Here is a 57,671-nt window from a genome sequence, read left to right as displayed (position 1 = left end):
TTGCCGCGTATTTAATTCCTGATTTTAGCCAAATACTCGACCCTAATTTAATTATTGCCGCAATGGGGCAAGCGTTCTTTTCGCTCTCACTAGGTGTGGGTTGTATGATGATTTACGGATCGTATTTACAACCAGATGCTAATTTACCAAAGCTCACCGCAGGTGTTGCTTTACTTGATACCAGTGTCGCTTTTTTAGCAGGATTACTCATTATTCCTGCTATTTATGTAGCGCAGCATAACGGCGTTGAAGTATTTAGTGGCGGAAAGCTTATTGGCGAAGGGCAACTTATTTTTGCTATTTTACCTGCGCTATTTAGCACCATGGGCGAAATTGGCTTATTAGTTGGTTTATTGTTTTTTGTATTAATGTCTATCGCATCGGTTACGTCAACTATATCGACCACCGAAATTCCGGTCGCGTTTTTAGTCGAAAACCATAACGTTAGCCGCACCAAAGCAACATGGGCAGTTAGCGCCGTTGTACTTGTGTGTGCAAGCGCCATTATATTAAATTTTGATTGGTTATTTGGCTTAGTCATTATGCTATTTACCCAATACCAATTACCGCTTATGGGCTTGTTTTACTTTATTACGGTAGGTTGGATGTGGCAGCGTGGTAATAAATTACATCAAGCAACAACAGGCGTACATTACTGGTTTGCTCAGTATATTCGTTTTGTTTGCCCAATATTAATGACCTTGGTATTTGCAAACGTCGCGTTTGGCTAAGCTCTATTTAAAGTGAATTTTTAAACAAAAAAGCGAATAGGGCTCACCTTATTCGCTTTTTTTGTACCTGTTATTTAGGTATAGCCAAGAACTTTATAAAACCTCATTAGTTAGAGGCTTACCTTCATTTACTTCCAGCGCGTTAAGTAGGGTTGTATTTGCTATTTCGGTGAGTGCTTCTTGGGTAAAAAAGCCCTGATGCCCCGTTACTAAAACATTTTTAAAGCTCACTAAACGCGAAAATATATCGTCTTGGTTTATTTCGTCGCTATGATTTTTAAAAAATAGCTCCGACTCTTGCTCGTATACGTCGAGCCCCAAGTAGCCTAGTTTTTTAGTTTTAAGCGCGCTAATACACGCGTTACTATCAAGCAGTGCGCCTCGTGAGGTATTAATAAGCATAACGCCGGTTTTCATTTTGCTAAACGCCTCGTCATTTATTAAATGATGAGTTTGCTCGGTAAGTGGGCAATGCAAAGAAATCACATCGCTTTGGCTAAGCAAGGTGTTTATATCGGTAATAGTATAATTGCCAGGTTGTGCGTAGGGGTCGCACACTAATACTTTAGCGCCAAAGCCATTTAAAATGTTACACAGCGCAAGGCCAATTTTACCGCAGCCCACAATACCCACGGTTTTATTGTGCAAGTTAAAACCGAGTAATCCGTTTAAATCAAAATTATCTTCGCGAACGCGGTTATACGCTTTATGGGTTTTACGGCTAAGCGTTAGCATAAGTGCTATGCAGTGCTCAGCTACTGCTTCTGGGCTGTATGCTGGTACGCGTAATACCTTTAATTTATGTGCTTTTGCTGCAGGTAAATCAACGTTATTAAACCCTGCACAACGCAGCAAAATAGTGTTTATGCCTTGGCTTGCCAGTTGCTCAATAACAGCGGCGTTTACGGTGTCGTTAACAAACACGCATATGGCATCAAACCCGCTTGCTAAAATAGCGGTTTGTTCGCTCAGAGCTTGCTCAAAATACGTTATTTTTATATCGCACTGATCGCGTGTACTTTGTTCAAAAAAAGGCAGTTCGTACTTTTGAGTACTAAAAAAAGCAATGTTCATGGTAATAGCCTCGACGCTTAAGGAGTATTATTTATTACTAATACAATAAACTACTTTATAAACCTGTGCTTTAGTAGTACGCATTTTATTGATTTAAATTAAGCCTTAAGCGGAGCCTTACTTGAGGTAAACAAAGGTATTTTTGAAGATGCCTTTTTACCATCTTTAGCTGCGCTTAACTTTGCGGCTTGCAGTAAGTTGCTTTCTATTACTTGTATAAGTGTTTCGGGCTTAGTGCGCGGAGCATAACGTGCAACAAGTTGCCCTTGTGAGTTAATTAAAAACTTAGTGAAATTCCACTTAATAGCACGGTTTTGCGAAATACCCCGCGTATGCGACTTTAAATAATTAAACAACGGGTGTGTTTCTGGCCCGTTTACCATTACCTTACCAAATACCTCAAACGACACATTAAATTGCTCTTGGTAAAAGTCTTTAATGGCTAAGTTATCAAGCGGCTCATTTTGACCAAACTGGTTACATGGAAACGCAAGCACAGTAAAACCATGGCCTTTGTATTGCTGATAGAGCTTTTCGAGCGCGTTTAATTGCACCGAAAAATTACACTTACACGCTGTATTAACAATAAGTACGGTTTTTCCCTGTAACTGACTAAGAGAAAAATTTTCGCTGTTATAAAGTGGTGCATTAAATTGATAAATACTGTCCATAGGTTACCTACTTACCTTTCCCGCTTAAGGAAATTTTATAAAGATTTTCATTCGCTTTTTTATCGACCGGTTGACATAATCGAGGTCTAGTTTCTAAGTTATCAGTTTAATAGGTCATTTTTATGTCAATGAAAGTCGCATTTATAGGTTTAGGCGTAATGGGTTACCCAATGGCGGGGCATTTAGCAAAAGCAGGGCACAGCGTATGCGTTTATAACCGTACTCAAGCTAAAGCACAGGCGTGGACTGCAGAACATTCAGGAAGCTTTGCACCAACCCCGCGCGAAGCTGCTAGCAATGCCGACATCGTATTTATGTGTGTTGGTAACGATGACGATTTACGCTCAGTGGTCTACGGCGATGACGGCGTATTAGCTGGCATGTTACCGCACACTATTTTGGTTGATCACACCACAACCTCTGCCGAAGTAGCCCGCGAAGTTGCAGCAAAAGCGGCATTACAAAATATCGACTTTATAGATGCTCCCGTATCGGGCGGACAAGCTGGCGCCGAAAATGGCGTATTAACGGTTATGGCGGGTGGCAGTGAAGCTGTATTTGCTAAAGTGCAGCCAGTTATGGCGGCGTTTAGTCGTTTTAGCCAACTGTTAGGCGGCGTTGGCTCGGGACAACTTTGTAAAATGGTTAATCAAATTTGTATTGCTGGTGTAGTGCAAGGTTTAGCCGAAGGCTTACATTTTGCCAAGCAAGCTGGGCTTGATGGTGAAAAAGTTATAGAAACCATTTCTAAAGGTGCAGCCGGTTCGTGGCAAATGGAAAACCGCTACAAAACAATGTGGGCAGGTGAATATGAGTTTGGTTTTGCCGTAGATTGGATGCGTAAAGATTTAGGCATTGCACTCGATGAAGCTAAAAACAACGGCGCAACACTGCCAATGACCGCAACGGTCGATCAATATTACGCCGACGTACAAGCACTCGGCGGCGGCAGATACGACACCTCAAGCTTACTAGCACGTATAGAAGCACTGCATAAAAAGTAACGCTGTAGACGCGAAGCTTGCTTGCGTGACGGGCAAAGCCCGTAAAGTAATTTATTCACAAAGAGGTTTAGAGGCGCTGCGCTTTTAGAGGCAGTAATAAGTCTAAAGCGGTTGTTGTTTTTATGTCTTCTCATTTACTCCTCATTCGCTTCTCTTTGTGAATAGAGTTTTATTTAAGTAATTAAAAGCGGTGCTTTTCACGTGAGCAAGCTCTACGTTTACCCCAAAGTGTAGATTTATGATTGTTTTTGGAGACGCGAAGCTTGCTTGCGTGATGGGCAAAGTCCGTAAAGTGACTTATTCACAAAGAGGTTATGAGGCGCTGCGCTTTTAGAGGAAGTAATAGATCTAAAGCGGTTGTCGTTTTTATGTCTTCTCATTTACTTCTCATTCGTTTCTTTTTGTGAAATAGATTTTGCTTTGTTTGTAGGGGTACAGATATTTATAAACAAAAACGCGACACTTTATTGCTAAAGTGTCGCGTTTTTAATGCGTTATATAAACAAAATTAGAGCAAATTACATGCTTTGTGCGTAGTTATATAGCGCCTTTAAAATTGTAAGATTTTTTTCGCTGTCGTCATGTTCATGCGCTAAATTTTCAAGGGTGATCATAAAATCTTGCGCGTTAATCGACGGTTGATCTTCCCCGTGCATTAGCTTGTTTTGGCAATACTGGCGCCATTGGTCAAGCTCTTGCTGGTTTAGCGTTTCAGGCCAGTTACGGGCGCGGTATCTAAACAACAATGTATTAAACTTTTTATCTTCAAAGTCTAACTTCAACCCAGCCAATTCATCTGGTTTTGCATCACGAATAATCGCAAACTTAGCTTTATCGGCATGGCTTGTAAACCCATCGTAAAGTAAGTAGTCAACGTTAGTGGTTGCGCTGTAATCGCCTTGCTCGTTAAACACTTCCGTTACTTTATCGCGAAGGTCGGTATTGGCTTTTAAAATAGCTAAGTTAGCTAAGCACTGCTCGCGGTCAATTCCCAAACGGGCGGCATTTTCAGGCAATAACGTTTTAGCTGGGGCTAAAATAGGGCACTTGTTTAAATGCACTAGTTTTAAGCCAACAGGTAAATCGCCCTCGGCCAAATCTAAGCGTTTGGTGTATAAACGTTTGCGTAACTCTTCAACATTTAAATCAATAAGTACTTGCGGGCTTTGGGTTAAATCAAAACAAATAACCGCATTTTTATTTACCGGATGAAAGCTCATTGGTGCAACCCAGCTTGTACAGCCTTGTGTTGCAGGTATGCGCGACGTGGTATGCACCAGCGGCGTCATATTAAATACATCAACCAATTCAGCGAGTGCTTTTTTGCCACGGAGTCCAAAAAAGAAGTTATACAGCTTTGGTTGTTTTTCTTTTATTAATTTAGCCAGTGCAATAGTGGCGGTTACATCGCTTAGCGCATCGTGCGCTGCGGCGTGTTCAATACCATTGGCTACCGTTAAATGCTCTAGCTTAAAGCTTGGGCTGCCATCTTCTTTTAACGGCCATTCAATGCCTTCAGGGCGCAGTGCGTAACAAGCACGTACTAAATCAATAATATCCCAGCGGCTATTGTTATTTTTGTATTCACGCTCGTATGGGTCGTAAAAGTTACGGTAAAAGCTATAACGGCTTACTTCGTCATCAAACCGAATACTGTTATAACCGGCAACACAGGTGTTTGGCACACTAAATTCGGCATGAATTTTTGCTATAAACTCAGCCTCAACCAAGCCTTTTTTCATCGCCACTTGTGGCGTAATACCTGTAATTAAACATGCCTCAGGGTGAGGCAAGTAATCCGCTTGCGGCTTACAATATTCAATAAGCGGCTCGCCAATAATATTTAAATCAAGATCGGTACGAATACCCGCAAACTGGCTCGGCTTATCCTTTTGAGGGCTTGCTCCCCAAGTCTCGTAGTCGTGCCAATAGATTGTTGCTTGATTTTGCTCTTGATATGCCATTTGAAAACCCTGAGTAGTTAACTTAAAAACGCCTAAATACGCGCCAAGTTACTAAAATAATGAATTATTTAGATTATGGCATATGGGCGAGGGAGTTTATAGGTTTGGGAGATAAATGATGTTTTAGTTGAGTTTACTGATAATAGTATCGTAGTGCTTTGTACCATCTTTTTTTTCAACACAACACTTACTAAATACAAGAGTTGTATCGAAAACTAAATATTCTAAATAGTGGTCTAGTTATCAGTTAAATAATTCAACTCATCTTTATAAGGCAGTAAAGGTTCATACAACTGATGGTATGCTTTGCCGACAGCCCCTCTGAATTGAATTAGTTTAGGCGAATTTAATCCTATGGATATAATGTGTTGAATAGCCAGACTTGGGTATGGATCAATAAATATAATTTCGAGGGCGTTCAAAATTCACGGTTAGGCCCTTGATCATTAACAAGGTACTATTCAAGCTTAGCCTAAAGCGCTGACTCGGTTAGCTGTTTGATAAGTGATGTTAGTACACCACCTTTAACATTAAGTTTTTACCTGATTGAAGTGCCTTAATAGCATCTTTGAAGTTGAATTGATTTGTCATGTGTCATTCCTTTTTTATCAGTTTGCTGAAATGACACAGATTTTTGAACACTATCCTAGAAAAAATTTAATATGACTTACTAAAACTCTTTGAACTAGGGTAATTAAAAACGCTATTCAATCATTGCATTTAATTCATCTTTATATGCTGCAATTGGTGTATAAAGCTTATGAAAAGCTCTTCCAATGGCACCATTAAATAGAACCATTTGAGGCTGCATTTCTTGTTTACCAGAAGTTAAAATATGACTGAGTGAGATACCTGGATATGGGTCTATATAGTAAATTCTTTTCATTCCAAGCTGATATGCTTTTTTTGCACAGAGTTCACATGGGCTTGCAGTTGTAAATAAAAAGCCACCATTAATTCCACTACCTCCATCTTTAGACATCTGAAGAAATGCATTTTCTTCTGCATGTAATGAGCGTGTGTGTACTTGGTTTTTATCTCCCTTAATTTGGTTGTATTCCGACTTAAAGCAATAAGAAAGGTTATAACCTTTCTTATTTACTTTTATTAATTTTTGATGCTTGCCTTTCATGTGATTTCTAAACTCAGTATCTTGCAATTCGAAGGGGCTGTATGCCTCTAAATCTTCTCTATTTTCAAGGTTATCGACTGATCTTAGATTACAAGGAACTTGGCCGTATGGGGCATCATTCCAACCAACGGCTTTAATTGAGAAGTTATTCATTGTCACAACGGCACCAACTTGGCGAGAAAGACAACCCGAATTTAACTTTGATGCATATGCGATTTGCATGCATCTTTCTTCCGGTGTTGGTGTAATTAAACCTGGTTTCTGTGCAAGTGATACGAGCTTTATCAATTGGTTTGTTAATATCTGAAAAGTATCCGAATCACCATTTTGAGCATTACTGTCAATGTATACATCTGCTTTCTGTAAACAGCCTGGAATATCCTGATCGGTAAAGCTTTTCCTATCTCTTAAGTCGAGGCTTGCATATTCTACTTTATCAATCTCACTGATACTTTCATCAGAAAAGCCTTTCTCTTTTAAGCGTGATTTTCTTACTTCTTCATCACAAGATACTGCTAGTAGATAAAAGGCAGAAAAGCGTTCTTGAAAATAACTAGCTTCGAGAGGGTTCCTAATTGCATCAATTGTAATGTAGGTGCTTTGCTGATTCTCTTTATTTTCTTCATGTAGCTTATTAATAATATACTTTATGTTTTGAGCGATTGTGAAAAATTTACCTTTCACCATGTTACTTTTAGATACACAGCCAGACCTACGAGCGTTGCGCCCTAATGCTTGATAGAGTTTAACAAATGTTTCGTTATCCAATTGCTCCCTAATAGACTTTGTAAGTTCCTCAAGGTGATTTACAAAGAAATCTGATTTAGATAATTTACTTTTATTTTCTTTTAATTTTATTTGAAGAGATAAAAAGAACGTAATATCACTATTTCTTATAGAGTCTTGAGTTGATAGAAAAGTTTTGATTTCTTCTTCAGTTAAATTGTCTAGCAACAAATATGTCAGTATTGAACTAACTCTTAAGTGGATAAAAGGGTGCCAATTTTTTTGATAGAACTTATTAAGTATTTTTTCTTTTCTTTGGAGGTTATTCTCCGCAGTTGGTTCTGAAAATAAGCTATGCTTCAGTTCAGCCTTATCTGTTGATAATATTTTTGCGGTTGATGTACATCCGCTGCCAGTTCTGCCTGTTAAGCCTATTATTATGAAATCTTCATTTTTGCTGTGCAGTTTTTCTAGTGCGGATGTTAGGTATTCATTAGAGTTACTCATGCTTTTTCTCACCATTCTTGTGATTATTAATTGTAATTTTATTTACTTTAATCTAACAGCTTCGTTGCTGGTATTGTATCGCGTAGAGATAGATAATCCCTTAACTATTACATCCGCATTATCTCCTTTTAAAGTGATTTACCAGTAAAAATAACTTTTCCAACCAACGTACAATTACCATTAATTGGTATCAATTGCTCTGGCCAATGGCTTTTAGGAATTTGTGGCCGTTTTCGATAATTAGCTGTTTAAATGTCGCTTGGTTGTCGTCTAGGTGGGCTACTACGTATGAGCTGTAGATGTATTCGGCTTCAGGGTCTACAAAAATCAAATCACCCTCATCAAACTTTGGCCTCAGATTCACACCTTTAGCAAAATGCCACCCGCGAAGCAGCACATGATTAAATTCAATTGTACCTAATATTACTAGAAACCATACATGAAAATGCTTAATATTGTAAAATTATTTCAATAAAACTTCCTATTTATAACAATGAAATCATTAATAAAAGTTATTATTTATTGCTCACTTTTCATCTCACATAGTGCTTTAGCTGGACTGGCTAAAGTTCAAGTAAATGGCTTTGACGTTGAATACGAGCTAGCTGGTAAAGGTAAACATACTATTTTACTTGAAGCGGGCGGCTCTGCTGGTTTAAGTGATTGGGACCCGGTTTTTGAATCACTTACCAAGCACGGTAAAGTTATACGGTATTCTCGTATTGGTAATGGTGGTTCTACGTAAATAAAGAAAAACTATAGCTCAGAAGAATATGCAGCTGAGGCTGTATTATTACTCAAAACACTGAAAATAGAAGAGCCTGTTGTATATGTTGCGCATTCTTATGGTGCTTATATTGCGCGTGTATTTGCTGCGACATACCCTAATCAGATTAAGGCGTTGATGTTAATTGAGCCTGCATCAGAGCACGATGTAGATATTATGCGCGCGATTGATTTGCCACGCGCTGAAAAAGAAATTGCAGCAATAAAGCTCGACGATATGAAAAATGGAATGTCGAATCAGTATTTAGATTTTTGGGCAAAACGCCCGCTACCTAATTATCCACAAATTACTGATATACCCGTGACAGTAATTGCCTCAGTTAAAAAGTATAAAAAGCCATCTGTATTATTTTTTACCGACAAAGCGCGTGAAATGTGGGGCGACTTACATTCAAAGTGGGCTAATGCCTTTCCTCGAGGTGAAATAGTAATAACAAATAAGAGCTATCACTACCCGCAAAAAGATGAGCCAGAAATGGTTGTAGCCCAAGTAGTTAAGTTACTAGAACGCACTCAATAAGTTTAAGTTTCGTTGGTTGTTTTTATAAATACCAATTGCCGTAAATTAGTAATTTGGCATTAGACTAAAGTCTATAGGTTAGATTTATTCACTTATTAGGTTTGTTTTAATCGTTTGTCGGTTTTGTGTTAATTCTCTAAAGTTCAGTTGTCGGCAACAAGTACGACTTAACTAATCAGGAATATAATCATGAAACTTACTCTTATCAAAACTATCGCTCTTAGCTCACTACTTACATGTTCAGCTGCTGCAATGGCTGAGCAAAGTGATTACAAGTTAATGGTTATTGAAGCTGCAACAGCACCACAGCCACTTGAGCAATCATTTAATAGCTGTGCACTGAATGTTAAGTCAAAAAATTATGCTCAAGCCGAAGCAATTTGTACTAAAGCAATCGCGCTTTTAAAAGACGCAGATGGTCCTAAATTTAAAGTACGCCAACTTACATCATTTGCATTAAGCAACCGTGGTGTTGCACGTTTAAAAGCGAACAACGACACTGCTGGCCTTGCTGATTTATACGAAGCAAACCAAATGTCTACAAGTACAATGGTATCGCACAACTTAACTCGCGCTAAAGAAGAGCTTTCTTTATAAGTACTTTATAAAGTGCTTACCAAAAGCATGTTATAAAATAGCGAGAGTAAAAAAGCCCATGTTAGGTTAATTCCTAACATGGGCTTTTTTGTTTTATTTAATGCGTAAGTTAATACCTTAAATACGTTAATAGAGTAGGGTGTATATTTATAATTAATATTTTGGGTATGCTTGTTTAGGCTACGCGAATATAATGCGAGATAACCGTATAAAAAATAATAACCCTTCTGCTTTGCTTATTTTGAGCAAGGTATCATTAAATAAATATTGAGATTTAAACCATGGCACCAGGAACCAGCCTAAGCGTACTTGAAATAAGTGCGATATTTTTATCAATTACCGCCTTACTCACCTATGTAAACCATCGCTTTATTGGCTTGCCAACAACCATTGGCGTTATGGTTATTTCGATGCTTTTATCTATCGGCGCTATATTTTTGGGCTTTTTAGGGTTTGATGATCTTATAGATTACGAAGTGAGCTTACTCGATCAGTTAGATTTTACTGAAGTTTTGCTCGATGGCATGCTCTCTATGCTACTTTTTGCTGGGGCGCTGCATGTAAATGTTAGCGATTTAAGGCGCTATAAATTGCCAATAGGTATTTTGGCCTGTGTGGGTACGTTGCTATCTACGGTTATTATTGCTGGTGCGCTTTATTTAGTACTTCCTTTGCTTGGTTTTGATTTAGCGTTTATTTGGTGTTTACTATTTGGTGCATTAATTTCGCCAACCGATCCGATTGCGGTAATGGGAATTTTACAATCTGCGGGTGCGCCTAAAAGTATTGAAACTGTGATTGCGGGTGAATCGTTGTTTAACGATGGTATTGGCGTGGTTATTTTTGTGCTTTTATTGGGTGTTTTATCAAGTGGTGATATTCCTACAACTTATTATGTAGCGCACACGCTGGCGGTAGAAGCCGGTGGGGGTATTGTTTTTGGTTTGGTATTAGGTGGTATTTTATATTACTTACTTAAAAGTATTGATAGTTACCAAGAAGAAGTACTCCTTACTTTAGCGGGCGTTATTGGTGGTTATGCACTTGCAAGCCATTGGCATTTGTCGGGCCCACTTGCAATGGTAATGATGGGATTAATGGTGGGCAATCATGGTCGTAGTATGGCTATGAGCGATAAAACACGCCACTATGTTGATTTATTTTGGGAACTGATTGACGAAATTTTAAATGCCATTTTATTTGTACTCATAGGGCTTGAAGTCGTCATGATTGCATTTTCGAGTAATTTGTTTATTGCTGGTGGCTTAACTATTTTAATCGCGTTAATGGCACGTTTAATTGTTGTGGGTATAACAACCACTACATTTAATAAGCAATTAGAGTTACCATCTGGCGCGTGGAAAGTTTTAACCTGGGGTGGTTTGCGCGGTGGTATTTCGGTTGCATTGGTATTGCAATTACCTGATGGGAACGAGCGCGATATTTTGTTGGCTCTTACTTATGCGGTTGTGGTGTTTTCTATTTTAATTCAGGGTTTGAGTATTGGTAAAGTAGCCAAAACTATCCGTTAAATATAAATCGGTTAGATCAAACCTGTTAAATATATTTTTTAAAAGGCGTGTGAAATAGCTGTATTTCACACGCTTTTTATTTTTCTTATAAAAAAAAGGGCAATTAAAACGTAAAGCTGAGCTGCACACCGCTGTAAATATGTTCTTGTGCTTCCCAGTAGTCGCCATCTATTTGGCGTGCTCGAGTAAATACTTCTATTTTAAATGGCTTAAAGTGATAACCCGCTCCTATACCTGCGTAACCGTCTATGTCGTTGTTCGATTTTTCTATTTGGTAGGTGTTATCGCCTCTATCGTTTTTAAAGGCGAGTTCGAACAGATCTAAGCCAAGCTCGGCGTATATAAAAAAGTCATTAAAATAACCAAGCTTCATGCCATTGTCCCACGTTATAAATTCTTCTTGCTCGCCTTGTTTATTATTGATTACTGCCGCGCCAATTGCGCTGGTAAAAACAACACCAAAGTTACTGTAATTTTGTTTGACCATCATTTCTACACCCGCAGATGTAATGCTGCTATTACCATTAAATTCTGATTTTATAAACATACCGGTGTTAGGCATGTCATTACCGAGCAAAAGCCTTGCGTTAACATTTTGGCAAAATGATAAAAGCGTGCTTAATAAAACAAAAAGAGAAAGTATGTGTTTCAAAAAAGTTAACCCATTAATGATGAAAAGTTACCAGAGCTGTAATTATAAATACATGACTTAGTATTGCATGTAATTAAATGTATAAATTTGTTTGATAGTTACTCAGCTATGCCAAAGTAAGGTGTTTAAAATAAAACCAACTAAAAAAAAGCATAAATAATTATATACATTTTAAAACGTAAAGTAGCGATTTTAGGCACGATTGTTGGTGCGTAAGTTGTTTAAATATATAGAAAAAGTTTAAACGTATTAGACTAAGGTCTATAGGTTAATTTTCTTCACTTATTAGGTTTGTTTTAATCGTTTGTCGGGGTTGTGGTAATTCTCTAAAGTTCAGTTGTCGGCAACAAGCACGGCTTAACTAATCAGGAATATGACCATGAAACTTACACTTATCAAAACTATCGCTCTTAGCTCACTATTAACATGTTCAGCTGCTGCAATGGCTGATCAAAGTGATTACAAATTAATGGTTATTGAAACTGCAACAGCGCCACAGCCACTTGAGCAATCATTTAATAGCTGCGCACTAAATGTTAAGTCAAAAAATTACGCTGAGGCGGAAGCAATTTGTACTAAAGCAATCGCACTTTTAAAAGACGCAGATGGCCCTAAATTTAAAGTACGCCAACTTACGTCATTCGCATTAAGCAACCGTGGTGTTGCACGTTTAAAAGCGCATAACGACACTGCTGCACTTGCTGATTTATACGAAGCATCAAAATTGTCTAACAGCTCAATGGTATCGCACAACTTAACTCGCGCTAAAGAAGAATTATCGTTATAAAAAACCTTTATAACGCGTTTTATAAAGTGCTTACTAAAGCATGATATAAAATAGCGAGAGTAAAAAAGCCGATGTTGGGTTAAACCCCAACATCGGCTTTTTCGTGTTTATTAACTTTGTATTGTGTTAAACCAATCCGCAATAATACTTAATCATTTTGCGGGGCTAAACGTGTCGCTACCTGCGTTAAAAAATTCTCATTTAGAACAACCAAATAGCGAATTTTTTGCCTAGCTATCAACACGTTTTTCCATCCTCAAAATAGATCACTTAATTAAGCGAATTGGTATTATTAAAAAATAAAAAAAATGTATTCTGCTATTTACTGTTTAGTTGTTTTTATGGATTTTAACCAATTGTAATTACTAAGTATTTTTATGGGTGTTAGACTAAAGTCTATAGGTTAGATTTATTCACGTATTAGGTTTGTTTTTATCGTTTGTGGTAATTGCGCTAACACTCTAAAGTTTACTTGTCGGCAACAAGTACGACTAACAAATACCAATTTTATTAAAACATGATTATTTTAGCGAATTAAATAACTCACTAACGGCGTTAAAAAATTACTTATATAGAACGACTATATTTCATAATTTTTGCCTTGTTATTAAGCTATTTACTTGACGCTAAAAAAGATCACTAGTTTAAACAATTGCCATAACAGGAATATAATCATGAAATTTACACTTTTAAAAACCATCGCTCTTGGCTCATTATTAACTTGCTCAGCTGCTGCAATGGCTAATCAAGGTGATTATAAATTAATGGTTATTGAAGACTCTGTAACTGCAGCACCTGCATTTGAAAAATCGTTTAATAGCTGTGCTTTAACTGTTGAATCAAAAAACTACGAAGAAGCAGAAGCTATTTGTACACAAGCAATTGCATTGCTTAAGCAAAGCCATGGTCCGCGTTTAAAAGTACGCGAACTTACATCGTTTGCATTAAGTAACCGTGGTGTAGCGCGTATTAAGGCTCAAAAAGACACTGCGGGTATTTCTGATTTATATGAAGCGGTTCAAATTTCTAAAAACTCACTTGTAACGCATAACTTAACTCGCGCTAAAAAAGAGTTATCTTTATAAGAATGCTTGCATAAAGCGCTTATAATTTAGCGAGAGTATAAAAGCCCATATTAGGTAGCACCTAATATGGGCTTTTTTGTATGTTTGCATAACAGTAGTTACTTATAAATACACTCATTTTAATAAAACAGCTTTACTGAATAATAGTGCTCTTAAGAGTGATTTTTAGAGCCTTACGCTACTAATTTATATTGGTAAGTACTTGTTACCTAAAACATAGATCTATAAATAGAGAAACATAGGTAAAAATATTATTTTTTGACGTGACTCAACTGTGCAGTAAAACGGGATTATTTTATTTAAGTTGTTGTTTTTAATTAATAATAAAGTCTAATGTCTTTGACTTTAATCTATTTTTATTTAAAATCGAAGTAATATATATTTTATAGCATTGACGACACGTGGATGCTAATTACTGTTTTGTGATAAATAGCTAGATATTATCTTTGTTTTAATTTTTAGTCCCACCTCCATATTACTAAAAATTAAACAGGGAATAGAGTAGTTATTAACTTGCGCAATAAAAATAAAAAGCGCAAATAAAGGGATTTAAAAATGCAATTCAAACTAAAAAAAATAGCTGCCTTGTTATTCGGGGTGGGTATTAGCCTTTCTGTATTTGCCGAAGATATAGAGCTATACGTAAACCATAATGTTGAAACCGATGAAAACCCTCGCGTGCTTATTGTGTTTGATACTTCAGGAAGTATGAAGACTAAGTTGCCTAATGGGGGCCCTAGAAAAATCGATGCTGGTATAAGCGCTATGACCCAATTAGTAAATGATAACAGCTCGATTGATTTTGGTTTGATGCGTTTCAATGGCAATGATGGTGGCTATGTTATGGCTGGCCTAGGCTCCTCACATGATAAAATATTGGGTCAAATAGAAAAGTTGCCTGCTGGCGGGAATACGCCTATCACTGAGACCTTATGGGAAGCTTACCTATATATGACGGGGCAAACAATTTGGTATGGGCGAAATACTAATAAACGAGATTTTACTATTGAGAGAGAGCAAAGTGGTAGTGATATACCTCGATATGTTTCTCCTTTTGAGCAGCCAGCAGGGGCCGATGAGCGTTGTGATAACTCAATTAGCTTAATATTAATGACTGATGGTGATCCTACACAAGATACCACCCGAAATGATGATATTGAAGCATTATACAAATCTACTTTTGGCTCAAACCCCACTAAAACAAGTAATAGTTATTTAGCCGCTTTAGCTCAGATAATACATGGTACAAGAGATGTTGAGGTGGATTTGTACGACACTACGTCAAAGGTTGCTGATACCGGGCGAGTTTTTACTATCGGTTTTGGTAGTGGCATGAGTACAAATGGTAAAAAGTTATTAGAAAAAACCGCTTTATTGGGGGGCGGCGAATACTTACATGCAGATACCTCAACTGAACTCTCTGAAGCGCTTAACAACACAATATCGAAAATACGTGAAGTTAACGATAGTTTTTCATCTCCTACGGTAGCTAGTAATAATGTTGACCAAACACGTAGCCGAGAGTCAATTTACTTTGCAATGTTTTATCCAGAAACAGGTGCACGTTGGAGCGGAAATTTAAAAAAGCTTAAAGTGTCGGGCGCTAATATAGTAGATTCAACGGATAAAATTGCTTTAGATGACAATGGGTTAATAGATGAAAAAGCGCGAACATTTTGGCTACCAACTAATAAGCCTGCAGATGGGAATTTAGTAGCTCAGGGTGGCGTGAATTTACTTTTATCAACTTTAGACCCTGATAACCGTAAAATCTATATAGATAAAACGGGGAGTATTATTGATTTTACTTTTGATAAAGTAAAAGGCATTTTAAATTTAGCGACAAGTACGGTTACCGATTTAGCCCCTGATTTAATCCCTAATATAGGTTTAACTTTAGTGGAAGATGATATTAGCTGGGCACGAGGGGTTGATGTTGATAATGAAGATGGTGATGACTCATCAGTAGATCAACGAAGCAATATTTTTGGCGACCCTTTGCATTCTAAACCGGTATCTATAGATTATGGCGATGGAAGTATTTATATACTTGTTGGCACTAACGCCGGCTTTTTACATATGTTTGAAGACAAAGGCAATACCGTTGAAGAAAAGTGGGCTTTTACACCTGCGGCCTTATTAAAAAACATTCCGGCTTTACGTAGTAATCTTGCAAATACTAAAGTGTATGGCATGGATGGGCCTATAAGTGTGTTCTTTAATAATAAAGGCTCAAACAGCGAAGGTTTAAATGATGGTGTTATTAGAGCAAGTGATAACGATGAAGTGTGGGCATTTGCAGGAATGCGTCGAGGCGGTAAAAATTACTACGCCCTGGATATAAGCGACCCAGATAAACCGAAAAAATTATGGAATAAGCCAATAGTTGGTGGCTCTGAAGAGTTTAAATATTTAGCGCAAACATGGTCTAAACCTCAAATTGCTTATATTAAAGCGTTTGGTGAGGATCCACTGCTGATATTTGGCGCAGGCTACGATACAAACAAAGATAAGGCGATTAGAACGACTGATGAAACTGGGCTAGGTATTTACATTGTTAATGCTAAAACTGGCGAAAAGGTATGGGCACTAACGCCGGAAGAACATGGTTTTACCGGGGAGCACAGTATTGCAGCAGATGTAACTACGCTTGACTCAGATTACGACGGGTATATCGACCGAATTTATGCAACCGATACTGGCGGTAATATTTGGCGTGTAGATATTCCTAGTGACGATGAAAGTGATATTACTCATTTTAAGCTTGCGGAGCTTGGCAGTACATTAGCGTCGCAAGACAGACGTTTCTTTTATAAACCGTTAGTTGCTAGAACGCTGTTTAGTAAAGTTACTAAGACCAATTATGATGGTGAGGTGATTACGACCCGTTTAGATACCCCGTATGACGCAATAGTTATAGGTAGCGGAAATCGTTCAAACCCACTTGCTACTAATGAGCAAGATCAGCTGTATATGATCCGTGATGAAAACACCCTAACAAAAATATTTACTGAATTTCCAGCCCCAATAGTGCCAGATGATTTAATGAAAATGAATGAAGACCCATTTGGTAACGCACTTGATGACGTAGATAAATTTGTTAATCTTGAAGTTAAGTTAGCCGAATTTAAAGGGTGGCGATACGAATTAGGGACGGGCGAAAAGTCCCTTGCTGCAGCAACGGTCGTTGGTGGGGTTGCTTACTTTACTTCCTTTACGCCTGCATCTTCATCATCAACACAAAACCAATGTTCGTTAACGGGTGGCGGTGGTTCGCTTTATGCCTTTCATTTGCATTATGGAACGAAGGTTTATGACGATGTGAAATTTGCAACAAGTAATGATGTACCAGATACACCGAAACTATTTTTTGGGGAAGGCCCGTCGTGTGCAGATAATGATGCGGATGGTAAGTGCGATTGGGATGATGCAACGGATGTAACGCAAGTTAGTCAGTTTTATTTAATAGGCCCTGGGGTTAAAGGTTCTGATAAGCCGATAAAAGCTATTGAAATACTTGGGCCAAATTTAAATGTTGAAGGTGGAAAAGTTAAGCTAGTAAATGGCGCTGAACCAACTGGTTTTGGCTTTAAAACCCAACAAACATATATTTATAAACGCGAAGAAAACGATAGTCAGGCACATTAAAAACACAATGCAATAAACATAAGCCACCTTAATTAGGTGGCTTTTTAATTTTAAGAGCGAATCAAAAATGCTGATGGTTTGCTTATATAATTGTTTTATAGTTATCGAAGCGCTCTAAACCAACCTATGTATAATACACATTCATTTACAAAATACTGCCTATCACTCAAACCCTTTATTTTAGGTACCTGTAGTCCATATTAGTCAACAATAGCTGGTCTTAGTTATATTTAATTAACAAATGTAAGAGCAAAATTTAACATGGCGTGTCACTATATAGGTACAGGGCATGTTAACTTGTTGCCATCCCCCCATAAATATTCAATAAATTTCTGTTGTTTAAATTTACTTGTTATTTATTAAAGTAACCAATTCAATTTATAACAATATGATTTTTAATAATAATTAAAGTGCAAAAAAGGAAGTATTTGTATGTTTTTTAAAAAAAGTCAGTTAGCTATTTCATTAGCGTTTACGCTAGGCCTTGTTGGATGTGGCGGCGGTGGCGATGATAAAGTGGTCGTTGTAGAGCCAGTTGTAGCTAAGCCTGACCCTATAAAAGTAGACCCAGTAGAAGTAACAACTATTTCTCTTACTGGTAAGGTTATTGATGGCTATGTATCTGGTGCAATAGTATGGCTAGATATTGATGGCGATGGTACTTTTGATGAGCAAACAGAACCTTCTGTAGTCTCTGAAGAATCGGGTAATTATAGTTTTAATTTTACAGAAGAGCAGGCGCTGTGTGTGCCGTATTCAACTATGTATGTAGATGTACCCGTTGGCGCAATTGACGAGGATTTAGGAGAGGTAACACAAGCGTATCAAATGTCATTTCCGCCCTCAATTGAAGCGTTGACTGATGAAGACATTCGAAATATATCACCTTTAACAACTGTTATCTGGGAGCAGTTGAGTCTTCAATTACAAAAAACTGGTAGCAATAATTTAAGTTGTGATGCACTTAAAGAAAATACTGAGTTGCTTGCAAATGTTCAAAGCGAAATAACGAATGTTATGCAAAATTTGGTTGCTCATTATAATTTGACGACAGAGCAAATTTACTCAGATTTTATTGCCAATAATGACAGTGATGCGTACGACAGAGCACAGGCGATTGTTAAGGGATTAAAAGCTGCCTATAAATTCAAGCAAGAGCTAGATGCTCAGTTTCCTGACGCAGAAGAAGTAAGGGCAGTGGTTTATCAAGACACAGCGAAAGATGATGAGTATGAGTTTGAAAATGCATGGTACCGCGACAAAGTTATTTTTGCAGGCGCTGAGCTTATTTATGAGCAAGTAAAGCTTCAAAATACAGACGAACTCGACAAAATTGACGTTATTTTGTCTCGATTGGATTCAACAGATACGCCTTGGGGCGAAGAATCGTTAAATGGAAAATTAACAGTTAGAGACGATGTTTACATTAATGCCGATCGTACTTACCGATGCTCTAGCATTGAGAACGTTAGTTTTGAGCAAAGTAATGTGCTTTATGGCGTTGATAATACAAGCCCATCGGTTAACTTCCCAACAGCAGATGAATGCATTAGTGCTAATTTAGATACACCGTTCGAGCGAGGTTTTAGCATTAGCTATACTGAGTCAGGATCGTTTTACCAAACTGACTTTGCCTTTAGAGAGGAAAATGCCGACTTTCAAACATTATCTGATTGGGTAAATGTTAAAGACAAAGCTGCTGATCTAGAAACTCAAGATTTAGTTACTGTACTCGCTGCTATGCCTTATAAGTTTGATGACGAAACATCTATTGATGCTAGCTTTTGGCGTAAATACAAAACCACAGACAACGTACGTATTACAAAGACAATTGAAGGGCAATGGTTTAGAGATACCCGCCGAGAAGATGGAACAATGCTGCATGAGTGCGGTGAAAATGGTGTTGATTGGGCTCCATGCGAATAATGTAAAAAGCACTTTAATAAATATTTAGCTTAGTGCCAGTCAGTTAATAACTGACTGGCATTTTTTTGTTTAAAAAAGCTTACTTTTACGTACGGTTATAACTATATACTTGATGAACTCTATTTTTAATCTGTTTTTTACTCGGGTTTACTGTAAAATTACTGGGTTAACATTTGTTAAGCAATGCTTACAATTGTTATTGCTCATTAAGTATTTAAACTAATTTAAGTAGAGCTTATGATTTTTTATATTAGTGGGTTAAGTTTACTTGTTATTATTTTATGCGTTGCACTTTATGTAATTTACAGCAACGTACATAAAAGTCGGGTAAGAAAATCCAAAGAATACAACGTACTATTTGATAAAGACACAATAGTGGATGATTTAATCACTCAACTAACAGAAAAAAATCAAACACAAGAAAACCAAGATAAAACAGCTAAAGGTAAAGAAGAAATCCTTGCAACATTTGTTGAGTTACATCGCTCTGGTAGCTTTTGTGCACATTTGAGTGAACAGGAAATTATTTACTTTGTTAAAAAGAAATTAAACATGGAGAGTAATAAAAATGGATAGCGAAAAAGCAGTCCCAGCAGTAAAAAGTGACTCATTTATGAGTCGATTTGGTCGTCGTAATGTAATTGTTGTTTCATCAATTGTTGTTGTATTAGCCGTAATTGCAACCCTTACATCGCAAGTTGTTTCGTGGAATGAAGCAGATGAGCGTTTAGTACATCAATCGGCTTTTACAGGTAACTTGACAGTAATAAATCAAGCCGGCCCTTATTTAAAAGCGTTTGGTACTACATCGGCTTATAAAAAAGTAATTTCGATTAACTTTACGGGCGATGCCGGTGCAACAGCAAGCGCAATTGTACCGCTAATACCAATTCGATTTTTAGATACGACAACAGGTGGCGCACGAGGTGTTTCTCGTTTTAGATTGCCAGGCAATGTACCAGCAGCTGAATCGGGTGCTTTACGTGGTTTACTTAAAATACACGAAGAGTTTGGTTCACAAGAAACATTAATATCTAATTTATTAATGCGTGCAACCACTGAAAATGTAAAAGCGTCGGCGCGTATGATGTCGGTAGAGCAACATTACTCTGGTGGTAATGGTCAATTAAGCCAAGATTTTGCTGATCAATTAACAAACGGTATTTTTGTTACTGAACAAATTATTAGTACGGGTGAGCGCGATAAATCTGACGATTTAGGTAATTTAAGTAAACAGCAGCGTGTCACTATTAATATTAAAATGGACGATGAAGGTAATACACTGCGTAATGCACCTATTTTAGGCGCTTACGGTATTACAGTAGTTGATGCCAGCATTATTGATATTGACTATGAAAGCAAAGTAAATGCTCGCCTTGAAGCGCAAAAGCAAGCTGCTGCTGATGAAGCACTAGCGCGTCAAAACCTTAAAAAAGCTGAGCAACAAGCACGTACTGAAGTGGCTTTAGGTGAACAAGCAATTGCTAAGCAACGTGCTGAATCTGAAAAGCTAAAAATAAAAGAGCAAATTGATGCTGAGCGAATTAAGGCAAATGCTATTATTTCTGCGCAGCAACGAGTGGCTGTAAAAGCGGAGCTTGCAAAAGAACAAGAAGAGATTTTAAAGCAACAACGCTTAGAAGCATTAGGTATGGACGTTTTAGCTGAGGCTCGTTTAAGAGCTAAGTCTGCTGCACTTGATCCTAAGTATGTATTTGATGAAACGCTAAAAGCAGAAGTTAAAATTCAAACTGCTTTATTTACAAGCTTAGGTAATAGCCGTTTAGTGCCTGAAATTGTAATAGGCGCAGGCCAAGGCGAGCAAAGTAATGGCTCTGAATTTATGCGTTTATTAGCCGCTGACGCTGCATTGAGTCTTAAAAAGCGTTTAGAAAAAGATAAAAAATAAACGTTAGTTAAGTATTGTACAAATAATAAAAACGTTGGCTGACTTACATCGGCCAGCGTTTTTTATTGCGTAAATTTTGTTATTGTACTGTTTAGGTAAGCCTTGAGGCTTATTAAACATGTATTTAGGTAATAAAAGGTAAATAGTGAGCAGTTATGGATTCGAACAGTAATCAGTTTATTTTAGATTTAGGACAAGAGCATATTACCATTCAGCGACGATATGAAGCACTGGGAGCGTTTAACGATTTTTTGATTGCAGTGTGGTTTTTAATTGGCAGTTTTTTCTTTTTAAATGATGCATTAGTGCAAAGTGGCACATGGTTGTTTATAGCGGGCAGTGCTCAATTGCTTATAAAACCTGTTTTGAAGTTGATCAGCTTAGTACATGTTAGTCGGGTATTTCATTCAAATAAAACACCATAAATAAAACCATAAATAAAACCATAAATACGACTCATGATGAGTTCAGTTATTATGGCTAATAATTTACCAGTATAAGTTATTTAAATATCAAGGATAGAAAAGTGAAAGTACTAAAGTGGATTGCAATTGGAGTAGCCGTTTTATTAGTTATAGGCTTACTAATTCCCGAAAAATAAGGATCCCGGTACAAGGTGCCACAAATAAAGATTGGAACCATAATACGTTTTGGTACGAGCCTTGGGGTAGGTCGGGTGTGCACAAAGGAATTGATATTTTTGGCATAAAGAACACTCCTGTAGTTGCCTCAACAAACGGTGTGGTTATATTTGCAGGTGAGCTAACTCGAGGCGGTAAGGTGGTTGCAGTACTTGGACCTAAATGGCGCGTGCATTATTTTGCACATTTAAATGACTACTCAGTAAGCACAGGTGATGTAGTAAGCATAAACAGTCAAATTGGCTTGCTGGGCGATACCGGAAACGCCGCAGGGAAGCAGCCTCATGTGCATTATTCTATTTTATCGTTAGTGCCCATGCCATGGCTTTATACAACGCAAAGCCAAGGCTGGAAAAAGATGTTTTTTTTAAGTCCACACGATAAATTAAAAACTAATTAGCCTGCAACAGGCGTTTTACCTGCGCGAATATTTTTAATGCTTTTAATAAACATATAAATACAGGTAGTGATCAAACAGCCTGCTAAATAAAACACAATACCGTTGGGTGCATCAGATAAATTTGCAGCAAGCATAGGGCCAAATACCGAACCAATACTGTAACTTAAAAGCATAACCTCAGTTGCCGAGACTATTTTTGCCATTGGCAATGAGTCGCACGCAAGTGTTATGGCAATTGGGTAAAGTGCAAAGCTGCACGCGCCTAGTATTAAGTAGCTCACTATTAATCCTGCTAAAGTGTTTGCTTGTAATATACCCACAGCACCGGCTGCGCCTACTAAACAAAACATACCCATCAATAAGCTTTTTTCAAGCCGAGTAGATAAGTAACTCACAAGCGGCTGCACGACCATGCCGCCTAAAATAATAACCGCCATAAGTGTGCCTGTGTACTGAGCTTGATCAGCTTTTGCTGAAATATAAACCGGCATTAAGCCGTAAATAGGGCCCAGTAATAAGCCTGAAGCTAAGCATCCGAGCATTGCAGGGTGGCTTAGTGTTTTTATTTCTTTTAGTGGTAGTTTTTCAAGGTGCTGTTTTTCGGGCTGACCTTTGGTTATTAATAAAGGGGCTAAAATAGCTAAAAATAATAGCGAGGCTACAAATAAATAAGGCGTTGAACCTTCGGTGCCAAGCGGCCCTATAGCAAGCTGACCAACGGCGCTGCCCCCATAAAGTGAGGTCATGTATAAGCCCAAACGTTTAGCACGCGACTTTGCTGTATTGGTCATTAATAACCAAGACTCAACAATTACAAACACACCGGCAACAGCAACACCTGCTACAAATCGTGCAATTAACCAGTTAACGGTATTTGGCAGTGCAAGTTGTGCAAGCACACTTACTATTAATAAACTTAAAAATAATATAAAAGCGAATCGATGACCTATTTTTACCACCACGCGTTCAATGGTTGTAGCGCCAACAAGTAAGCCAAAGTAAAAAATGCTCGCAAGCCAAGGCGCTAGGTTTTCATCAAGTTTAAATGCGGGTAACGACAGCGGAATAATGCTCATTAAAAAGCCGGATGCGATAGCAAAAAATGACAGCCCGATAACGGGTGCTAAAGGGTTATTAGAGGTGCTTGTGGCGGCTGATTCGGCCATTTGTGTTTATCGACTCATCAAGGTAAATAACCACTGTTTTAAAGTTTGAGAGGTTACTTTAATAATAAAATTTGCGCGAATTTAGAGCCAAATTAAAAATAAGTAAAGTGATATTTTATTAAACAGTATAAATAAATTTTAAAACGATCTTTTTGGTAAATTATCGGATCTATTATGCTTTTTATTGTAGTGTTTTTATGTAGATATTGTTTTATATTTGTGAGCATTTATGTCTGAATAGAGTTTTTTGTAATGCGAACAGACAGGCACATATCGCATGCTGCACGTAACTTTTTAAAGTTTGCGCAGCAACACGTAGGGCAATATTTAGATACGCAGTGGGTGCGTAATGAATTACATAATTTAGACTTAAACTAGATTTAAATTAGGTTTAAAGTTAATTAATGTCGGGTGTTGAGTCTCTTAAAATAAGCTTTGGCTGAAACACGTGCTTTACTGTTATGCCGCTTTTTTTGTAAATGTCTTTAAGCACTAAGTTAGCCGCAGCTCTGCCCATTTCGGGAACTGGGTTATCTATTGTAGTAAGCGTTGGGTAGAGGTAATTGGTAAAAATTACGTTATCGAACCCAATAATAGCTAAATCTTTTGGTAGGTTAAAACCGTGTTCTCGGGCGTATTTCATGGCACCCGATGCCATTTCGTCATTGGCGCATACAAGCGCGGTTATTTGCGCTTTATTTTGAATAAAATGCCTTAAGCCATCGCTGCCACCGGTTTCTTTAAAGTCGCCTATGTAAAATAGCTTTTCGTCAAAGGTTAGGTTGTATTCTGCTAATGCCTGTTTGTGACCTTTTAAACGATTTGACGCATCTTCTTTAAACTGCGGGCCTGCTATGTACGCAATGTTTTTATGACCTTTGTTGATCATGGCTTTAGTGGCTAAGTAGCCGCCCATTACGTTGTCGAGGCTAATGCAGTTTTCTTCAATTTCTTTAACGTAGCGGCTCATTAAGTAAATAGGGGTTTTGCCTTTACTTAGCTCAATTAAGTACTCGTTTGATACCGCTTCTACGTGGGCAATAATAGCGTCGCAATTACGGCTTATTAAAAACTCAAAACCGTTTTTTTCTTTTTTCTCGTCACTGTGCCCAGGGGTAATAATAACGTGTTTACCCGCAATACGAAGATGCTCTTCAATGGCTGACATCATCTGACCAAAAAACGGACCATCCAACTCAGAAACTAAAATACCGACGCTGTTTGTAGTGCTAGACGCCAAAGAGCGTGCAATAGAACTTGGCTGATAGCCTAGCTCTTTCATTGCTTCTAATACCTTTTTTTTAGTTTTTTTGCTTACGTAGTCGTTGTCGTTAAGTACCCTTGAAACAGTTGATAAAGACACACCTGCCATTTCTGATACTTGATAAATTGTCGCCATTGATGTCCTAGCTTATATGTGTTTTTACTCGCGCTTTATAAAAATATAAAGCGCGAAGAATCATTAAAAGTTAATTTACACATTACTGCGTCTAATTGCTAAGTCTTCTGTTATTTTTTGCGTCATCGCTGAGGTTAGCGGATAAATAAGCATCAATGCGGCACCTAAAAAAGCAAATGCGGCAGGTATCCAGCTCATAAGTAACTGCATACCAGGTAGGGCTTGTGTAATTGTTAGCTCATCCATGCCGTTATAGCCGTAGCCTGCAAGTACCACTAATACTAATGCACCTGCAAAACCACCACCGGTTTTTTGCACAAATGTACCCGCAGAATAAATAAGGCCTGTAGCGCGGCGTTTGTTTTTCCACTCTGAATAATCGGCTGAATCACCAAGCATACTAAAAAATAATGTTGGCATCATCGCGGCAAAAAATTCAGCAGCGCAACCAAAGGTAAATACAGCAACCAGATTATCGCTAGGCACCCAGTAAAATGCAGTAGTGAGTATGCCGCTTAGCATTAATGATGCAATAAATAGGTTTCGTTTACCCATAATTTCGGCCAGTTTACCTGTGGCAAGTGCGCCTAATATAGATACAACCAACAAGGCGATAAAATATTGCCCAGCCATGAGTTCATTGGCTACGTGGTACTTAAAGTAGTACGCAATTACACCGTATTTTATGCCATTAAACATCATGGTTAAAAAACCAATGCCAAGTAACACCAACCAAGGTTTGTTGGTCAGAAGGTCAACCATGTCACGCTGTGATCCCGTTAAGCTTTGCTTATCTTTATTGAGTAATTTTTTAATAACGAATGTCATTGCAGCCATAACAAGGGCAAAAAATACGCCGCTGTATAAATCGCGGTAATAAAAAAACAGGGTGGTAGCAAGCAAAGGTAGGATTATAAATGGCAGGCTTTTGGTTAAATCAAACAACTCTGATTTTAAATTGCCTTCATTTGAGGCGTGCGGTGTTACACGCTCTTTGGTAGTCGCAAACGTTATAATCATTAAAATAATAAGTAAGCTGGCAAATAAGTACATAGTAAGCTGATAGCCTTTGGCATCGTCGCCGCCACCAAAAAAAGCTACTAGCTCAGGTAAAAAACCCATAACCAATAAGCCACCAGTAAATGCACCTGCAAACCTAAAACCAGAGAGCTTTGTGCGCTCTGTATCGTCTGGTGTCATTACGCCCATAAGTGCCGAGTAGGGCACGTTACTTACGGTGTAGGCAAGCGTTAAACCTATGTAGGTTACGTAGGCATAAATAAGTTTATTGGTGGTGCTAAAGTCGGGTGTAGTAAAACACAACACCATAAACAAGCCCAAAAATGGTGCCGAGTAGAGTATCCACGGGCGAAATTTACCAAAGCGCGACTGCGTTCTGTCGGCAATCATACCCATAATAATGTCGGTTACGCCATCAGATAGCCTTACCACCAAAAACAACATGGCAGCGGCGGCTGCCGATATGCCAAATGTATCGGTGTAAAACACCGCTAAATAAGCAAGCGCACCGCGCCATACTAAATTAGCGCCGGCATCGCCCATGGCGTAACCGACTTTTTCGTATAAAGGGAGTTTGTTCACAGTGTGTGTTCTTATTGTTATAAGCTGATAATTTATCGGCTAGTTATTAGGTTACTGTACGCTTTACCGCTGGCTTTAACAGTTCGTTTTTGTGTGTTGTAGTCTACGTGTACTATTCCAAAACGTTTTAAATATCCTTCTGCCCATTCAAAGTTATCCATTAGGCTCCACGCAAAGTAACCATCTACTTTTACGCCTTGCTCAGCTGCGTTATGTAGGGCATTTAAATGCTCGTGGTAATATTCAATACGGTCGTTATCTCTCACTTCGCCGTCTTTAAATTCGTCAGCCATGGCTGCACCGTTTTCGGTAATATAAATAGGCGGTAGGGTGTATTTTTCGTTTAACGATACAAGTAATTCTGTAAGCGCTTTAGGGTAAATTTCCCAGCCTATATCGGTCATTGGCGCTTTATGTGGCAGCTCATGGTAAAAGTCGGTTTCGCTTGCTTGATAATGCATGCGGGTATAAAAGTTAACCCCTAAATAATCCAGCGGTTGAGCAATTATTTCCATGTCGCCATCTAAAATATCTGGGCGGTGAGCTTTTGGTAATTGCTTAATAATATCAGGGTATTTACCTTGCATTACAGGCTGCATGTACCATTGGTTAATATAGTCATCAGCAAATGCAGTGGCTTTTAAATCATCTTCACTTTGGGTAACGGAGTAACAAGGCGTAAAGTTAAGTACAATACCGTTTAGCGTATTTGGGCTATTTTTAGCAAGTACTTGCATAGCTAAACCGTGACCTAGTAATAAGTGGTGCGCGGCTTTACGACCAAATTCGCGGCCTACTATGCCAGGCGCATGTACGCCAATTTCGTAACCTAAGTAAGAGCTACAAAACGGTTCGTTTAAGGTGGCGTAAGAGTGCACACGTTCCCCAAATGCTTTGGTAATTAAATCTGCGTAATGGGCAAATTCGTAAGCGGTGTTACGGTTTAGCCAGCCACCTTCGTCTTCAATGTGTTGTGGTAAATCCCAGTGGTACAGCGTTACAAAAGCTTTAATGTTACGGCGTTTTAATTCATCTAAAATGTCGGTATAAAACTTAACGCCTGTCGGATTTAAGTGACCGCTTTTAGTCATTACGCGCGGCCACGAAATTGAGAGTCTGTAAGCGTCTACACCTAATGACTCAATTAAGTTTATATCGTCTTTCCAGCGAGTGTAGTGCTCGCAGGCTACATTGCCATTTGAATTATCGACTATTTTGCCTTCTTTACTGCAAAAGGTATCCCAAATACATGGCAAGCGATCAGCTGCGCCGCCTTCAATTTGAAATGAGGCCGTAGCTACACCATAAGTAAAATTTTTGGCTAAAAGTGGTGAGCCACTAGGTAAAGATAATTGTTTCATTAAGAGAAAACCTCTGCTTCTTTGTAGTAAATTTTGCTTTTATTTATAGTTTATAAATTGCATTGATGGAAGCGCTTCCATATTTAATTTGATTAATCACTAAGGATGGTATTTAATAACTTTAAGGAAGCGCTTCCATATTTAGATTAGTGGCTATTGTTAAGCAGGTCAATAGTTAAATTTAAATAACAAATAGGCGTTTCACAAAAACACACTGACACAACACAGGGCTATAAAAATGAAAAAAAGCTTAAACACTAACAGGTTACGTATGCTCCCCATTTTAATAGGGGGGTTATGCGTTTTAAGTGCGTGTAATAAACAAGAGGTTAACGCTAATAATAGCCAAGGCGCCGTAGCCAAAAAGGCTGAGCATGAGCAAGGTGATTTATCACTTTGGCCAACGCTTAAAAGTAAGGTAGTGAAAACGCCTGAAATTGAAAATACAATTGCACAGTATTTAAAAACAATGACGCTTGAGCAAAAAGTAGCGCAGATGATCCAACCTGAAATTCGCGATATAACCGCTGCAGACATGCGCAAATATGGTTTTGGTTCGTATTTAAATGGCGGTGGCTCGTTCCCGAATGCTAATAAGCATGCAACGCCTGCAGATTGGATAACGCTTGCTGAAAGCATGTATCAGGCATCAGTTGATGACTCAATTGATGGCAGTAAAATTCCGACCATGTGGGGCACCGATGCAGTACATGGCCATAATAATGTGATTGGGGCGACGTTATTCCCTCACAATATTGGTTTAGGTGCTGCTAATAACCCCGCATTAATTGAGCGAATTGCAGCAGCTACTGCAATAGAAGTAATGGCAACAGGGATCGATTGGGTATTTGCACCGACTGTTGCGGTTGTGCGCGATGACCGATGGGGCCGAACGTACGAAGGCTACTCAGAAGACCCTGCAATTGTACGTGAATATTCAGCCGCAATTGTAAACGGACTACAAGGCAGAGCCGATGAAGACTTTTTAAGTGACAAACGCGTAATTAGTACTGTTAAGCACTTTTTAGGCGATGGCGGCACGGTAGATGGTGACGATCAGGGTGACAACATTGATAGCGAAGAGACGTTATATAACATTCATGCGCAAGGTTATATTGGCGGCCTAACAGCGGGTAGCCAGTCGGTTATGGCATCGTTTAATAGCTGGAATGGTAAAAAAAATCACGGCAATAAATACCTACTTACTGATGTGTTAAAAACAAAAATGGGTTTTGATGGCTTTGTTGTAGGAGATTGGAACGGACACGGACAAGTTGCAGGCTGTACAAATGAAAGTTGCCCGCAGGCTGTTAATGCGGGGCTTGATATTTTTATGGTACCAACGGATGCTTGGAAGCCACTTTATGAAAATACAATTAAACAAGTAAAAGCGGGCACAATAACAATGGCGCGAATAGATGACGCCGTGGCACGTATTTTACGCGTTAAATTACGTGCGGGTTTATTTGATAAACCAAGCCCCGCAAATCGAAAATATTCAGGTAAATTAGAACTAATAGGTGCGCCAGCACATCGCGATATTGCCCGCCAAGCGGTACAAGAGTCGCTAGTACTGCTTAAAAACAACAACCATTTATTACCGCTTAACCCATCAAGCAACATCCTGATTGCAGGCGATGCGGCTGATAACATTGGCAAGCAATCGGGTGGTTGGAGTATTACGTGGCAGGGAACTAATAATCAAAATGCAGATTTTCCTGGAGCAACGTCTATTTATGCGGGGTTAAAAACGCAAATAGAGGCTGCTGGCGGTAACGCTATTTTAAGCCCAAGTGGCACGTTTGATACCAAACCCGATGTAGCCATTGTTGTATTTGGCGAAGAACCATACGCAGAGGGGCATGGCGATAAAGACAACCTTGAGTTTGAACGTAACAATAAACGCTCTCTTAAAATATTAAAAACATTAAAGCAGCAAAATATACCGGTGGTATCAGTGTTTATATCGGGCAGACCAATGTGGGTTAACAGCGAGCTAAACGCGTCAGATGCATTTGTAGCAGCATGGCTTCCTGGCACTGAAGGACAAGGCATTGCAGATGTTTTATTAGAGGATGTAAGTGGACAAGTACAGCACGACTTTAAAGGTAAATTGTCGTTCTCGTGGCCTAAATCGCCTTTGCAAACCGCTGTAAATAAGGGCGATGCTGATTACTCTCCATTATTACCCTATGGCTTTGGCTTAACGTATAAAGATGAAAGTACGCTTGCCAATAATCTAAATGAAGACTCAGGTGTTGATATTAGTAACCTTGCGCCGCTATCTATATTTAATGGCAGCTTTAAAACACCGTGGCGTTTGTTTTTAAATTCAACCAGCGAGCAGCACCAAGTAGCAAGTAACAGTGTAAAACTTGGCGGCATTACTTATCGCACTGAAGACAAAGCGATTCAAGAAGATTCGATGCAATTTAATTTTGATGGCACTGCAGCCAGCTACATCGAAATTAATAGTAATTTTACCGAAGACAAAGTGGCCTACATTGAAGCAAATTCGGCCCTTAGCTTTAGCTATAAAGTAAACCAAATACCTAGCTCACAGACATACCTTGCAATGAAATGCGAACAAGGTTGTGGTGGCGAGCTTGATATTACCAATGAGCTTAAAAATGCTGATTTAAATACATGGCAAACCATGAGTATAGATTTAACGTGTTTTGCTAAAAAGGGCGTTGATTTTGCCAGAGTAACTAGCCCTTTTATTATTAAAACGGCAGGAGAGCTTAACGTTTCAGTTGCAGATATTAGCTTTGAACCACAAAGCGCTGAAACAGCAAAAATAAAGTGTGAGTAGTAGAGTGCTTATAAGTTGAGTTTATTGTGTGTTGTCTCAAAGCCCTAAGGGCGTGTTGATCTTTGTGGATTGAAATTTGTTCAATCTAGGGGCCATTTAATCGCGGCGCGAGGTTTGTAACCTAGTGGGCTAAGTAAAAACCGAGCAACAAAGAGTAAATTGCCCCTAGGCAGAACCCTACGGGCAGCGCATGTTTGGCATTTATGCTACGTTATCGCCTATTTATGGGGAATAACCACACTACATAGGCTCTGCCTTGCCTAAAAACCAAATATGCTGCTGCAAATTTAACCACCAAAGAACAATACGCCCTAGTAAGGGCTTTTTTTATGCTGGGCAATACTGCTTTAAAAACTCATGATGAGATGGTAATTGGCTTACGCGTTGCTCTATTTGTTGCTTAATACCGTGTAAAAAACGGGTGAGTTCTTCATCGCTCATCATGCTGGCTATTAAGTGATGTTGATTAGGCTCAATACCTTGACCAAGCATAACTTGCACCCACGAATCGACTCTAAAAATGTCGCCATCGTCTAAAAATACACGGCCAGTTTGCTTAAACAAATCAATTTTATGCTGAAGTGTTTTTGGCACTTCCATGGCACTACAATGCTGCCAAAACTCACTGTCATTGCGATTAGTTACTTTGTAGTGCAGCACAATAAAGTCGCGAATATTTTCAATTTCGCTTTTAAGTTGTTTGTTGTATTCGTCAATGGCGTGATTGGTAATGCCATTAAACGGAAATAAACGCATAAAGCGGATAATACCCGACATAATTAAGTGAATGCTGGTGGACTCAAGTGGCTCTACAAAACCGCTAGCAAGGCCAAGCGCTAGGCAGTTTTTGTTCCAGCCTTTTAAGCGCCGCCCTATTTTAAATTTAATAATACGGGGCTCTGTAAGCGCCTCGCCCTCAATGTTATTTAATAGTAGCGCTTTGGCTTGTTCGTCATCCATATATTGGCTGCAATAAACTAATCCGTTGCCTACACGGTTTTGCAGCGGTATACGCCATTGCCAGCCGCTTTTGTGGGCAATAGAGCGGGTAAGTGGCAATACGGTCTCGCTGGTTGATTTTGTTTGCACGGCAATGGCGCTGTTACACGGTAGTAAATGCGACCAGTCTTCGTAGCCAGTATGCAATGCTTGCTCTATTAATAAGCCTCTAAAGCCGGTGCAATCAATAAAAAAGTCGCCGTTAATGTGCTCGCCATTATTTAAAGTAAGCGATTCTATATGGCCCGTTTTAGTGTTTTTTACTACTTTTTGTATTTTACCTTCAATGCGTTTTACACCTAATGGCTCTGAAAATTCACGTAAAAACTGCGCGTAACGTGTGGCATCCATATGGTAGGCATAGTTAATGGGATTTTGCTGATTAAACGCAAATTTACCGCCTTTAGCTGCTTGCAGCTCGTAGCAGTAATCGCCAAATGGGTTGTTTATTCCTAAAGTTTTACCTTGCAACCAAAAGTGATGAAATTCACCCGCCCAACATTCTTTGCCCGTTGCGCCAAATGAGTGAATATAATGCGTGTTTTCATCGCCCCAGTTTTCAAAGCTAATACCTAATTTAAAGCTTGCTTGAGTGGCTTTCATAAATGCTTGCTCGTTTATACCCAGCAATTTATGAAATGTACGAATAGGCGGAATTGTTGCTTCGCCAACACCTACAGTGCCAATATCGTCAGATTCAACAAGGGTTATGTTTATATTGTTACCAACTAGTTTAGCAAGTGCCGCTGCGGCCATCCAACCTGCAGTGCCGCCTCCAGCAATTACTACGTTTTTAACAGCGTTTGTTTTAGTCATTATGTGGCTGCCCATTATTTGATAAAAGGTGATTTAAAAGCGCGCGATTACTTGGTATTCCATTTAAACACTGCGCTATTTTTTCGCGATTTTGCTGATAATAGTAATCCCCAGCACGTGGGTCGTTAAATGTATTTTGTGCAGATACTGTTTGTGTATTAAAGCCCATGCCATATAAAACGTATTGGTAACTGCTTGATGAAAACACTTCTTCGTTTTCAATAAAATCAAAGCGGCTAGGGGGTTGAAATTGCCAAAGTTTAAGTAAGTTTTGCAGGCGCTCGGGCGCGGTATTTAAATTACTAATATCTTGCCAATAAGGAGTGTCGTCGCGCTCGCTTAGCACATAATGAAGTTTTAAAAACTCAATAACGCGCTGCCAACGAGTGCTAAAACGCTCATTAAAACGCGTTTCAAGCTGGCTCATGTGGGTGCGGTTTTGCGGGAGTTGCTCGCTTATCATGCTAATTGAAAGCTCAACCATGGCAAGTGCTGACGCTTCAAGAGGCTCTAAAAAGCCAGCTGACATACCTACGGCAACACAGTTTTTAATCCAAAATTTTTGCCTGTAACCAGGGCTGAATTTTAATACGCGGTAGTTAAGTTGCTCAGCTTGTTGCTCACTGGTACTTTTAGCTATGTAGCTTTTTAGAGTATTTGTTGCGCTTTCATCGCTTTGATATTTACTACTAAATACATAACCTGTACCACGGCGCGTTGGCAGGGCTATATCCCAAATCCAACCGTTACTTTGCGCTGTAGATAACGTAGCAGAGGCAACTGGCTGATCGGCGTGTGCATTAGGTATTTGCGCCGCAACAGCGCTGTTATTAAATAAAATATGATCTTGCGCTATAAACTCACTATTAAAATGCTCACCAATTAAACGAGCGCGAGAGCCTGAGCAATCTATAAATAAATCACCCGTTATATCGCCATTATTATTTGTTTTTAATGAGGCAATATAGCCATGCTCGTCGTTAATAACCTCGGTTACATCGTCGATAATATGCGAAACATTTAGGTTTTTAACGCAGTGATTTTTTAAAAACTCAGCAAATTTACCCGCATCTAAATGATAGCCATAGTTGGTAACTGCTGCATATTCAGGTGTTTGTAATTGCTTTGGTGCTAGTGCTGCTTGGCATACAAAGCTTTGCATATTAACAACGTCGGCAAATTTTTGGTTAGGTGCAATACGTTGCCAACTGGCGTGTAAATTAGTGTGCTCGTAGCCTTGTGGATTCATAAAAGGGTGGTAGTAGTTTTCTCCCTCGCTGAGGTTTCGCCAATTTATAAATTTAGAACCTTGCTTAAATGACGCGTCGCACTGGGTTATAAAATCACTTTCTTTAATGCCAATGCGCTGTAGGGTGTTGCGCATTGACGGCCACGTGCCTTCGCCCACACCCAATATAGGCACGTTTGCCGACTCAACTAACGTTACATTCAGGTGCGGGTGTTCGGCGGCTAATAAGCCTGCGCTTAGCCAGCCGGCAGTACCTCCACCTAAAACGACTATTTTTGTTATTGGTTTGATCATGAGTTAACACCCTAAAGTTGATAACATTTAAACTAGCATTAATATTGTTTTAAATACAAAAAAGCCGCTAGTAAAAACTAACGGCTTTACTTTGTATTACCTTTAGAAGTTGTAACGCATACCAATATTGTAACGTGCGCCTAGCTGTTGTAGGTTCCACAATTGAACTGACGTACGGCCATGTTCGCGGCTGTTTTGTTCAGTAATATTAAGGCCTTCAACAAAAAACGATAGTTGCTCGCTGTAGTTGTACGCAACATTAAAGTCGATTTGATAATATTCTTCAGTAAAGCCTGGCTCATTTACGTATCGAGCTGCGCTATTTAAAAACTTATCACGCCAGTTGTAAGCAATACGTGCTTGAAAATCATCGTTTTCGTACATTGCTATAAAGTTAGCTGTATCGCTTAAACCCACTAGTGCAAATTGTGTTGTAGTAGGGTCAGCGTTTACATCAAAGTCTATGTCGCCATTAACTGTGGTGTAGTTTGCTTGAACACCAAAACCGCTTTCACCAAAAAAGTGCTGAAAGGCAACTTCAAAACCATCAATGGTGGCATTTTTATTGTTGGTAGGTACTTGCGCTGTAAATTCTAGTAATGGGTCATCGCTGTTAGCAATTACATCGTAGGCGGCTTCAAACTCTTCGTAGGTCATAGAGTCAAAATCAACGTTGTTTTCTGTTGCGGCAACCATTTGAAATAAGTTTGAATCGGTTACTGCAAGTCCGCGAGATTCTAGCTCAGCAATGGCTGCTTGAGCGCGAGGGCCCGCTGTTGCATCGCGTAATCCGTAGTAGTTTTGCGTCATGGGTGTTAAACCAATAAAGTTTTCGATGTCTTTAGTGTAATAACCTACCGACACATAACTTGTTTCTGCAAAGTACCACTCAGCCGATACATCAATATTATCTGATTCAAGCGGCACTAAACCCGGATTACCCGTTGACGCTGTAGCCGGTGAAGAACCCGCTAAAAGAGTAGGGGCGCCTGGTACACCAACAGTCGCTGCTGAACTTAAGTTGTCGTAAGTTGGGCGAGCAATTGTTGTGCTATAAGAAAAACGCGCTTTTACGTTTTCGATTACTTCTATGTCAAAGTCAAAGCTTGGTAAAAAGTGATCGTAGCTAGATTTAAGCGTGAAATCTTCTTTATCTGAGCCAAAGCGAACATTAAAGTCGTTATTACCTTCCCATGCTACTGCGTTAGGTAAATCGATATTAGCCGTTGAGGTAATGTCAGTAGACTCTTGGCGTGCGCCAATAACAATGTTGTATGGCATATCGCCAATGTAGCCGTTGTAAGTAAATTGCACAAACGCTGCGGTTATATCTTCTTCAATGGTGCGGTTAGTTGCAAATGCGCCATCGGCTGCAAAGTTAAAGCCGTATTCTTCACCTGCCCAGTAACCAATTTGCGATGCGCTGCCGGTATAACCTTGGTTGAACGAGCCCGATGTATCGTAGTCGTCAAACTCAGCTAAAAAGTTTGTTGGGTTTAGGTAGCCATCAGGTAGTTCGCCTGGGTTTTCGATACCCCAGTTACCCATTGTATTACGTGTAAGTGATTGCAGTGAATGGCTTTCCATAGAGCGAGACTCTATACCAAAGTCAATTGCGCCGTTTTCAATTTCGTATTTACCATGGATTCTAAATTCTGTGATTTCAGACTCTTGGCGAGCAAAGTTAGAATCTAAAATAGACGTACCCACATCAGAGGCATCTAATGTGTTATTGCAATTTAAGTTGTCTCGGCGGCAATCATCAAAATCGATACTCATTGATGGAAGCTCACGGCTAAAATCAACTTCTTGTGCGTTAACTACGTTTGCGCCCAAACCTGCGTTTACCCAGCTGCCGTAAGGTGCATCTGGTTTGCTAGTGGCTTTTGAATTGTGCGCATCAAACATAAAGCTCAATTCTGAGTTGAAATAGTATTCAACGTTTAAACCAATAGAGTCGTTTTGGTTAACTTGGTTTAGCTCTTGAAACGCTAAACCTAAATCGCGTGTTTGCTGATCGCGACGTTCTTCTCGGTAGTAAATAGGGGTTTTTACTGTGTTATCGTCAAATGTTAGCGCGCTTTTGTAGTTATCCATCCATATTGATTGCTCAGCACGGGCTTCGAACAAATCTTGTTTAGAATACGTGTAATCAAGCGTGGCTGTTAAATCGTCAATAGGGCTGTACTGCAGCGTTAATTGTGCGTTTGTACGAGTACGTTCTCTGTCGGCAATGGTGTAGCGCAAATCTGATGGCATTGAATAAAGCTGGCCAGCAGCGGGTGCATTAGTTAAAACAATATCATCTGCTGCTTGTGGGATTGTGCCGTCAAAAGCAGATGTATTCCATTGATTTACAAACGCACCTGTTGATGAGCTATCGCGCTGTTGCATGCTTGCAGTTAACGAGGCACCAAATTTAGCTTCACTGTCGGTCCAGCTAATTAAGCCCGAAAGCTCAGGTGTTATGTCATCACCAACGCGGTTTGTTGAGTCGTGTAATGCTTTTACGCCAATGCTTGAAACAAAGCCTGGATTGTCGAGCGGGCGAGCGGTATTTATATTAATTGTTGCGCCAATACCACCAGATGCAATACTTGCTTTACCTGTTTTATATACTTCAACCGACTTAACGCTATCAGACGCTAAGTTTGCAAAGTCAAAAGCACGAGAGCTTGGTGTACCACCGCCTGAAGGCAATGAAGCTGCCGGCATAGTTCGACCGTTTAGGGTTACCATATTGTAGTCGGGACCAAAACCACGAACCGTTACTTTAGAGCCTTCACCATTTGAACGATCAATCGACACACCCGTAATACGCTGTAGCGACTCGGCTAAGTTGGTATCGGGGAATTTACCAATATCTTCAGCTGATATAGCATCTACAACACCTGCGGCGTCGCGTTTTAATCGAGTTGACTCTTTAATACTACTTTTAAAACCAGTAACTTGAATTACTTCAACATCTGTATTTGCTTCTTGTGCATATACAGGTAAAGAGATTGATGCGCCTAAAATCAGAGATAGGCTGGTCGCTATCTTTGTTTTTCTTACAATATGGTTGGACATTCGGTTTCCCTCGCACTTTTATCATTATTATTAACAGCTGTATGGGGCTGTTATTGTGTAATTATAAACATTGTCAAATGTATGGAAGCGCTTCCAGAAAAATTCATTTAACTGAGCTTTGTGGAAGCGCTTCCAGAAATGCTAGTTTAAATTTTAAATAGGGTCAACTATTGTTTTAATAAAATGAGACTAAATTGTTTTTAAAATGTATGTTTTTTATATTTAATTTTATTTAAATTATAAATTACAGGTGGTTATAAAAAACCGTTTTAAATAGTTGTGTAACAACATTTTATTATAAGAAAACCGGTTATTGATTCATTTAGTTATTTAAACACTTTAATAAGGTGTTTAAATCAGCTTTTAGTAAGGGCTAAAATTAATAAGTAGGCCGTTGGTCACTCAACTAGGACAAAACTTAAATTACTTATTACACTCAGCCATAGACTCAACTTAAAACACTATTTATAGGTATTAATAATTATGAGCAATGTAAAACAAGGATTAGCTGCAACCGCTTTAATTATGGCGTCGTTTAGTAGTATTGGCGCGCAGCAATGTAGTGATGTAAGTTTGCAAATTTTAGGCTCGGGCGGCCCTGAGCTTAACGATGGTCGCGCATCAACAAGTTACCTTATTTGGCACGAAAATAAAGCCAGAGTGTTAGTTGACGTAGGCTCTGGTGCCAGTATTGGGTTTGATAAAGCAGGTGCAAAATTTAGTGATGTTGATGCCATTTTATTAAGCCATTTACACACTGATCATGCTGGCGATTTACCTAGTTTTATAAAAGGCAGTTACTTTACATAACGCGATAAAACACTTGCGATATTTGGCCCCCAGGGCAACCGTGTAATGGCTTCTACTAATGAATATGCACAAGCGTTACTAGGTAAGCAGGGCGCATTTAGATACTTAAGTGATTACGTAGAAGGTAATGAAAACTACAAATTAGATATTCGTTCTGTTGCATCAACAAAACAAAATGAATTTAAACAATCACTACAAAGTGATTTGGCTGTTAATGCAATGACAGTTAACCATGGACCTATTCCGGCTTTAGCGTGGAAAGTGAGTGTAGCAGGATGCGAACTTGTGTTTGCAGGCGACATGACCGACAAGTTCGGCACATTTACTGACTTTGCTAAAAATGCCGATGTAGTGGTTATGCACAACGCAATTGATGAAAACGCATCAGACGGGGCTAAAAATTTACACATTACCCCAAGTCAAATCACTAAGGTACTAATTGAGGCTGCACCTAAAACGGCGGTTCTATCTCATTTTATGAATCGGTCATTAAAAAATCAGCAATTGTTTAAAAAATCGTTAATTAAATCACTAAAAAGTAACGTAGTTTTTGCAGAAGATGGTTTAAAAATAAACTTATAAAGTATTGCGCATAAGAGTGTTGCGGGTCGCTAGTTTTATCGCTATTTTAAAGGCTCTCTCATAGATGGATTTTATTATGCGCATTAAATTTTTAGCGAGCTTTTATTCTTTCTTCTTGTTTGCACTGTTTGGTTGTGACGACCAAAGTATGGCAATGCAAGATAGCCCTCAGCTAAATAATAATGTAAGTAACTTACCCTCTGATCTCAAAGTAAACACGCCTTCAGCAGCTCAAACAAACGAACCCGCTTTAGTGGTCGGTATGCTGGCAACACATTGTAAAAGTAATGAAGCAGCTTACATTAACGCAAAAATGCATAAAGTTGTGCGTAACCCAGATGAAAGTACAGCCTACAAGTTAGAACCTACCGATAAAGTGCTTTCTATTTGTGTTGCAAAAGATGACTCATCGCTTAGTTATCGATTTGGTAGAGTTAATGACATAGGGCTTGAAAAAGAAGCAACACCGGATGCTCCATTTGGTAGTTACTACAGGCAAGTAGGGCGTATTGGCGAGAGTATTTTATTTTTTAGTAACGGCGAATATCATTATTATATTATTAACTCAGGCGGTATGGGCAGCGGTGTAACCGTTAATGTTTATAAAAACGATACATTAATAACTGAGCTGTTTTCGGGTAATGATCCTTACGATGATTTTGTTATAGCAACCGATTTAAATTTCCCTAAAAAATTGGTTATCGAAAAACAGCCATTTAATAAGCAAATGCAGTAAATAATGACTCCACAGCAGCAAAACGTTATAGAGCAAGGGCATTGGTTTAAAAACCGTAGCGCTTATTTAAAAAGCTTTTTATTAACGCAGGGCAAAACGCTCTCGCTAAAAGCTCAGCAATCATTATTTTTGCGAGGTGATAAGCACGATGGAATTTATGCAGTGCTTAGCGGCGTAGTGCGTATTAGTGGCGTAAGTAACGAAGGCAAAGAAGCCGTATTGAGCTTTATTGATTCATCACTGTGGTTTGGCGAAGTTACCTTGTTTGATGGTGGCCTGCGTACTCATGACGTATATGCACAAACTGACGTTGTGCTTTTTTACGTTCCCCAACGCGAGCTTGAACAGCTTTTAAATGAACAGCCACAATATTGGCAAGAGTTTGGTTTATTATTGGCACAAAAGTTACGCCTAATGTTTACCTCAATGGAAGATCATGCCCTGTTAAGCGCTGAGCAAAAAGTATGTAACCGGCTTTTAATGCTAAGCGAACATACAGAGCACTTAACACCGCTTGTTTTATCTCAGCAGCAACTTGCTGATATGACCTACCTAACGCGCCAAACTATTAATCAAATACTGCAACAACTCGCTAGCCTACAAGCTATTAGCTTGGGGTATCAACGTATTACTATTTTAGATAAACAAAAATTACAGGCATGCGCTGAAAAAGCTTAAAAAAACACTTTAATTAAAGTGAATTAGTTGGAACCAAAATTGCTACATAACACGTGAGGCAATAATGGATTTGAGCTAATGACAACAATAACCTTTAAAAATCAATACAGTAACTATAACTCTCCTACAGTAAATAAAGCGGCAAGTTCAAGCGAAGTTGCGGCAACTAATCCGCTCCCTAACGAAAAAACAAATGATGTTAAAGGCATTACCTCAGCCCCTAAAGAACCAACGTTTTTAGAAGGTGCTCAAGAAGCGTTGGTTTATCAGCGTTTAGGTGTAAACAAAAACAAAATAGACGAGCTAAAAGCGACAATAGAAGAGCTCATTAAAGAACAGCAAAGTGAGGGCGCAGACCCTAGCGCAATTGCTGATAAAATAGAGGAACTTCAAAAAATGCTTGAGCAAGAGTATCAAAAAGGGCGCGAGCGAACGGATATGCAAGGTGAGTATGAGCCGGGTAAAATAATTTCTGCATTTGTTTAATTTACAAAATGTCGGATACCTGACATTGTTGTTGTGTCTACTTTTGCTAAAGTAAGTTTTATATATAAAAATAAAGGCAAAACAATGAAAACACTTCAACAGCAGCTTGGTAAATATGGTTTATATCATCGCTCTAAACGCAATGTACTAACGCACTTTATTGGTATTCCGCTCATTGTATTTGCAGCACTGTGTTTACTTGCGCGTATTCAAATACCCCTTGGAAGTGTAGTAATTGATGGTGCACAGCTGTTTGTACTTGCCTCTGTGGTTTATTATTTTATGTTGAGCTTTTCGCTTGGCTTTATTATGGCCGTAATATTTACTTTACTCCTTGTTGCTGCTCAGCCCATTGCAGCAATGGCTTTTTGGCCTTGGTTGAGTATTGGCGTAGGTATTTTTGTATTTGGTTGGGTACTGCAGTTTATTGGGCACTATTACGAAGGTAAAAAACCGGCGTTTGTAGATGACCTAATTGGTTTAATTATTGGCCCTTTGTACGTAACTGTTGAGCTCCTCTTTTTAATGGGTTTTTATAAAACATTAGAAAACGAAGTTAACGCAATAGCAGGCCCTACAAAGGCGTAAAATACTTTACTAAGTACCTTTATAAAACCTAATAAATAACAATAAAAGGGCAGATAACGCATGCAATATAATAATAAAACCGTGTGGATCACCGGGGCATCGTCAGGTATTGGTAAAGAGCTTGCTATACAATTTGCCGAGCTTGGAGCGCGCGTTATTTTATCGGCGCGCAATGTAGATAAACTAAACGATTTAAAAGCAATGCTTAAAGGCGAAGGGCACTTAGTTGTGCCGCTTGATTTAGCCCAGCCAGAGCAGGTACTAAGCACAATAACTGCGCAAATGAGCGAGCTTCCTGCAATTGATATTTTAATTAATAACGGCGGGGTATCGCAGCGCAGTTTATTTTTAGAAAACGACTTTAACGTGTATCGCCAATTAATGGAGGTTAATTACTTTGGCTTAATTGCACTTACTAAAGCTATATTGCCTACTATGGTGGCAAGGCGCAGTGGCTCAATTGTGTCTATTAGTAGTGTGGCGGGTAAAGTAGGTTCAAAATTTAGAACGGGATATTCGGGTTCTAAATATGCGGTTGTTGGCTTTATGGATTGCCTACGTGCAGAAGTAGCGGAACATAATATTCATTGTTTAACAATTTGCCCAGGATCTATTAAAACAGCAATTGCGCATAACTCGTTAAACGAGCAAGGCATAGCGCAAAATAAACCAGAAGAGTCGATAGAAAATGGCATGGATGTAAGCGTAGCTGCTAAAAAAATGATTAACGCCATTAGTAATAAAAAAGACGAAGTGATTGTGGGTAAAGGTTTAAGTGGTTGGGCGCCTACAATTAAACGCTTTTTTCCTACTTTGTTTAATCGCATTACCGCAAAAACAAACTATAGGTAGCATCGTTTATTTCAAAGGCGTAAAATGCCGTAAATTTGATCAATTTAGAAAAGGATTCTAAATGAAGTATTTATGGCTGAGCCTATTTTTTATTGTATTAATTTGGTCTGGTATTAACCCAAAAGATCAATTTACATGGCTGCTTGAAGTTATTCCCGCAATTATTGGTTTAGTGCTGCTAGCAAGCACTTATAGCCACTTTAAACTTACCCCTATTTTATACACCTTTATTTTAGCGCATTGCATTGTGCTGATGATTGGCGGGCATTACACCTACGCCGAAGTCCCATTGTTTGATAACCTATTTGGTAGCGAGCGTAATAACTACGACAAAGTAGGGCACTTTTTTCAAGGGTTTGTACCTGCACTGCTAGCACGCGAAATTTTGCTACGCAAAAAAGTAGTAAATGGTCGAGGCTGGTTAATCACCTTTGTTATTTCGGTATGTTTAGCATTTAGCGCGTTTTACGAATTAATAGAGTGGTGGGTTGCAGTATTAAGCGGCGAAGACGCAGAAGCGTTTTTAGGCACGCAAGGTTACGTGTGGGATACCCAATCAGATATGGGACTGGCGTTATTTGGGGCTATTTGCTCATTGTTAGTGCTTTCAAAAGTACATGATAAACAGCTAAAAAACGTTAAAGATTATTTATAAAAACGCTTATAGAAACATCTATACAAATATAGATTAAAACTTGAGATAGGTGTGCTCTAGGGCGTGTTATTTTTATTTTTTGATCTGAGACGCAGTTTGCTTTTGTATTACTCTATTTGTGTATAAACGCATAATAACTTCGAATATAAATGCGATAAAGAAAATTGAAAGAATGTAATAAACAATATGAGGCATTGCTTTAGATGAATACGCAATGGCAAAAAGTGCTGCGCCAAAAGATCCGACAACAGCCGCAATAACACAGGATATTTTCGCTTTAGTTTCTTTAACTTTAAATAAGTGACCGGTGTGAGTAAAACCTTGGATCAATAATACAGAGATAGCCGCTATACTGGCAATTTGACTTAAATCTAATAATAAAATCATTGGCACAATAAGAATTGCTGAGATTAATAACCCTTCTGTATTATTAAAAACATGATATTCATATTGTTTAGGCAAGCTACCTTCCTTTGCTAACGTATAACCAATTTGTGTAACAGCATATAATGTGGCATTGATCGCTGATGCGGTGGCAAGTAAGGCTGTAATGGCTATAATCTTGAATCCCCATTCGCCTAATGCAGGGCGAACAGCTTCAGCTAAAGCATAATCCTTATCTTGCAGAATAGTTGCCAATGATAAATTACCAAACACAGCAATAGAAACAGCTATATAAAGAACAGTAACAAGTAAAATTGCAATAACCATGGCTTTTAGCATAGTTTTTTCTGGGCTTTGCATATCTTCAACACTATTGGTAATTACGCTAAACCCTTGAAAGGCAAAAAATGTTAAACCTAAGGCATAAAAAACATTTAAAGTATCGGGTGCATGAGTTAACGATAATCGTGCGGGTTGAATGTAAAACAATGCTAATACGGTAAAAATAATTAAAGCGAATAGTTTAATAACCACAATAAGGTTTTCAGCTTTGGCGACAATTGACGCACCAATAAAATTTACGATAACGAAAAAAGACAACACACTAACTGAAAAAATATTAATGAATAAATGAGTATCCTCTTTTGGAAAGTAGGTCGCGGCATAGGTTCCAAAAGATTTGCATACAGCAGCTATTGCTACTAATTGAGCAAAATAAAAGAGCACCCCAAGAGCACCAGAAAATACACCTTCGCCATAACCGTGAATAAGATATTCAACAATCCCACCTCGGCTAGGGTAGCGAACAGCAAGTTTACTTAATGAATAGCCACAAAATAACGCGATAATTGCTGCAATTGCAAAAGACATAGTAACTAAATTTCCCGCAATTACACCCGCTTCTCCAATAACGATAAAAATACCAGCGCCAACCATTGAGCCAATACCCAAAAATATCGCACTCCATAAACCAAATGCTTTCTTTTCTGCTGGTTGCTCTATTTTTTGTATCATTATTACTGCCTTTTTATATAGCTCACTATTAAGAAATAAATCAGATTCGAAAAGCAGTGAGTCTTACTAAACGGAGGAAAGAACATGGCCTCGCCTGAATCGATTTATTATAAAGCTATTGGTATATTTTACCTTTGTGCTTTAACCAACCACCAACATGATATCCATTGGGATCTTTATGAGTCCAATGTACTACGCCCCCCTTTTTATTCCACTCATACTCACCATAAAATTGAACAGTATCACCTTTTGAAAGCAAATTAATTCTTGGCGCAAGATCAATATTATGTGCAATTAAAATAGTAATGCCTGTACTTAATTTAAGAATAAACTTTTGATGACGCGAGCCATTATTATCGTCGTTTAATATACGAATAACGATTCCAGAGCCCTGTACTTGAACGTTACTTTGATGATTTTTGTATGCTTCATTCAGGGATGTAGCATTTGCAAAATTTGACCAGTGTAAAAAAGTAAAACCGAGTAAAATATATATTAATAACTTACGCATACACTAAACCTTCCTTAGTTCTATAATGCCACTAAAGTGACTGAAATATTTGAAGTACAAACAGCATACAGATAAAAATATCCATTTTTAATGGAGGTTATCTGTAGAGGCTTCCAATATATTCATAACAGCTTATTAAATCCAACGTTAAGGCGTTATACCCCCAAAACGGCTTAGATTACATTGTTCAATAATTCCACTTAAAAACATTATTGTAAATAGGTATTTATACGAGTGATAAAATAAGTTTTTTGTTGTTTTACTTGAGGATAATTAGAAAGTACTAAAGACGTCCTGAAAGAGGGAAGGGGAGTTTGAGATTTAATTTTCTAAACGTATCCACCGGCTTTTAAAGCAAGGCGAATACGTTTTGACATATGCATTTATTTAGCTTTTTTAGCCTCAAGAACTTCTATTTCACTCCAAATTTTTTCGGCTTCGGCGCTTAACATGGCGTAACTCTTAATATCGCCTTTACGCTGTGCTTGCATACCTTGTTCTAATTTTGCGTCGTACTCTTTGCGTAATTTTTTTGTTGGATCTGACTTAAATATCGAAAACATGGTGACTCTCTTAATTACTTTAATATATTTACTTAATCAGTATACATACGATGCAACGAAGAAAATCGATTCTTAAAAATATAAATTAGTTGGCACCTAAAAATTGAATAATTACTCTATTGGGGTTGAAAACTAAAAATTTCAGCGTACACTTGTGCGCTGAAGTTTGAGCGTACACGTGTAAGTTCAAACGTTAAGTATTTTACGATCCAAGAGATTAATAGTGATGATAATTAAAGTATTAAACCAATTTTCAAAATGGTTTTTACACCATCAAAGTTTTGCAGGCTACATAGAGCCAATAATGCAGGTGTTTAAACCTGCATGGCGTGCAGGGCAGTTTAGAGCGCAAGTAGTTAATACGACGGTGCTTGATGGCGGCTTTTTAAGTGTGCAACTTAAGCCAAGTAAACATTGGCAGGCACATACGTCAGGGCAGCATATAAGTTTAACGCTTGAAATTAATGGGCGATTATTAACACGCGTGTTTACCGTGGCCTCAAGCGCTCAACAATTTAAAAATACAGGTTTGGTGCGTTTACTAATCAAAACAAATGCGCAAGGGCGCTTTACAGGCTTACTCAGTAGCGCATTAAAGGCGGGTTTGTGGTGCAATATTTCTGCGCCAACCGGCGACTTTGTATTTAAAAACACGCATACACCGGCTACTTTTGTTGCGGGTGGGTCGGGTATAACACCTATGCTGGCTATGCTTGATGATTACTTAAGCCAAACTACTCAAAAAGTGTCGTTAGTGTATTACGCAAAAGCCACTGAGCATCAATGTGTTGATGAGCTGAGTAAGTTTGCGGCGCAATTTGAGCATTTTTCGTTTTTATTATTAACGCGTGAGCAATCAAGCGATATAACCAGCAATATTAAGCCGTGGGAAAACCCAGATATTTACTGCTGTGGCCCAGCGCAATTTATGCAAACGGTGAGCGATTTTGCTAAAACGCATAAGCTAAATTACTACCAAGAAGCCTTTGGTTTGGCGCTGCCTAGCTTAAACGACGACAGCCAATTTAATGTAAAAATTAACGCCAGTGCCCATGTTGTATCGGGCAACGATGTTTTACTACCTCAGTTTGAAGCAAAACAATTGCCGGTTAAACGTGGTTGCGGCATTGGTATTTGCCATCAATGCCAATGTATTAAAAAGTCAGGCGTGGTACGTAATTTAAAAACAGGTGAATTGAGTGACAACGGCGAGCAGTTAATACAACTTTGCGTAAGCCAACCTGTTAGTGATTTGGAGTTACAATTATGAAAAACATTAATTATGACATGCTCGCAAGCGAGCTAGATGCCATTAAAATGGACACCCTTGGCAAAGTAGGTCAACAAGATGCTGACTACATTCGCTCTGTTGTACGCAAACAGCGAATGTGTGAATGGAGCGGGCGAATTTTACTCATGCTTGGTTTTATTCAGCCCTTATTGTGGGTTGCAGGTGTATTGTTATTAGCGCTTGCTAAAATTTTAGACAATATGGAAATTGGCCACAATGTAATGCATGGTCAATACGATTGGATGAACGACAAGCAACTTAACTCACAGCATTATGAGTGGGACATAGCGTGCGACGGGCAAAGTTGGCACCGCGTTCATAATTTTGAACACCATACGTATACTAATATTATTGGTAAAGACAGAGACTTTGGTTATGGCTTGTTGCGTTTAAGCGATGATTTTAAATGGCGTTTTAAAAATGTATGGCAGTTTTTTACGTATATTAATTTAAGTGTGTTATTTCAGTGGGGCGTGTCGTATCACGAGTTGGCTGCAGAGCGTGTTTTTATTGGTAAAAAGAAAGAAAACCGCGAAGGGCTTGTATCACACTCTACATTAAAGCAGCGCTTTTTTAGTAAAGGCGCTCGCCAATTAATTAAAGATTATGCGATATTTCCGTTACTTGCAGGGCCTTTATTTTTATGGGTATTGGTCGGTAATTTAGTAGCTAACTTAATCCGTAATTTATGGACATCGACCATAATATTTTGTGGTCACTTTACTGAAGAAACGCAAACTTTTAAACAAGAAGACTGCGTAAACGAAACCCAAGGGCAGTGGTATTACCGCCAAGTACTGGGTTCGTCTAATATTAAAGGGCCGCATTGGTTTCATGTTTTAACAGGGCATTTGAGCTGTCAAATAGAGCATCATTTATTTCCTGATATGCCGTCTTCGCGCTATCAAGAAGTAGCGCCTCAAGTACAAGCTGTTTTGAAAAAACACGGTATTGATTATCATACAGGTGGTTTTTTTAGACAGTATACGTCGGTGTTAAAACGTATTATTAAATATTCGTTTAAATAAACATGTTTTAATTAACGAATGAAAAAATCGGTCTGTGTAACTACACTGACCGATTTTTTTGTTTATTGCACTCAATACGGTTGATTAGTAAACAGCACTTGCAAAAATTTCTCATAGTTAATTAAAAAAGCCTTACTTTAGCTATGGTTAAATAGCGTGTGATTGTCATACAATGGAGGAAAATAGACCACACAAGAGAGATTAAAATGGCCGCATTTGGTACCGTGTTTATGCCGCAGATGATTCAAGCTCGTTTTTCTGATAATAAATGGAGCGAGAGCTCAATTGTCCCTTCCGATAAACTTGAACTTCATGCTGGTGCGCACGTTCTTCATTATTCAAGTACATGTTTTGAAGGCTTAAAAGCCTTTCGCCATGAAGATGGTTCTGTTTATCTTTTTAGAATGGATGCAAATATTGCACGCATGCAACAAAGCTCAGCGCTATTAAGCTTACCGAGTTTTGACAGTGATATGCTAAAAACGATGATTATCGATATTATGCGCGAATACGCAGATGAAACGCCATTACCGCCGGGCTCCATGTATATTCGCCCAACGCACATTGGTACTGAGGCGGCAATTGGTAAAGCAGCTGCGCCATCAATGAGCTCGCTTTTATACACGTTACTATCGCCAGTAGGTGATTACTTTGCCGGTGGTGCAACTGCACTGCGTGTATTGCTTGAAGAAGATGGTATGCGCTGCGCTCCGCACATGGGTATGGTAAAAAGTGGTGGTAACTACGCCAGTGCACTAGCACCTATTAGTGCTGCACGTATAAAGTACCAAGCAGATCAAATTTTATTTTGCCCAGGTGGCGACGTACAAGAAACCGGTGCTGCTAACTTTATACTTATTGATGGCAACGAAATTATTACTAAAGCGCTCGATAGCACGTTTTTACATGGTGTAACGCGTAATAGTATTTTAACCATAGCCAAAGATTTAGGTATGACGGTAAGCGAGCGTAACTTTAGCGTTACTGAGCTACTAGAGCGTGCTGCTAAACCAGGTACTGAAGCGGCGCTTTCGGGCACTGCAGCTGTACTAACTGCTGTGGGTACATTTATTCATAACGATAAAGAATACAAAGTAGGTACTGGCGAGCCAGGCCCAACGACTGCGCGCCTTCGCCAAGCATTGAACGATATTCAATGGGGTAAAAGTGAAGACAAGCACGGCTGGTTAACTAAAATCTAATTATAGATTTAATAGCAACTCGCATTAAAAAGCCACCTAATCGGTGGCTTTTGTGTGTTTGGTTACTTTAAGCTGTGCTTATTAGAACTTCATTTCTATTTTACCGTACACGTAGCGTCCGTTAAATCCATACGGCGAGAAGCTAGAGTAAGCAAATAAACGTGAGAAGGTGGTTACATCGTCAACATTTTCACGGGTTGCATCTGGGTAAACATCAAAAATGTTATTAGCCCCTAAGCTCAGCGATACGGTTTCGCTAAGCGAGTAGGCTACATCTAAGTCGGTTATCCATTTAGGCTTTAGCACTTCGTTACGTTCTGGGATATCTGAAGGGTCTTGAGTTTCGCCGTAACGTGTTGTTCTAAGCGTGGTACGTATGTCGTCGTTAGTCCATGTTGCGCTTAAGTTGTACTTATTACGCGGTGTGCTTACTTCAAAACGACGCAGTTCGTTACCAGAGAATAAGTTGTCTTGATCGAACCCTGCACCTTGTAGCTCTGCTGGTGGGTCAATTATATCGGTAACTTCATTTTTACCGTAGTTATAACCTAAGTTAAAGGCAACATCGCCGTAACCATCGGTTGCTACATTATAAGAAGCTACAACATCAACACCACGGGTTTTACTGTCAATTGCGTTTAAGAAGAAACGACCTTGGTTAGCGCCTGTACCTTCAAGAAGTTGCTCAATAGCAGCGCCCGATAAGTTGTTTGATAGCACAATGCGGTCATCAATTAATATTTGGTAGTAATCAACCGATAAGCTGAAATTAAAGTCGGTAGACCATGTAAAACCAACGCCGTAGTTTGTTGCTTCTTCAGCATCAAGACCTGGTGAGCCCAGTGCTTTTGCTACATCGCTGCTTGGTGCGAACGTACCAGTTTCGGTTGGTTCGCCATCAACAAATACGGTGGCTACTGAGGTAAAGTATTGCTGCTGCAAAGAAGGTGCTCTAAAACCAGTAGATACTGAGGCGCGTAGTGCTAGGTCTTCAGTTAATGAATAACGAGTTGCAATTTTACCGTTAAGTGTATCGCCAAAGTCCGAGTAATCTTCATAACGGGCGGCAACCGCTAAATTCCAATCGTCGGTTAGGTAGGTTTCAAGGTCTATATACAAGCTCACGTTGTGGCGGCTATTGTCGCCCTCAGATTCGGGTGTAAACCCCGGGAATACTTGTGCGCCCGCTGCGCCAAATGGGCCATCAATTGGGTCGGTTACTGCGCCTCCTGGGCCAAATGTACCTTGTGCATATGATGCTTCTTCGCCTGCATCTATTTGGTATCCTTCGCGGCGATACTCAGCACCTACAGCTACGTTTACAGAGCTTTCTAAAAAGCTGACGTCTACCTCGCGGCTAAAATCAACGTTTAAAGTAAGTTGATCGTAGGTAAGTGTTCCTGCATCAAAGCTTGTTTGGCTAGTAGGGCCATATGAGGTATTTAAGCTATTTATAACACCAAACTCAAATGCATCTTGACCATATACGGCCGATACATCGTAATTCCATTCACTTACAAAACCTTTAGCGCCAAGTGCCAGTGAAAAGTCATCTATATCTGAGGTAATAACAGGTAAAAAGCCATCAGGGTATACTTCTTCTATATTACGGCTATCGCTTGCACGGCGATAAAACCCGCCGCCTTCGCCTTCACGTTTGCTGTAAGAGCCAAACGAATATAAGTCGACTTCGTTTGTTAACTGGTAACCTGCGTTATAAAACATTGAAAAATCTTCAACATCGCCATTACCAAAGTTATGGTTATATCGATTTACGGTAAGTTCACGTGGGTCAAGCGCGCCATCTACTGATCCGTCATCTATGCGTGCGTAGTTTTCACGTTGGTCGTAGTCTGAGCGGTTAGTTGAATGGCGGTCGCGGTATTCTGTTGAGATGTTTAAAAAGCCATTATCGCCAAGCTCAAAACCCATATTACCTTGCAGCGTTAATGTTTGACCATCGGTTAAAGAGCGATCGCCCCCTTCGGTAAATGCTAAATTACCATCACTGCCTTCAGATACTGATTTTAGCTGTGGTACACCGTCCATTTCGGTTACGTTAGCACCATATATAGCCGCAACTGAACCACCGCTGCTGGCACTTTTAAGTACAATATTAATAACACCAGCTATAGCGTCAGAGCCATATTGCGCTGCTGCACCATCGCGTAATACTTCAATACGGGCAATAGCATTTGCAGGTATCGCATTTAAGTCAACCGATGATGAACCACGACCCGTTGAGCCATTTAAGTTAAGTAATGCGTTGCTGTGGCGGCGCTTACCATTAACAAGCACTAAGGTGTGATCGGGTGCTAAGCCACGAAGCTGAGCGGGACGTACATGGTCGCTGCCATCAGTAAGTGATGCTTGTGGGAAGTTAAAGCTGGGTAATAAACTGCTAAGCAGGGCATTCGTTTCAGTAAAGCCTGAGTTTTTAAGTGCATCTGCACCAATTATATCGATGGGTACTGCGCTGTCTTCTACTGTACGGCCTAATCGGCGAGAGCCGATTACGCTTATTTGTTCGATGTTTTCTTCTGCTTTAGTGTCTTGCTCTGCAGCATTTACGCAGAGCGAACCAAGTAGTGCAGCAGACGCGCTCATTGCGAGTAATATTTGTGGTACCGATTGCTGTAATTTAAATAACGGTTTTCTATTCATGCTGTATTTCCCCATACCCATTGAATTATTTTAGTTTTGTACAAAAAGATTAATACCAACCCGCAATAATACTTAATCATTTTTAGGGGCTAAACGTGCCGTTACCTGCGTTAAAAAATTCTCATTTAGAGCAACTAAATAGCGAATTTTTTGCCTAGCTATCAACACGTTTTTCCATCCTCAAAATAGATCACTTAATTAAGCGGATTGGTATAAACCTCTTTGTTACCTTGAACATATACTTAATTAACAAAGTCAGTCAATTGAATAACATTCAATTAATTTAAGGGTTTTTATAATTACATTTGGTTGTTTTTTATAATGATCATTGTTTTAGTTATATAGCGAAGGTAATTGCTAAGTAATTGATGGATAATGAATTATATTTAAAAGTTAAATTTAACGTTTAATTAACTGGTAAGATGAGATGGATGGTTTAAATTAATTATGGGTAGGGACCATTTTTATTGGGCTGGCAATAAATAGCTGTTGATCTATAAATATTTTTAAAAATGTAAAATAAAAGTACACCCATTAAATGTTAACTAAATTAACATTTAATGGGTGTACCATAAATTATGTACTACTTATTAGAACCTATACTTTAAAGCATGAAGCAATTTTGTTTTTATAAGTAATTGGTATAAAAAAGAATGCTAAAAATAGTGTTAAAATTTAATTTTTCCAACAAGCATATCTTTAAACATTACCCAATCTCCCCATAAACTGTAAAAAGGGTGTTTAAAAGTAGCTGGGCGATTTTTTTCAAAAAAGAAATGCCCAATCCACGCAAACCCATATCCAATAACAGGTAACAGCCACAATAAACTGTAGTGTTGTTTTAATAATGCTATTGCGCTTACAGCAAGAACAAGTGTACTTCCTATAAAATGTAAGCGACGGCAAATCACATTGCGGTGCTCTTTTAAATAATAAGGGTAGAAGGCTTTAAAGCTTTTAAATGTGGGGTTTGTACTTTGCATTGTGTGCTCTTTTATTGTTTTTTATTTTATGAGGGTAGTGCTATTAAAGCGTAAGTTTACATTTGTTTACAGCGATTAATGACGCTTAACGCATCTAAATAGACAAAAGGGCTAAAAGTTAATAACTTAGTCGCACTATTAATAAATAAGAATGGAACTCAGGATGTTTAAACATACTCTAGCGTGTGCTGTAATTGTAGCGCTTAGCGGCTGTTCAGAGCCAACTAATACGGTAACTCAAGAAGAAGTAAAAGCACCTATGAAGCAAGTTAACGCAGTTATATACCCAGAAACAAAAAAAGGCGATGTCGTAGACACCTACTTTGAAGAAGCCGTTAGCGACCCATATCGTTGGCTTGAAGATGATATGAGCAGAGAAACTGCCGATTGGGTTAAAACGCAAAACAATTTAACGTTTTCTTATTTAGAACAAATCCCTTATCGCGATAAGTTAAAGCAGCGCCTTGAAAAACTAATGAATTACGAAAAAATAGGCGCTCCTTTTACTGAAGGCGATTACACCTATTTTTATAAAAACGATGGCCTGCAAAATCAATATGTTTTGTACCGCAGTAAAGATGGCGGCGACGTTGAAGTATTTTTAGATCCAAACAAGTTTAGTGACGATGGTACGACATCTATGTCGGGTTTATCGTTTTCAAAAGATGGGTCATTGCTCGCATATCAAATATCTGAAGGTGGCAGCGATTGGCGTAAAATTATAGTTATTGATGCACATACTAAAGAGCAAGTTGAAGAAGCGCTTGTTGACGTTAAATTTAGTGGCATTGATTGGTTAGGCAACGAAGGTTTTTATTATTCAAGTTACGAAAAACCTAAAGGCAGTGAGCTTTCGGCTAAAACAGATCAGCATAAAGCGTATTACCATAAGCTAGGTACTGCTCAGTCTGCTGACCGTGTTGTATTTGGTGAAACTGATGAGCAAAAACATCGCTATGTAGGCGCTGATGTAACCCATGACGGCCATTACTTACTTATTTCAGCTAGTACGTCTACCTCAGGCAATAAACTGTTTATAAAAGATCTAACAAAAGAAAACAGTGAGTTTGTAACGGTTGTGGGAAATACTGATTCAGATACATCAGTTATTGATAACGAAGGCAGCAAGCTGTTTTTAGTTACTAACCTTAATGCACCAAACAAAAAAGTAGTCACGGTTGATGCAAGTAACCCAAGCCCTGAAAATTGGGTTGATTTAATTCCTGAAACCAAAAACGTACTAAACCTTACAAAAGGCGGCGATACCTTTTTTGCCAACTACATGGTTGATGCGATTTCGCAGGTAAAACAATACAACAAAAAAGGCGAGCTAATTCGCGAAATTACATTACCAGGCGTGGGTACTGCACGTGGTTTTGGCGGTAAAAAAGATCAAACAACGCTTTATTATTCGTTCACTAACTACAAAACACCAGGTACTACTTATACGTTTGATGTAACTACGGGTGAATCGGGTGTTTATCGTAAGTCGGCTATTGATTTTAATAGTGATGATTACACGTCTGAGCAAGTGTTTTACACATCAAAAGACGGCACTAAAATACCGATGGTAATTACCTATAAAACAGGCATTAAGCTTGATGGTTCAAACCCTACAATTTTATACGGTTACGGTGGTTTTAATATTAGTTTAACGCCAAGCTTTAGCCCGGTTAATGCAGTATGGCTTGAGCAAGGTGGTGTGTACGCCGTTGCTAATATTCGCGGTGGTGGTGAGTACGGTAAAGACTGGCACAATGCCGGCACTAAATTGCAAAAGCAAAATGTGTTTGACGACTTTATTGCGGCTGCTGAGTATTTAAAAGATAAAAAGTACACGTCTAAAAAGCGTTTAGCACTTCGCGGTGGATCTAACGGTGGTTTGTTAGTTGGCGCAGTAATGACACAGCGCCCAGACTTATTTCAGGTGGCACTACCTGCTGTAGGTGTACTTGATATGCTGCGCTACCATACATTTACTGCCGGCGCTGGTTGGGCATACGACTACGGTACCAGTGAGCAAAGCAAAGAAATGTTTGAATACATTAAAGGTTATTCACCACTTCATAATGTAAAAGCAGGTGTTGAGTATCCAGCCACTATGATTACAACTGGCGATCATGATGACCGCGTTGTCCCTTCGCATTCGTTTAAGTTTGCCGCTGAGCTTCAAGCAAAGCAAACAGGTAATAATCCAACGCTTATTCGCATAGAAACCAATGCGGGGCATGGTGCAGGTACTCCAACGAGTAAAACAATTGAGCAGTACGCTGATATATTTGGTTTTACGCTATATAACATGGGCGTAGAGTCGTTATAAAAGCGCTTTAACAAAATAGCTAACTTTAATAGCTGAGCAAAAAGGCCGAGTAAATTTAATTTACTCGGCCTTTTTAATGTTTGTTAGTAGTTAGTAGTTAGTAGTTAGTAGTTAGTAGTTAGCTATTGCATAGGTGAAAACAATCGTTGATACGTTTTATAAGCGTACTCGTCGGTCATTCCGCTTAAGTAATCGCAAATTATACGCATACCTTGGTTTTGCTTTTGTGCTTCTATGTATTGTGCTTGTGTTGTTTCGGGTAATAAACGCAGCGGATCGCTAGCAAACGCGGTAAATAACTCTATTAGTAAGTTTTGACCTTTAAACTCTATTTGCTGCATTTCGGGGTCGCGTATTAAACGTTGAAACACAAAATGCTTAAGTATTTGCAATACACTGTCGTATTGGGCATCTAATTTAGCGGTGTACTTTAAAATAGGGCATTCAAAGTTATCGTTTTGAATATCTAAATGTATATGAATAATAAAGGTATTAACCAGCTCACCTATGGCATCTTTTCGCTCATAATCATTTTTTGAAAACAAACGCTTCGTGAGCGACTCAAGCATGGTGTTTAACCAGTCAAAGTTTAGTGCTTTTAAATGAGGTAGAGCATGAGTTTGCCAATCGTCTAGCGTAAGTACATGGGTTGCAATGGCATCTTCTAAGTCGTGTACGGCGTATGCTATATCGTCGGCATGTTCCATTATGGCGCTATCGAGCGATTTATACGTTGTTTTAGCGCGGTACTTATCAATAGCGGCATGGTTACCCAGCAACGTTTTATCGTTTTGACTCAGTGGTTCTACTATCCAATTAAATATGGCTGCATCGTCGTTGTACAACCCTTTGGCAGGTCGCCAATCATCTGCTTTTATAAATGCACGACCGGTTGTATCGTTGGGAATGGTATGCCATAGCGTATTAATAAACGCGGGGTATTTTATAAAACCTAATAAAGTACGACGAGTTAGGTTCATACCGTGCCCGTTACTGTAGGGCTCAAGTTTTGCAACTATGCGCAGTGTTTGTGCGTTACCTTCAAAACCACCGTGATCGCGCATCATGTAATTTAGCGCTATTTCGCCACCATGGCCAAAAGGTGGATGGCCAATATCGTGCGCCAAACACAGTGTTTCTAGCAGTCCGGTTGATGGAAAGTGCGTAAAGTCGCTATGTTGCGCTTTTAAGTGGCGCAATATGCCAGTACCAATTTGCGATACTTCTAAAGAGTGGGTAAGGCGAGTGCGGTAAAAGTCGTTTAGGCCAATGCCCATAATTTGGGTTTTAGCTTGCAAACGCCTAAATGCAGCTGCATGAATAATACGCGAACGATCGACCTGCCACGGCGAGCGGTTATCGTTAGGACGATGTTTATATTGCTCTATTATTCGGCTTTGCCATTGTTTATTCATACTGCTTACTCACACATAGTTAATATTATTAAACTTTGCCCAGTATACCCATGGACTTATAAATTGCGAATGAACAAATGCACTACATAGGCTCTGTTTTATCTAAAATTCAAATACACTGCTGAAAATTCAACCGTAAAAGGTCATCAAACCCCAGTTATTCGCGTTTATAAAGTGGCTTAGGTATAATGCGCCTTCGTATGCTTGTGTATTAACCATGCATAGCTGTTGTTTCAAAGAGAGAATACATGTTAAAAACGATTTTTAAGCTTTTACTAACCGTGTTTTTTGTATGGGCGCTTGCATATCCGTTTATACAAAATGATGATGTTGATTTAGACGAGCAAACGTCAGAACAACCAAAAAAAGTGAAGAAAAAAGAAAAACCATTACATAATGTAAAACTGCCAAAGTTTTCAGAATTTAGTGATGTTAAAGAAAAAAAACATGCATTTTTTAGCTTTATTCGTCCGCACGTTGAAGCCGAAAATAAAAAAATATTACAGCAACGCGCTAAGCTCGAAATAGCACGCATGATGTTACAAAACGAATTACCTTTAGAAAAAAAGCAAAACAAAGATATTGCTAAAATTTTAAAGTCGTATGACTTACCAACCACAGTTGATACGCTAATACTTACGCAAGCACTACGCCGTGTTGATATAATTCCTAAAGAATTAGCGCTTATGCAAGCTGCAAACGAATCTGCATGGGGCACTTCGCGTTTTGCGCGTATTGGCCTTAACTTTTTTGGTCAGTGGTGCTACACAAAAGGTTGTGGCATGGTGCCAAAACGCCGTAATACCGGGGCTGCGCACGAAGTTGCTGCGTTTAAATCGGTAAGAGCTGCTATAAACTCTTACTTTAAAAACATAAATACGCATCCTGCTTATAAAGATTTGCGCGCAATACGTGAAAACTTACGTCTTGAGCAAAAACCAATTTTAGCGACTGAACTTACACATGGTTTAATGTCTTACTCTGAGCGCGGTGAAGCGTATATAGAAGAGTTAAACACGATGATTAGCCAAAATAGAGCCTACTTTGATGAATAAATACATTTTTAATTGTACCAACGCTATTGTGTTAGTGCTGCTGAGCATCAGTGCATTTAATGTAAATGCGAGAGAATTTGTGATGTCGTATGACGGTTTTTACGACCGCTTAAAAGTTGTTAACAAAGGCGATTTTCAATATGCGCGAGTTAACTTTTACATTAGTGATATTGGTACTAATGAAACATGTGCGATTAAAAGCGGTACTATTTTAACCGAAAGAAACGAGTATCCACTTAACTTTACCGATAAAGCACAATTACTATTGCCGTTCGATAAGCAGCTTGATACCGATAAAGCGGTTATTGTAGTAGAGCCGCTCAATCCTGTGCACGATTGCCAATTAAAGTTACAAATAGAAGCAAACGAACTTGAAGGTTTAGCATTTTCAAAGCAGTCGTTATATACCATTAACGAAGAACTTGATGAACTATTAACTGATTTGTCGGGCTTTTTTGTAAGTAAATTAATGTGGTTTTTATTACCAGAGCAAAAGGGCGTAGCAGTTACATTTAAAAGCCCAATGCAATTTGATGATGAAAATATAACGTGTGAAAAGTCAGTGTGTTATTTTGCAGTTGAAGATAGCTGGGAAGATGATAGCGCAGTGCTTGGCGATATATCGAACGTTATTAAAGTAACGCCTTGGATTGTTAAGTAGCTCATATATAAAAAGCGGCATTTAGCCTAATGCCGATCAGTTAAGAAAATGACCGGTTGACCGATCCAAACGATCATGCAAAATCCGTAGTTAGGAAACTAACTACGGATTTTTTTGTGAATATAGAACAA

General features: G+C 38.9%; 44 protein-coding genes and 4 pseudogenes (1 of these 48 running past the window's edge). 29 read left to right on the top strand and 19 right to left on the bottom strand.

The window, feature by feature from the left end:
* Positions 1-731 carry the 3' portion of a sodium-dependent transporter gene (locus I6F66_RS15300; protein WP_197161008.1) on the top strand. It extends 592 nt beyond the left edge of the window, so 731 of the gene's 1,323 nt are visible here — the last part of the coding sequence; its start codon lies off the left edge, out of view; its stop codon occupies positions 729-731.
* Positions 732-824: 93 nt separating this feature from the next.
* Here I6F66_RS15300 and I6F66_RS15295 read toward each other — a convergent pair whose 3' ends face one another.
* Entirely contained in the window at positions 825-1,805 is a 981-nt protein-coding gene (locus I6F66_RS15295) for a 2-hydroxyacid dehydrogenase (protein WP_197209457.1), read from the bottom strand.
* 98 nt (positions 1,806-1,903) lie between these two features.
* On the bottom strand, positions 1,904-2,476 hold the full coding sequence (locus tag I6F66_RS15290; protein WP_197209456.1) for a glutathione peroxidase: 573 nt from the start codon (positions 2,474-2,476) through the stop codon (positions 1,904-1,906).
* 122 nt (positions 2,477-2,598) lie between these two features.
* Between I6F66_RS15290 and I6F66_RS15285 the strand changes: the two genes are divergently transcribed.
* A complete protein-coding gene (locus I6F66_RS15285) occupies positions 2,599-3,480 on the top strand; it encodes an NAD(P)-dependent oxidoreductase (RefSeq protein WP_197209455.1) in 882 nt (293 codons plus the stop codon).
* A 518-nt stretch (positions 3,481-3,998) separates the two neighbouring features.
* On the opposite strand, the gene sbcB is transcribed toward I6F66_RS15285, so the two are convergent.
* From sbcB to I6F66_RS15270, 3 genes and pseudogenes are all read right to left on the bottom strand, one after another.
* Complete coding sequence (gene sbcB, locus I6F66_RS15280) at positions 3,999-5,444, bottom strand: exodeoxyribonuclease I (protein ID WP_197174953.1); 1,446 nt, start codon at positions 5,442-5,444, stop codon at positions 3,999-4,001.
* A 703-nt stretch (positions 5,445-6,147) separates the two neighbouring features.
* Positions 6,148-7,809, bottom strand: coding sequence for a deoxycytidylate deaminase (locus I6F66_RS15275; RefSeq protein ID WP_170070703.1), 1,662 nt, complete (start codon positions 7,807-7,809; stop codon positions 6,148-6,150).
* 128 nt (positions 7,810-7,937) lie between these two features.
* Positions 7,938-8,179 (bottom strand): annotated as a pseudogene (locus I6F66_RS15270) (S24 family peptidase); the annotation flags it as partial.
* Between the two features lie 123 nt (positions 8,180-8,302).
* On the opposite strand from I6F66_RS15270, the pseudogene I6F66_RS15265 reads away from it, so the two are divergent.
* The 3 genes and pseudogenes from I6F66_RS15265 to I6F66_RS15255 all read left to right on the top strand — a co-directional run bounded on the left by I6F66_RS15265 (position 8,303) and on the right by I6F66_RS15255 (position 11,244).
* Positions 8,303-9,115: pseudogene (locus I6F66_RS15265) on the top strand (alpha/beta fold hydrolase).
* A gap of 189 nt (positions 9,116-9,304) precedes the next feature.
* Positions 9,305-9,712 carry a hypothetical protein gene (locus I6F66_RS15260; protein WP_039488153.1) on the top strand — a complete coding sequence of 136 codons (408 nt, stop codon included), beginning with the start codon at positions 9,305-9,307 and terminating at the stop codon, positions 9,710-9,712.
* Between the two features lie 281 nt (positions 9,713-9,993).
* Positions 9,994-11,244 carry a sodium:proton antiporter gene (locus tag I6F66_RS15255; RefSeq protein ID WP_002963249.1) on the top strand — a complete coding sequence of 417 codons (1,251 nt, stop codon included), beginning with the start codon at positions 9,994-9,996 and terminating at the stop codon, positions 11,242-11,244.
* A gap of 103 nt (positions 11,245-11,347) precedes the next feature.
* On the opposite strand, the gene I6F66_RS15250 is transcribed toward I6F66_RS15255, so the two are convergent.
* Positions 11,348-11,806: a hypothetical protein gene (locus tag I6F66_RS15250; RefSeq protein WP_231611894.1), complete on the bottom strand. Its 459-nt coding sequence runs from the start codon at positions 11,804-11,806 to the stop codon at positions 11,348-11,350.
* Positions 11,807-12,275: 469 nt separating this feature from the next.
* Between I6F66_RS15250 and I6F66_RS15245 the strand changes: the two genes are divergently transcribed.
* From I6F66_RS15245 to I6F66_RS15210, 8 genes and pseudogenes are all read left to right on the top strand, one after another.
* Positions 12,276-12,683, top strand: coding sequence for a hypothetical protein (locus tag I6F66_RS15245; RefSeq protein WP_182197206.1), 408 nt, complete (start codon positions 12,276-12,278; stop codon positions 12,681-12,683).
* A 674-nt stretch (positions 12,684-13,357) separates the two neighbouring features.
* Positions 13,358-13,768 (top strand): hypothetical protein, encoded by a 411-nt coding sequence (locus tag I6F66_RS15240; RefSeq protein ID WP_010553497.1) that lies wholly within the window; start codon positions 13,358-13,360, stop codon positions 13,766-13,768.
* 555 nt (positions 13,769-14,323) lie between these two features.
* Positions 14,324-17,416 (top strand): PilC/PilY family type IV pilus protein, encoded by a 3,093-nt coding sequence (locus I6F66_RS15235; protein WP_197209453.1) that lies wholly within the window; start codon positions 14,324-14,326, stop codon positions 17,414-17,416.
* Positions 17,417-17,848: 432 nt separating this feature from the next.
* Positions 17,849-19,342, top strand: a complete 1,494-nt coding sequence (locus tag I6F66_RS15230) for a hypothetical protein (RefSeq protein WP_197209452.1) — start codon at positions 17,849-17,851, stop codon at positions 19,340-19,342.
* Positions 19,343-19,579: 237 nt separating this feature from the next.
* Positions 19,580-19,918: a methanolan biosynthesis protein EpsI gene (locus I6F66_RS15225; RefSeq protein WP_197118811.1), complete on the top strand. Its 339-nt coding sequence runs from the start codon at positions 19,580-19,582 to the stop codon at positions 19,916-19,918.
* Positions 19,911-21,251 carry an SPFH domain-containing protein gene (locus I6F66_RS15220; protein ID WP_010553499.1) on the top strand — a complete coding sequence of 447 codons (1,341 nt, stop codon included), beginning with the start codon at positions 19,911-19,913 and terminating at the stop codon, positions 21,249-21,251. The genes I6F66_RS15225 and I6F66_RS15220 overlap by 8 nt, the downstream gene beginning before the upstream one ends.
* A gap of 155 nt (positions 21,252-21,406) precedes the next feature.
* Positions 21,407-21,676, top strand: a complete 270-nt coding sequence (locus I6F66_RS15215) for a YrhK family protein (protein WP_007583304.1) — start codon at positions 21,407-21,409, stop codon at positions 21,674-21,676.
* A gap of 101 nt (positions 21,677-21,777) precedes the next feature.
* Positions 21,778-22,292: pseudogene (locus tag I6F66_RS15210) on the top strand (M23 family metallopeptidase).
* On the opposite strand, the gene I6F66_RS15205 reads toward I6F66_RS15210, so the two are convergent.
* Complete coding sequence (locus tag I6F66_RS15205) at positions 22,289-23,458, bottom strand: MFS transporter (RefSeq protein WP_197209451.1); 1,170 nt, start codon at positions 23,456-23,458, stop codon at positions 22,289-22,291. The pseudogene I6F66_RS15210 and the gene I6F66_RS15205 sit on opposite strands and share 4 nt — an antisense overlap.
* 243 nt (positions 23,459-23,701) lie before the next feature.
* Here I6F66_RS15205 and I6F66_RS15200 point away from each other — a divergent pair.
* Positions 23,702-23,836, top strand: a pseudogene (locus tag I6F66_RS15200) (LysR family transcriptional regulator); the annotation flags it as partial.
* A gap of 19 nt (positions 23,837-23,855) precedes the next feature.
* Here I6F66_RS15200 and I6F66_RS15195 read toward each other — a convergent pair.
* From I6F66_RS15195 to I6F66_RS15185, 3 genes are all read right to left on the bottom strand, one after another.
* Positions 23,856-24,857 (bottom strand): LacI family DNA-binding transcriptional regulator, encoded by a 1,002-nt coding sequence (locus tag I6F66_RS15195; RefSeq protein ID WP_197209450.1) that lies wholly within the window; start codon positions 24,855-24,857, stop codon positions 23,856-23,858.
* 75 nt (positions 24,858-24,932) lie between these two features.
* Positions 24,933-26,459 carry an MFS transporter gene (locus I6F66_RS15190; protein WP_165741114.1) on the bottom strand — a complete coding sequence of 509 codons (1,527 nt, stop codon included), beginning with the start codon at positions 26,457-26,459 and terminating at the stop codon, positions 24,933-24,935.
* Positions 26,460-26,491: 32 nt separating this feature from the next.
* Complete coding sequence (locus I6F66_RS15185; protein ID WP_165741113.1) at positions 26,492-27,820, bottom strand: GH1 family beta-glucosidase; 1,329 nt, start codon at positions 27,818-27,820, stop codon at positions 26,492-26,494.
* A 238-nt stretch (positions 27,821-28,058) separates the two neighbouring features.
* Here I6F66_RS15185 and I6F66_RS15180 point away from each other — a divergent pair, with 238 nt between their 5' ends.
* Positions 28,059-30,635 (top strand): exo 1,3/1,4-beta-D-glucan glucohydrolase, encoded by a 2,577-nt coding sequence (locus I6F66_RS15180; RefSeq protein ID WP_197209449.1) that lies wholly within the window; start codon positions 28,059-28,061, stop codon positions 30,633-30,635.
* Between the two features lie 327 nt (positions 30,636-30,962).
* Here the strand turns inward: I6F66_RS15180 and I6F66_RS15175 are convergent, their stop codons facing one another.
* The 3 genes from I6F66_RS15175 to I6F66_RS15165 form a co-directional block, all read right to left on the bottom strand.
* On the bottom strand, positions 30,963-32,450 hold the full coding sequence (locus tag I6F66_RS15175) for a tryptophan halogenase family protein (RefSeq protein WP_197209448.1): 1,488 nt from the start codon (positions 32,448-32,450) through the stop codon (positions 30,963-30,965).
* The gene (locus I6F66_RS15170; RefSeq protein ID WP_165741316.1) at positions 32,443-33,993 is read right to left on the bottom strand and encodes a tryptophan halogenase family protein; all 1,551 of its coding nucleotides are present in this window, start codon (positions 33,991-33,993) and stop codon (positions 32,443-32,445) included. Before I6F66_RS15170 ends, I6F66_RS15175 begins: the two co-directional genes overlap by 8 nt.
* A 102-nt stretch (positions 33,994-34,095) precedes the next feature.
* Positions 34,096-37,062, bottom strand: coding sequence for a TonB-dependent receptor (locus tag I6F66_RS15165; protein WP_197209447.1), 2,967 nt, complete (start codon positions 37,060-37,062; stop codon positions 34,096-34,098).
* Positions 37,063-37,545: 483 nt separating this feature from the next.
* Here I6F66_RS15165 and I6F66_RS22590 point away from each other — a divergent pair, with 483 nt between their 5' ends.
* The 8 genes from I6F66_RS22590 (at position 37,546) to I6F66_RS15130 (ending at position 42,449) form a co-directional block, all read left to right on the top strand.
* Complete coding sequence (locus tag I6F66_RS22590) at positions 37,546-37,872, top strand: MBL fold metallo-hydrolase (protein WP_231611893.1); 327 nt, start codon at positions 37,546-37,548, stop codon at positions 37,870-37,872.
* 45 nt (positions 37,873-37,917) lie between these two features.
* Positions 37,918-38,454: a hypothetical protein gene (locus tag I6F66_RS22585; RefSeq protein WP_231611892.1), complete on the top strand. Its 537-nt coding sequence runs from the start codon at positions 37,918-37,920 to the stop codon at positions 38,452-38,454.
* A 76-nt stretch (positions 38,455-38,530) separates the two neighbouring features.
* Complete coding sequence (locus tag I6F66_RS15155) at positions 38,531-39,190, top strand: hypothetical protein (RefSeq protein ID WP_231611891.1); 660 nt, start codon at positions 38,531-38,533, stop codon at positions 39,188-39,190.
* Positions 39,191-39,193: 3 nt separating this feature from the next.
* The gene (locus I6F66_RS15150) at positions 39,194-39,868 is read left to right on the top strand and encodes a Crp/Fnr family transcriptional regulator (RefSeq protein WP_165741490.1); all 675 of its coding nucleotides are present in this window, start codon (positions 39,194-39,196) and stop codon (positions 39,866-39,868) included.
* Positions 39,869-39,946: 78 nt separating this feature from the next.
* Entirely contained in the window at positions 39,947-40,354 is a 408-nt protein-coding gene (locus I6F66_RS15145; protein WP_165741491.1) for a hypothetical protein, read from the top strand.
* An 84-nt stretch (positions 40,355-40,438) separates the two neighbouring features.
* Positions 40,439-40,942: a DUF962 domain-containing protein gene (locus I6F66_RS15140; RefSeq protein ID WP_165741493.1), complete on the top strand. Its 504-nt coding sequence runs from the start codon at positions 40,439-40,441 to the stop codon at positions 40,940-40,942.
* A gap of 60 nt (positions 40,943-41,002) precedes the next feature.
* Complete coding sequence (locus tag I6F66_RS15135) at positions 41,003-41,794, top strand: SDR family oxidoreductase (RefSeq protein WP_165741495.1); 792 nt, start codon at positions 41,003-41,005, stop codon at positions 41,792-41,794.
* A 61-nt stretch (positions 41,795-41,855) separates the two neighbouring features.
* Positions 41,856-42,449: a DUF2238 domain-containing protein gene (locus tag I6F66_RS15130; protein ID WP_165741497.1), complete on the top strand. Its 594-nt coding sequence runs from the start codon at positions 41,856-41,858 to the stop codon at positions 42,447-42,449.
* Positions 42,450-42,521: 72 nt separating this feature from the next.
* Here the strand turns inward: I6F66_RS15130 and I6F66_RS15125 are convergent, their stop codons facing one another.
* The 3 genes from I6F66_RS15125 to I6F66_RS15115 form a co-directional block, all read right to left on the bottom strand.
* Positions 42,522-43,847, bottom strand: a complete 1,326-nt coding sequence (locus I6F66_RS15125) for an APC family permease (RefSeq protein ID WP_197209446.1) — start codon at positions 43,845-43,847, stop codon at positions 42,522-42,524.
* Positions 43,848-43,962: 115 nt separating this feature from the next.
* Positions 43,963-44,358 carry a DUF3465 domain-containing protein gene (locus tag I6F66_RS15120; protein WP_166421669.1) on the bottom strand — a complete coding sequence of 132 codons (396 nt, stop codon included), beginning with the start codon at positions 44,356-44,358 and terminating at the stop codon, positions 43,963-43,965.
* 383 nt (positions 44,359-44,741) lie between these two features.
* Entirely contained in the window at positions 44,742-44,921 is a 180-nt protein-coding gene (locus I6F66_RS15115; protein ID WP_166421668.1) for a DUF6435 family protein, read from the bottom strand.
* A gap of 226 nt (positions 44,922-45,147) precedes the next feature.
* Between I6F66_RS15115 and I6F66_RS15110 the strand changes: the two genes are divergently transcribed.
* The 3 genes from I6F66_RS15110 (at position 45,148) to I6F66_RS15100 (ending at position 48,442) form a co-directional block, all read left to right on the top strand.
* Positions 45,148-46,191: a flavin reductase family protein gene (locus I6F66_RS15110; RefSeq protein WP_197161073.1), complete on the top strand. Its 1,044-nt coding sequence runs from the start codon at positions 45,148-45,150 to the stop codon at positions 46,189-46,191.
* Complete coding sequence (locus I6F66_RS15105) at positions 46,188-47,240, top strand: acyl-CoA desaturase (protein WP_197209445.1); 1,053 nt, start codon at positions 46,188-46,190, stop codon at positions 47,238-47,240. The genes I6F66_RS15110 and I6F66_RS15105 overlap by 4 nt, the downstream gene beginning before the upstream one ends.
* 200 nt (positions 47,241-47,440) lie before the next feature.
* Positions 47,441-48,442, top strand: coding sequence for a branched-chain amino acid aminotransferase (locus I6F66_RS15100; protein WP_272941825.1), 1,002 nt, complete (start codon positions 47,441-47,443; stop codon positions 48,440-48,442).
* A gap of 81 nt (positions 48,443-48,523) precedes the next feature.
* Here the strand turns inward: I6F66_RS15100 and I6F66_RS15095 are convergent, their stop codons facing one another.
* Together I6F66_RS15095 and I6F66_RS15090 are read right to left on the bottom strand one after the other, a co-directional pair.
* Positions 48,524-51,106: a TonB-dependent siderophore receptor gene (locus tag I6F66_RS15095; protein WP_197209444.1), complete on the bottom strand. Its 2,583-nt coding sequence runs from the start codon at positions 51,104-51,106 to the stop codon at positions 48,524-48,526.
* Between the two features lie 668 nt (positions 51,107-51,774).
* Positions 51,775-52,089: a DUF962 domain-containing protein gene (locus tag I6F66_RS15090; protein ID WP_197209443.1), complete on the bottom strand. Its 315-nt coding sequence runs from the start codon at positions 52,087-52,089 to the stop codon at positions 51,775-51,777.
* 163 nt (positions 52,090-52,252) lie between these two features.
* On the opposite strand from I6F66_RS15090, the gene I6F66_RS15085 reads away from it, so the two are divergent.
* On the top strand, positions 52,253-54,409 hold the full coding sequence (locus I6F66_RS15085; protein ID WP_197209442.1) for a prolyl oligopeptidase family protein: 2,157 nt from the start codon (positions 52,253-52,255) through the stop codon (positions 54,407-54,409).
* Positions 54,410-54,531: 122 nt separating this feature from the next.
* On the opposite strand, the gene I6F66_RS15080 is transcribed toward I6F66_RS15085, so the two are convergent.
* On the bottom strand, positions 54,532-55,824 hold the full coding sequence (locus tag I6F66_RS15080; protein ID WP_197159533.1) for an anti-phage deoxyguanosine triphosphatase: 1,293 nt from the start codon (positions 55,822-55,824) through the stop codon (positions 54,532-54,534).
* 248 nt (positions 55,825-56,072) lie between these two features.
* Between I6F66_RS15080 and I6F66_RS15075 the strand changes: the two genes are divergently transcribed.
* Both I6F66_RS15075 and I6F66_RS15070 read left to right on the top strand, forming a co-directional pair.
* Positions 56,073-56,879, top strand: a complete 807-nt coding sequence (locus tag I6F66_RS15075) for a glucosaminidase domain-containing protein (protein ID WP_007585309.1) — start codon at positions 56,073-56,075, stop codon at positions 56,877-56,879.
* Positions 56,872-57,540, top strand: a complete 669-nt coding sequence (locus I6F66_RS15070; RefSeq protein WP_165727732.1) for a DUF2987 domain-containing protein — start codon at positions 56,872-56,874, stop codon at positions 57,538-57,540. Before I6F66_RS15075 ends, I6F66_RS15070 begins: the two co-directional genes overlap by 8 nt.
* Positions 57,541-57,671 lie beyond the last annotated feature (131 nt).

It is taken from the genome of Pseudoalteromonas sp. NZS100_1, from assembly GCF_015864285.1.
Taxonomy (GTDB): domain Bacteria; phylum Pseudomonadota; class Gammaproteobacteria; order Enterobacterales; family Alteromonadaceae; genus Pseudoalteromonas; species Pseudoalteromonas arctica.
The sequence above is the reverse complement of the archived record's forward strand: the minus strand, read 5'-3'. Positions and strand labels throughout refer to the sequence as shown.

Bases quoted from the DNA above. Each gene is read 5' to 3' on its own strand.
- I6F66_RS15080 (WP_197159533.1), bottom strand. From the start codon at position 55,824: ATGAATAAACAATGGCAAAGCCGAATAATAGAGCAATATAAACATCGT.
- I6F66_RS22585 (WP_231611892.1), top strand. From the start codon at position 37,918: ATGGCTTCTACTAATGAATATGCACAAGCGTTACTAGGTAAGCAGGGC.
- I6F66_RS15295 (WP_197209457.1), bottom strand. From the start codon at position 1,805: ATGAACATTGCTTTTTTTAGTACTCAAAAGTACGAACTGCCTTTTTTT.
- I6F66_RS15215 (WP_007583304.1), top strand. From the start codon at position 21,407: ATGGATTCGAACAGTAATCAGTTTATTTTAGATTTAGGACAAGAGCAT.
- I6F66_RS15075 (WP_007585309.1), top strand. From the start codon at position 56,073: ATGTTAAAAACGATTTTTAAGCTTTTACTAACCGTGTTTTTTGTATGG.
- I6F66_RS15185 (WP_165741113.1), bottom strand. From the start codon at position 27,820: ATGAAACAATTATCTTTACCTAGTGGCTCACCACTTTTAGCCAAAAAT.
- I6F66_RS15195 (WP_197209450.1), bottom strand. From the start codon at position 24,857: ATGGCGACAATTTATCAAGTATCAGAAATGGCAGGTGTGTCTTTATCA.
- I6F66_RS15230 (WP_197209452.1), top strand. From the start codon at position 17,849: ATGTTTTTTAAAAAAAGTCAGTTAGCTATTTCATTAGCGTTTACGCTA.
- I6F66_RS15250 (WP_231611894.1), bottom strand. From the start codon at position 11,806: ATGCCTAACACCGGTATGTTTATAAAATCAGAATTTAATGGTAATAGC.
- sbcB (WP_197174953.1), bottom strand. From the start codon at position 5,444: ATGGCATATCAAGAGCAAAATCAAGCAACAATCTATTGGCACGACTAC.
- I6F66_RS22590 (WP_231611893.1), top strand. From the start codon at position 37,546: ATGAGCAATGTAAAACAAGGATTAGCTGCAACCGCTTTAATTATGGCG.
- I6F66_RS15260 (WP_039488153.1), top strand. From the start codon at position 9,305: ATGAAACTTACTCTTATCAAAACTATCGCTCTTAGCTCACTACTTACA.
- I6F66_RS15105 (WP_197209445.1), top strand. From the start codon at position 46,188: ATGAAAAACATTAATTATGACATGCTCGCAAGCGAGCTAGATGCCATT.
- I6F66_RS15255 (WP_002963249.1), top strand. From the start codon at position 9,994: ATGGCACCAGGAACCAGCCTAAGCGTACTTGAAATAAGTGCGATATTT.
- I6F66_RS15095 (WP_197209444.1), bottom strand. From the start codon at position 51,106: ATGAATAGAAAACCGTTATTTAAATTACAGCAATCGGTACCACAAATA.
- I6F66_RS15150 (WP_165741490.1), top strand. From the start codon at position 39,194: ATGACTCCACAGCAGCAAAACGTTATAGAGCAAGGGCATTGGTTTAAA.
- I6F66_RS15170 (WP_165741316.1), bottom strand. From the start codon at position 33,993: ATGATCAAACCAATAACAAAAATAGTCGTTTTAGGTGGAGGTACTGCC.
- I6F66_RS15285 (WP_197209455.1), top strand. From the start codon at position 2,599: ATGTCAATGAAAGTCGCATTTATAGGTTTAGGCGTAATGGGTTACCCA.
- I6F66_RS15225 (WP_197118811.1), top strand. From the start codon at position 19,580: ATGATTTTTTATATTAGTGGGTTAAGTTTACTTGTTATTATTTTATGC.
- I6F66_RS15220 (WP_010553499.1), top strand. From the start codon at position 19,911: ATGGATAGCGAAAAAGCAGTCCCAGCAGTAAAAAGTGACTCATTTATG.
- I6F66_RS15135 (WP_165741495.1), top strand. From the start codon at position 41,003: ATGCAATATAATAATAAAACCGTGTGGATCACCGGGGCATCGTCAGGT.
- I6F66_RS15290 (WP_197209456.1), bottom strand. From the start codon at position 2,476: ATGGACAGTATTTATCAATTTAATGCACCACTTTATAACAGCGAAAAT.
- I6F66_RS15180 (WP_197209449.1), top strand. From the start codon at position 28,059: ATGAAAAAAAGCTTAAACACTAACAGGTTACGTATGCTCCCCATTTTA.
- I6F66_RS15245 (WP_182197206.1), top strand. From the start codon at position 12,276: ATGAAACTTACACTTATCAAAACTATCGCTCTTAGCTCACTATTAACA.
- I6F66_RS15175 (WP_197209448.1), bottom strand. From the start codon at position 32,450: ATGACTAAAACAAACGCTGTTAAAAACGTAGTAATTGCTGGAGGCGGC.
- I6F66_RS15115 (WP_166421668.1), bottom strand. From the start codon at position 44,921: ATGTTTTCGATATTTAAGTCAGATCCAACAAAAAAATTACGCAAAGAG.
- I6F66_RS15070 (WP_165727732.1), top strand. From the start codon at position 56,872: ATGAATAAATACATTTTTAATTGTACCAACGCTATTGTGTTAGTGCTG.
- I6F66_RS15235 (WP_197209453.1), top strand. From the start codon at position 14,324: ATGCAATTCAAACTAAAAAAAATAGCTGCCTTGTTATTCGGGGTGGGT.
- I6F66_RS15240 (WP_010553497.1), top strand. From the start codon at position 13,358: ATGAAATTTACACTTTTAAAAACCATCGCTCTTGGCTCATTATTAACT.
- I6F66_RS15165 (WP_197209447.1), bottom strand. From the start codon at position 37,062: ATGTCCAACCATATTGTAAGAAAAACAAAGATAGCGACCAGCCTATCT.
- I6F66_RS15085 (WP_197209442.1), top strand. From the start codon at position 52,253: ATGTTTAAACATACTCTAGCGTGTGCTGTAATTGTAGCGCTTAGCGGC.
- I6F66_RS15275 (WP_170070703.1), bottom strand. From the start codon at position 7,809: ATGAGTAACTCTAATGAATACCTAACATCCGCACTAGAAAAACTGCAC.
- I6F66_RS15090 (WP_197209443.1), bottom strand. From the start codon at position 52,089: ATGCAAAGTACAAACCCCACATTTAAAAGCTTTAAAGCCTTCTACCCT.
- I6F66_RS15120 (WP_166421669.1), bottom strand. From the start codon at position 44,358: ATGCGTAAGTTATTAATATATATTTTACTCGGTTTTACTTTTTTACAC.
- I6F66_RS15155 (WP_231611891.1), top strand. From the start codon at position 38,531: ATGCGCATTAAATTTTTAGCGAGCTTTTATTCTTTCTTCTTGTTTGCA.
- I6F66_RS15130 (WP_165741497.1), top strand. From the start codon at position 41,856: ATGAAGTATTTATGGCTGAGCCTATTTTTTATTGTATTAATTTGGTCT.
- I6F66_RS15125 (WP_197209446.1), bottom strand. From the start codon at position 43,847: ATGATACAAAAAATAGAGCAACCAGCAGAAAAGAAAGCATTTGGTTTA.
- I6F66_RS15205 (WP_197209451.1), bottom strand. From the start codon at position 23,458: ATGGCCGAATCAGCCGCCACAAGCACCTCTAATAACCCTTTAGCACCC.
- I6F66_RS15145 (WP_165741491.1), top strand. From the start codon at position 39,947: ATGACAACAATAACCTTTAAAAATCAATACAGTAACTATAACTCTCCT.
- I6F66_RS15140 (WP_165741493.1), top strand. From the start codon at position 40,439: ATGAAAACACTTCAACAGCAGCTTGGTAAATATGGTTTATATCATCGC.
- I6F66_RS15110 (WP_197161073.1), top strand. From the start codon at position 45,148: ATGATAATTAAAGTATTAAACCAATTTTCAAAATGGTTTTTACACCAT.